This window comes from Streptomyces sp. NPDC026206 (assembly GCF_040638465.1).
Taxonomy (GTDB): domain Bacteria; phylum Actinomycetota; class Actinomycetes; order Streptomycetales; family Streptomycetaceae; genus Streptomyces.
Map to the genome: position 1 here is coordinate 54,695 of NZ_JBEZYL010000001.1, position 56,699 is coordinate 111,393.

At 73.2% G+C, this 56,699-nt stretch carries 46 protein-coding genes, 1 tRNA gene and 1 pseudogene (2 of these 48 running past the window's edge); 22 read left to right on the forward strand and 26 right to left on the reverse strand.

Going from position 1 to position 56,699, the window contains the following annotated elements; genetic code table 11:
• The 3 genes from AB0F13_RS00290 to AB0F13_RS00300 all read left to right on the forward strand — a co-directional run.
• Positions 1–377: the 3' portion of an EF-hand domain-containing protein gene (locus AB0F13_RS00290; RefSeq protein ID WP_362072640.1), read on the forward strand. The gene continues 154 nt to the left of window position 1, outside the view; the window shows 377 of its 531 coding nt (coding positions 155–531); its start codon lies off the left edge, out of view; it ends in the stop codon at positions 375–377.
• A 16-nt stretch (positions 378–393) separates the two neighbouring features.
• Positions 394–981 carry a DUF3995 domain-containing protein gene (locus AB0F13_RS00295; RefSeq protein WP_362072643.1) on the forward strand — a complete coding sequence of 196 codons (588 nt, stop codon included), beginning with the start codon at positions 394–396 and terminating at the stop codon, positions 979–981.
• Between the two features lie 688 nt (positions 982–1,669).
• Positions 1,670–2,707, forward strand: coding sequence for an RICIN domain-containing protein (locus AB0F13_RS00300; RefSeq protein WP_362072646.1), 1,038 nt, complete (start codon positions 1,670–1,672; stop codon positions 2,705–2,707).
• A gap of 75 nt (positions 2,708–2,782) precedes the next feature.
• Here AB0F13_RS00300 and AB0F13_RS00305 read toward each other — a convergent pair whose 3' ends face one another.
• The 9 genes from AB0F13_RS00305 to AB0F13_RS00345 form a co-directional block, all read right to left on the reverse strand.
• Positions 2,783–3,328, reverse strand: a complete 546-nt coding sequence (locus tag AB0F13_RS00305) for a hypothetical protein (protein ID WP_362072649.1) — start codon at positions 3,326–3,328, stop codon at positions 2,783–2,785.
• A 159-nt stretch (positions 3,329–3,487) separates the two neighbouring features.
• Positions 3,488–4,108, reverse strand: a complete 621-nt coding sequence (locus tag AB0F13_RS00310; protein ID WP_362072652.1) for a TetR/AcrR family transcriptional regulator — start codon at positions 4,106–4,108, stop codon at positions 3,488–3,490.
• Positions 4,096–4,839 carry an enoyl-CoA hydratase family protein gene (locus AB0F13_RS00315; RefSeq protein ID WP_362072655.1) on the reverse strand — a complete coding sequence of 248 codons (744 nt, stop codon included), beginning with the start codon at positions 4,837–4,839 and terminating at the stop codon, positions 4,096–4,098. The genes AB0F13_RS00310 and AB0F13_RS00315 overlap by 13 nt, the downstream gene beginning before the upstream one ends.
• 17 nt (positions 4,840–4,856) lie before the next feature.
• Positions 4,857–6,017, reverse strand: a complete 1,161-nt coding sequence (locus AB0F13_RS00320; protein ID WP_362072658.1) for an acyl-CoA dehydrogenase family protein — start codon at positions 6,015–6,017, stop codon at positions 4,857–4,859.
• Positions 6,014–8,008 (reverse strand): biotin carboxylase N-terminal domain-containing protein, encoded by a 1,995-nt coding sequence (locus AB0F13_RS00325; RefSeq protein WP_362072661.1) that lies wholly within the window; start codon positions 8,006–8,008, stop codon positions 6,014–6,016. The genes AB0F13_RS00320 and AB0F13_RS00325 overlap by 4 nt, the downstream gene beginning before the upstream one ends.
• A gap of 6 nt (positions 8,009–8,014) precedes the next feature.
• A complete protein-coding gene (locus AB0F13_RS00330) occupies positions 8,015–9,619 on the reverse strand; it encodes a carboxyl transferase domain-containing protein (protein WP_362072664.1) in 1,605 nt (534 codons plus the stop codon).
• Positions 9,616–11,301 (reverse strand): acyclic terpene utilization AtuA family protein, encoded by a 1,686-nt coding sequence (locus AB0F13_RS00335; protein ID WP_362072667.1) that lies wholly within the window; start codon positions 11,299–11,301, stop codon positions 9,616–9,618. The genes AB0F13_RS00330 and AB0F13_RS00335 overlap by 4 nt, the downstream gene beginning before the upstream one ends.
• A gap of 66 nt (positions 11,302–11,367) precedes the next feature.
• On the reverse strand, positions 11,368–14,226 hold the full coding sequence (locus tag AB0F13_RS00340) for an FAD-binding and (Fe-S)-binding domain-containing protein (protein WP_362072670.1): 2,859 nt from the start codon (positions 14,224–14,226) through the stop codon (positions 11,368–11,370).
• 42 nt (positions 14,227–14,268) lie between these two features.
• Positions 14,269–15,849 (reverse strand): serine/threonine-protein kinase, encoded by a 1,581-nt coding sequence (locus AB0F13_RS00345; RefSeq protein WP_362072673.1) that lies wholly within the window; start codon positions 15,847–15,849, stop codon positions 14,269–14,271.
• 55 nt (positions 15,850–15,904) lie between these two features.
• Here AB0F13_RS00345 and serC point away from each other — a divergent pair, with 55 nt between their 5' ends.
• On the forward strand, positions 15,905–17,026 hold the full coding sequence (gene serC / locus AB0F13_RS00350) for a phosphoserine transaminase (RefSeq protein ID WP_362072676.1): 1,122 nt from the start codon (positions 15,905–15,907) through the stop codon (positions 17,024–17,026).
• A 63-nt stretch (positions 17,027–17,089) separates the two neighbouring features.
• On the opposite strand, the gene AB0F13_RS00355 is transcribed toward serC, so the two are convergent.
• From AB0F13_RS00355 to AB0F13_RS00365, 3 genes are all read right to left on the reverse strand, one after another.
• Positions 17,090–17,452, reverse strand: coding sequence for a peptidoglycan-binding domain-containing protein (locus AB0F13_RS00355; RefSeq protein WP_362072679.1), 363 nt, complete (start codon positions 17,450–17,452; stop codon positions 17,090–17,092).
• Positions 17,453–17,535: 83 nt separating this feature from the next.
• Positions 17,536–18,561, reverse strand: coding sequence for a hypothetical protein (locus AB0F13_RS00360; protein WP_362072682.1), 1,026 nt, complete (start codon positions 18,559–18,561; stop codon positions 17,536–17,538).
• Between the two features lie 306 nt (positions 18,562–18,867).
• Positions 18,868–19,530 (reverse strand): TetR/AcrR family transcriptional regulator C-terminal domain-containing protein, encoded by a 663-nt coding sequence (locus tag AB0F13_RS00365; RefSeq protein WP_362072685.1) that lies wholly within the window; start codon positions 19,528–19,530, stop codon positions 18,868–18,870.
• 69 nt (positions 19,531–19,599) lie between these two features.
• Here AB0F13_RS00365 and AB0F13_RS00370 point away from each other — a divergent pair, with 69 nt between their 5' ends.
• Complete coding sequence (locus AB0F13_RS00370) at positions 19,600–20,028, forward strand: ester cyclase (protein WP_362072688.1); 429 nt, start codon at positions 19,600–19,602, stop codon at positions 20,026–20,028.
• Between the two features lie 88 nt (positions 20,029–20,116).
• On the opposite strand, the gene AB0F13_RS00375 is transcribed toward AB0F13_RS00370, so the two are convergent.
• The gene (locus AB0F13_RS00375; RefSeq protein WP_362072691.1) at positions 20,117–21,217 is read right to left on the reverse strand and encodes a citrate synthase 2; all 1,101 of its coding nucleotides are present in this window, start codon (positions 21,215–21,217) and stop codon (positions 20,117–20,119) included.
• A 521-nt stretch (positions 21,218–21,738) separates the two neighbouring features.
• Here AB0F13_RS00375 and pdxH point away from each other — a divergent pair.
• On the forward strand, positions 21,739–22,407 hold the full coding sequence (gene pdxH, locus AB0F13_RS00380; RefSeq protein ID WP_362072694.1) for a pyridoxamine 5'-phosphate oxidase: 669 nt from the start codon (positions 21,739–21,741) through the stop codon (positions 22,405–22,407).
• Positions 22,408–22,864: 457 nt separating this feature from the next.
• Positions 22,865–24,232, forward strand: coding sequence for a PAS domain-containing protein (locus AB0F13_RS00385; protein ID WP_362072697.1), 1,368 nt, complete (start codon positions 22,865–22,867; stop codon positions 24,230–24,232).
• Positions 24,233–24,266: 34 nt separating this feature from the next.
• On the opposite strand, the gene AB0F13_RS00390 is transcribed toward AB0F13_RS00385, so the two are convergent.
• Positions 24,267–25,022 (reverse strand): SIS domain-containing protein, encoded by a 756-nt coding sequence (locus AB0F13_RS00390; RefSeq protein WP_362072700.1) that lies wholly within the window; start codon positions 25,020–25,022, stop codon positions 24,267–24,269.
• A gap of 209 nt (positions 25,023–25,231) precedes the next feature.
• Here AB0F13_RS00390 and AB0F13_RS00395 point away from each other — a divergent pair, with 209 nt between their 5' ends.
• The 3 genes from AB0F13_RS00395 (at position 25,232) to AB0F13_RS00405 (ending at position 29,026) form a co-directional block, all read left to right on the forward strand.
• A complete protein-coding gene (locus AB0F13_RS00395) occupies positions 25,232–25,924 on the forward strand; it encodes a metal-dependent transcriptional regulator (protein WP_362072703.1) in 693 nt (230 codons plus the stop codon).
• Between the two features lie 571 nt (positions 25,925–26,495).
• Positions 26,496–27,449 carry an alpha/beta hydrolase gene (locus AB0F13_RS00400; protein WP_362072706.1) on the forward strand — a complete coding sequence of 318 codons (954 nt, stop codon included), beginning with the start codon at positions 26,496–26,498 and terminating at the stop codon, positions 27,447–27,449.
• Between the two features lie 143 nt (positions 27,450–27,592).
• On the forward strand, positions 27,593–29,026 hold the full coding sequence (locus tag AB0F13_RS00405; RefSeq protein ID WP_362072709.1) for an FAD-dependent monooxygenase: 1,434 nt from the start codon (positions 27,593–27,595) through the stop codon (positions 29,024–29,026).
• Positions 29,027–29,038: 12 nt separating this feature from the next.
• On the opposite strand, the gene AB0F13_RS00410 is transcribed toward AB0F13_RS00405, so the two are convergent.
• The 3 genes from AB0F13_RS00410 to AB0F13_RS00420 all read right to left on the reverse strand — a co-directional run bounded on the left by AB0F13_RS00410 (position 29,039) and on the right by AB0F13_RS00420 (position 32,242).
• Positions 29,039–30,649 carry a transporter gene (locus tag AB0F13_RS00410; protein ID WP_362072712.1) on the reverse strand — a complete coding sequence of 537 codons (1,611 nt, stop codon included), beginning with the start codon at positions 30,647–30,649 and terminating at the stop codon, positions 29,039–29,041.
• The gene (locus AB0F13_RS00415) at positions 30,646–31,413 is read right to left on the reverse strand and encodes an ABC transporter ATP-binding protein (RefSeq protein WP_362074400.1); all 768 of its coding nucleotides are present in this window, start codon (positions 31,411–31,413) and stop codon (positions 30,646–30,648) included. The genes AB0F13_RS00410 and AB0F13_RS00415 overlap by 4 nt, the downstream gene beginning before the upstream one ends.
• 154 nt (positions 31,414–31,567) lie before the next feature.
• Positions 31,568–32,242: a bifunctional DNA primase/polymerase gene (locus tag AB0F13_RS00420; RefSeq protein WP_362072715.1), complete on the reverse strand. Its 675-nt coding sequence runs from the start codon at positions 32,240–32,242 to the stop codon at positions 31,568–31,570.
• A 309-nt stretch (positions 32,243–32,551) separates the two neighbouring features.
• On the opposite strand from AB0F13_RS00420, the gene AB0F13_RS00425 reads away from it, so the two are divergent.
• The gene (locus AB0F13_RS00425) at positions 32,552–33,940 is read left to right on the forward strand and encodes a transcriptional regulator (protein ID WP_362072718.1); all 1,389 of its coding nucleotides are present in this window, start codon (positions 32,552–32,554) and stop codon (positions 33,938–33,940) included.
• Between the two features lie 200 nt (positions 33,941–34,140).
• The gene (locus AB0F13_RS00430; protein ID WP_362072721.1) at positions 34,141–36,228 is read left to right on the forward strand and encodes a hypothetical protein; all 2,088 of its coding nucleotides are present in this window, start codon (positions 34,141–34,143) and stop codon (positions 36,226–36,228) included.
• A gap of 54 nt (positions 36,229–36,282) precedes the next feature.
• Here AB0F13_RS00430 and AB0F13_RS00435 read toward each other — a convergent pair whose 3' ends face one another.
• The gene (locus AB0F13_RS00435) at positions 36,283–37,569 is read right to left on the reverse strand and encodes an ABC transporter substrate-binding protein (protein WP_362072724.1); all 1,287 of its coding nucleotides are present in this window, start codon (positions 37,567–37,569) and stop codon (positions 36,283–36,285) included.
• A gap of 180 nt (positions 37,570–37,749) precedes the next feature.
• Here AB0F13_RS00435 and AB0F13_RS00440 point away from each other — a divergent pair, with 180 nt between their 5' ends.
• Positions 37,750–38,193: a hypothetical protein gene (locus tag AB0F13_RS00440; RefSeq protein ID WP_362072727.1), complete on the forward strand. Its 444-nt coding sequence runs from the start codon at positions 37,750–37,752 to the stop codon at positions 38,191–38,193.
• A 101-nt stretch (positions 38,194–38,294) separates the two neighbouring features.
• A complete protein-coding gene (gene purU / locus AB0F13_RS00445) occupies positions 38,295–39,158 on the forward strand; it encodes a formyltetrahydrofolate deformylase (protein WP_362072730.1) in 864 nt (287 codons plus the stop codon).
• A 91-nt stretch (positions 39,159–39,249) separates the two neighbouring features.
• Here the strand turns inward: purU and AB0F13_RS00450 are convergent, their stop codons facing one another.
• Together AB0F13_RS00450 and AB0F13_RS00455 are read right to left on the reverse strand one after the other, a co-directional pair.
• A complete protein-coding gene (locus AB0F13_RS00450) occupies positions 39,250–40,392 on the reverse strand; it encodes a maleylpyruvate isomerase N-terminal domain-containing protein (RefSeq protein ID WP_362072733.1) in 1,143 nt (380 codons plus the stop codon).
• Complete coding sequence (locus tag AB0F13_RS00455) at positions 40,389–40,955, reverse strand: sigma-70 family RNA polymerase sigma factor (protein ID WP_362072736.1); 567 nt, start codon at positions 40,953–40,955, stop codon at positions 40,389–40,391. Before AB0F13_RS00455 ends, AB0F13_RS00450 begins: the two co-directional genes overlap by 4 nt.
• 455 nt (positions 40,956–41,410) lie before the next feature.
• Between AB0F13_RS00455 and AB0F13_RS00460 the strand changes: the two genes are divergently transcribed.
• On the forward strand, positions 41,411–41,788 hold the full coding sequence (locus tag AB0F13_RS00460; RefSeq protein ID WP_362072739.1) for an STAS domain-containing protein: 378 nt from the start codon (positions 41,411–41,413) through the stop codon (positions 41,786–41,788).
• A 9-nt stretch (positions 41,789–41,797) separates the two neighbouring features.
• Here AB0F13_RS00460 and AB0F13_RS00465 read toward each other — a convergent pair whose 3' ends face one another.
• Both AB0F13_RS00465 and AB0F13_RS00470 read right to left on the reverse strand, forming a co-directional pair.
• Complete coding sequence (locus AB0F13_RS00465; protein ID WP_362072742.1) at positions 41,798–42,934, reverse strand: histidine kinase; 1,137 nt, start codon at positions 42,932–42,934, stop codon at positions 41,798–41,800.
• Positions 42,935–43,293: 359 nt separating this feature from the next.
• Positions 43,294–43,932, reverse strand: a pseudogene (locus AB0F13_RS00470) (response regulator transcription factor); the annotation flags it as partial.
• A 240-nt stretch (positions 43,933–44,172) separates the two neighbouring features.
• Between AB0F13_RS00470 and AB0F13_RS00475 the strand changes: the two are divergent.
• Positions 44,173–45,039 carry a DUF4344 domain-containing metallopeptidase gene (locus AB0F13_RS00475; RefSeq protein ID WP_362072745.1) on the forward strand — a complete coding sequence of 289 codons (867 nt, stop codon included), beginning with the start codon at positions 44,173–44,175 and terminating at the stop codon, positions 45,037–45,039.
• 52 nt (positions 45,040–45,091) lie between these two features.
• Here AB0F13_RS00475 and AB0F13_RS00480 read toward each other — a convergent pair whose 3' ends face one another.
• Positions 45,092–46,474 (reverse strand): helix-turn-helix domain-containing protein, encoded by a 1,383-nt coding sequence (locus AB0F13_RS00480; protein ID WP_362072748.1) that lies wholly within the window; start codon positions 46,472–46,474, stop codon positions 45,092–45,094.
• Between the two features lie 69 nt (positions 46,475–46,543).
• On the opposite strand from AB0F13_RS00480, the gene AB0F13_RS00485 reads away from it, so the two are divergent.
• Together AB0F13_RS00485 and AB0F13_RS00490 are read left to right on the forward strand one after the other, a co-directional pair.
• Positions 46,544–47,869 carry an alpha/beta fold hydrolase gene (locus AB0F13_RS00485; RefSeq protein ID WP_362072751.1) on the forward strand — a complete coding sequence of 442 codons (1,326 nt, stop codon included), beginning with the start codon at positions 46,544–46,546 and terminating at the stop codon, positions 47,867–47,869.
• 139 nt (positions 47,870–48,008) lie between these two features.
• The gene (locus tag AB0F13_RS00490; RefSeq protein ID WP_362072754.1) at positions 48,009–49,295 is read left to right on the forward strand and encodes a M64 family metallopeptidase; all 1,287 of its coding nucleotides are present in this window, start codon (positions 48,009–48,011) and stop codon (positions 49,293–49,295) included.
• A gap of 22 nt (positions 49,296–49,317) precedes the next feature.
• Here the strand turns inward: AB0F13_RS00490 and AB0F13_RS00495 are convergent, their stop codons facing one another.
• Positions 49,318–49,677, reverse strand: a complete 360-nt coding sequence (locus AB0F13_RS00495; RefSeq protein ID WP_362072757.1) for a hypothetical protein — start codon at positions 49,675–49,677, stop codon at positions 49,318–49,320.
• Positions 49,678–49,824: 147 nt separating this feature from the next.
• On the reverse strand, positions 49,825–51,012 hold the full coding sequence (locus tag AB0F13_RS00500; protein ID WP_362072760.1) for a winged helix DNA-binding domain-containing protein: 1,188 nt from the start codon (positions 51,010–51,012) through the stop codon (positions 49,825–49,827).
• Positions 51,013–51,105: 93 nt separating this feature from the next.
• Here AB0F13_RS00500 and AB0F13_RS00505 point away from each other — a divergent pair, with 93 nt between their 5' ends.
• The gene (locus AB0F13_RS00505; RefSeq protein WP_362072763.1) at positions 51,106–51,609 is read left to right on the forward strand and encodes a GNAT family N-acetyltransferase; all 504 of its coding nucleotides are present in this window, start codon (positions 51,106–51,108) and stop codon (positions 51,607–51,609) included.
• Between the two features lie 3 nt (positions 51,610–51,612).
• Here the strand turns inward: AB0F13_RS00505 and AB0F13_RS00510 are convergent.
• Positions 51,613–51,685: transfer RNA gene (locus AB0F13_RS00510), tRNA-Arg, on the reverse strand.
• A 189-nt stretch (positions 51,686–51,874) separates the two neighbouring features.
• Here AB0F13_RS00510 and AB0F13_RS00515 point away from each other — a divergent pair.
• From AB0F13_RS00515 to AB0F13_RS00525, 3 genes are all read left to right on the forward strand, one after another.
• The gene (locus AB0F13_RS00515) at positions 51,875–53,473 is read left to right on the forward strand and encodes a serine/threonine-protein kinase (RefSeq protein ID WP_362072766.1); all 1,599 of its coding nucleotides are present in this window, start codon (positions 51,875–51,877) and stop codon (positions 53,471–53,473) included.
• Between the two features lie 62 nt (positions 53,474–53,535).
• Positions 53,536–55,254, forward strand: a complete 1,719-nt coding sequence (locus tag AB0F13_RS00520) for a serine/threonine-protein kinase (protein WP_362072769.1) — start codon at positions 53,536–53,538, stop codon at positions 55,252–55,254.
• A 53-nt stretch (positions 55,255–55,307) separates the two neighbouring features.
• A protein-coding gene (locus AB0F13_RS00525) for a succinic semialdehyde dehydrogenase (protein WP_362072772.1) crosses the window boundary here: on the forward strand, positions 55,308–56,699 show its 5' portion. It continues 237 nt past the right edge of the window; only the first 1,392 of its 1,629 coding nucleotides appear in the window; its start codon is at positions 55,308–55,310; its stop codon lies beyond the right edge, outside the window.

A 56,699-nucleotide genomic window follows, 5' to 3' on the forward strand; every position in this document is an offset into this window, starting at 1 on the left:
CAGCCGGAGAACGGGCATGGGCGGCGATGGACGCGAACGGCGACGGAGGGGTGACCTTCGACGAGTACGCGGCATGGGCCGGCGCCGAGGCATTCGACACCGTCTGCAAGCCCGTGCTCGGCGCACTGTTCGACCTCGCCGACACCGACAAGGACGGCGCCCTGAACCTTCCGGAGTTCACGACGCTGCGCACGGCACTGGGGAACCCGGTCAGCAATGCCGAAGCGGCCTTCGTCGCACTGGACGCCGACGGCGACGGGCACATCAGCCGTGACGACTACCTCGCCTCGATCCGTGCACACGTCAGCGGGGAGAGCTCCCCCGTGGGTGAGGCGCTGTACAGCAGCGGGACGGAGGGTGCGGTGGCGGGAAGGTGAGGGATATACATCGATCATGAGAATGCGCAGTGACACGGCGGGCCGCCCTGCCCCATGGGCCGGGTATGCCGCTGCCGTGTGGGGGTTCGTGTTCGCCGTACCGAGTTTCTACTGGGGCATGGGCGGCCTGGCCGGGGCCGCGTCCACGGTGTCGCCGGCGCTGGTCGAGCTGGCGCGGGAGCGGGATCCCGGTTTCGTCGCGGTGCTGTGGGTGACCGGCGTGCTCAAAGTCGTCGGTGGGCTGCTGGGGCTGGCCCTGGCGCGGCGCCGCGCGTGGGGGCGGGGCATGAGCCGGGTCCTGCAGTTGGCGGGGTGGGGAGGGGCGGTGCTGCTCGTGTGGCACGGGGCGCTGTTCGTCGGACAGGGGCTGCTCGTGCAGGCGCACGTCCTCCGCATCGAACCGGAGTTGGTGACCGTCAGCCGCTGGTACACCTGCCTGTGGGGACCGTGGTTCATGGCCGGCGGGGTCGCCTTCGCGCTTGCCGCGCGGGCTCACCTGCGTGCGGTGGGCGACGACCGTCGCAACGCCGGGATCGCGGGATGGGTGGGCGGGATCGGCGCGGCGGTGCTGTCCGCCGGGGCCACGGTCGCGGGAGTCGGCTGAACCGTTCGGGGCACGGCGCCACTGGCCCTAGGGTTCCGCCGGGCTTGTGCCGCCTCATCCAGGTGCGTGTCTGATGGTCCGGTGACGGCCTGCATCTCGATCGTTCACGGTCGTGCGGGGCGGGTGAGCTGTCCGATGGTGTCGTTCCCAGACCACCGCCACTCAGTATCCGTTCCCACCGAACGGGAGCCGTATCGTCGCGCGGCACGCCCGCCATCGCCGAGCCGATCCATGACGCCACCGTCCCCGCGCCGCACAAAGCCGGAGGTGAGCCGGGCGACGCGTGCGAGCGGCTGCTCGACGCAACACCACGGTGGCGAGGCACGCCACCGTGCTTCACACTGAATAAAGGCGGTGAGGCGTGCGCATGCAGGGGGCAGGGCGGTCAGCCTTTGCGAAGGAGCCCCAGAGCGCAACGTCCACGCTGATCGTGCCGGGGGCGGGCCCCGTCGAACGCAACGTCGCTGTTCATCCCAGACGCTGAAGCCGGGTTGGGGTGACTTGACCGAACAAGCAACTCCCTCGTGACGGGGAAGCGGCCTGCTGTTCTCACACTCCCCGGTCTCACACTCCCCCGAGTGGGGATCGCCGAGCTGGCTGACGATGAAGGGGGAAGGTGGCGATGGGTAGAAAACGGTCTGTCCTCGGGAAGAATGCGCCCCGGCTGGCCTCGCTTACTGTGCTCCTTATGGGGATCGGTTTGCTGGCGCCCGGCCCGGCCAAGGCCGATCACATCGGCCTTATTATCCGCAGTCAGAGTTCCGGATTGGTAGTGGACGTTGTGGGCGGGCGGCCGGACAGTGGCCAGGCGGTCACGATTTGGCAGCAGAGCGACGCCGCGAGAAATCAGCAATTCGACTTCGTGGACGCGGGCGGCGGGAGGGGATATAAGATCGTCGCGCGGCATTCAGGTAAATGCCTGGATGTCGCCGGCTGGTCCAAGGCTGACGGAGGGAAGATCATCCAATGGGACTGTCATGGCGGCGCCAACCAGCTGTGGGAGTTCGTGGACATCGGGGATCCGAAGTCATGTCCCCCTGGCTCCGGCGGTTGCAGTGAGAACGCCGTGGGATACCTGATTCGCTCCAAGCACAGCGGCAAGTGTCTCGATGCAGGCAACGCGGACTTTCCCAGTCCGCCCAAGCAAGGTGCTTCCTTGCAGCAATGGGCGTGTGCCGGGAGCACTGGTGACCCTTTCTGGGTCAATCAGACATGGAGTTGGGAGGTCGGTCGGGGCCATTCCAGCGCATACGTTGAGCCTCGCACCCTTCCGCCGATGCCTCCTGAGGCGAAACAAATGGTCGACCAGATCACTCAGGCGCGACGTGACGAGGCTCGGTGTGCCGATCCGAGTGTGCGTCTTGACCCCCGGCTCAGCGGGGTAGCGCGTAAACACAGCGAGGATCTGGCCGCCAACTATGCGACGCTCATCGATGCGTATCCCAGGACGGACCCCAAGCGAGGTCACATAGGCTCGAGCAACACCATGCCCGTGGATCGTATAAGGGCGGAGGGCTTCGCCCCTGCACAGCGTCCTGAGAACTGGAGTTACGGCACGAACCAGACTTTCGCGCAGGCGATGGATAATTGGTTGCATCACGATGAGGCCTCCAATTGGGGACATCGTGCGGCGATCCTCGACTGTACCTACAGGGTGCTCGGTGTGGGCAAGGCCAATGGCCATAATTCCCGGGTCTACTGGACACAGAACTTTGCCCTCAGGTGATAACACGCTGACGACGCCGACCGCCGGGGCCGCGTACGTACGCGGCCCCGGCAGTCGCGTGCTCCGGCCGGAACGTCAGCAGGGCTTGACGTACCAGATCGGGTCCCAGTTGTAGGACGGGTTGTAGGAGGGTGCGCCCACTGTGGTCACGAGCACGTTGTGGTTGCGGTCCATGAGCTTGGCCCGGGTGCCCGGCGTCTGGTTGTTGTACCAGGAGCCGTTGCCCTTCCAGTTGGTCAGGCCATAGGTCTTGCAGTTGTACAGGTTGAGCTGGTCACCGGTGCCCGATTCGCCGCGGTACATACAGAAGTTCTCGTAGGGGCAGTACCAGGCGAACTGCTTCTGCGCCGTCAGGTCACGGGCGACCCGCTCACCGGGCAGGGTGACGAGGACGCTCATGTCCCCCCGCTCGATCTTGTTGACGGCCACCTGTTTCCCGCCCAGGTCGGCGAGGTAGCGGTCGACTCTGCTCTGCAATTCCTTCGCCTGCGAGCCGGTCAGCCCCGCCTTCTTCGCCTGTGCCGCGAACTCCGCAGTGCCGGTGGTGCCGGTGCCGGCGGCCGAGGCCGTGCCGGTGGCGCCGATCAGCGAGCCGGCCAGTGCCGTTGCCGCGACGCTCATAGCGGCCAGTTTGCGCAGTGCCATTCGAGATTCCCCCTCAATGGATCCCGAGCTGACACCCACCACGTATGCGGTGGGCATGCCGGTCAGTGTCCTCAGGGAAGGGGCGAACACCTAACCGGTTCGGCGGTGTTCGAAACGCACTGGTGGCCTTCGGCGTCACCCGTCCAGCGCGTCGTCCAGGATCCGCACCCACTGCTCCACCACCCGCCTGCGCCGCGCCCGGTCGTCCGTCAGCAGCGTCGCCAGCCCCAGCCCGCGCGCCATGTCCAGCAGGCCCTGCACGGTCTCCCGCACGCCCGGCACTTTCTCGTCCGCGCCCAGCAGCTCCACCGCCATGCGGTGCGTCTCCCGGCCGACGCGCGTCTCCAGGTCCGTCACGCGCGAGCGCAGCCGGGAGCGGTCGTTGGACGCGGCCACCCACAGCTGCAGCGCCGCCCGGAACACCGGACCGGTGTACAGCTCGACGAGTTCGGTGACGACGATGTACCTGCGCGCCGGCCCCAGGATCGGCGAGGTGGCGGCGACCAGCTCCCTCAGCGCGGCCGAGCGCTCCTCCGCCACATGCTCGACCGCCGCCGTGAAGAGGTCCTCGCGGGTGGGGAAGTGGTGCTGGGCCGCGCCCCGCGACACCCCGGCCCGCTCGGCGACCACGGCCACCGTCGAGCCCGCCCACCCGTACTCGGCGAGGCAGGCGATGGCCGCCTGGAGCAGGCGCCTGCGCGTGGCCCGGCTGCGGTCCTGCTTGGGGCCGGGGCGGGGGCCGGTCAGCGCATCCATGCCGGGTCTCTCCTCTCCAGGAACGCCGCCATGCCTTCCCTCGCCTCCGCCGACGCGAACAGCTGCGCCGACTGCTCGGCCAGCGCCCGCGTGTCACGGTCGAAGGCACCCAGCACCTCCGCCGTGACCAGGCGCTTCGACGCGGCGAGGCCCTGCGGGGAGCCCCGGCGCAGCCCGGCGAGGAGCGGTTCGAGGGCCCGGTCCGGGCCCGGGGCGCCGGCCGCGACCGTGATCAGGCCGATCCGCGCCGCCTCCCCGGCGCCGAAGCGCTCCCCGGTCAGGCAGTAGCGGGCCGCGGCCCGCGCGTCGAGCTTCGGCAGCAGCGGCAGCGAGATGACGGCCGGGGCCAGGCCCAGCCGCGCTTCCGTGAAGGCGAACGACGAGGACTCGCTCGCCACCGCGATGTCGCACGCTCCCACCAGCCCCAGGCCCCCGGCCCGCACATGGCCGTCCACCCGCGCGACGACGGGCCTGGGCAGCTCCACGATCGCGCGCAGCAGCCGGGCCAGCTCCAGCGGGCCCGTCGGTGCCGGCTCGGTGAGGTCCGCGCCGGCACAGAAGGTGTTGCCCGTGTGCGTCAGCACCACCGCACGGGTGTCCGCGTCGTCCGCCGCCCGCGCCAGGGCATCCCGCAGCTCGCTCACCAGCCGGGCCGAGAGGGCGTTGCGGTTGTGCGGGGAATCCAGGGTCAGCGTGGTGACGCCATGCTCGTACGCGCTACGGACCGGCATCGTCGAACCTCCTTGTGTCAGTAGGACTTCGGCAGGCCCAGGGTCCGGTGCGAGACGTAGTTGAGGATCATCTCCCGGCTGACCGGTGCCACCCTCGTCACCCGCGCCGCCGTGATCAGCGAGGCGAGCCCGTACTCCGTGCTCAGACCGTTGCCGCCGAGCGTGTGCACCGCCTGGTCGACGGCGCGCACGGCGGCTTCGGCGGCCGCGTACTTCGCCATGTTGGCCGCCTCCCCGGCGCCCGCGTCGTCCCCGGCGTCGTAGAGGTGCGCGGCCCTGTACATCATCAGCCGCGCCAGCTCGATCTCGATGTGCGCCCGCGCGAGCGGGTGGGCGATGGCCTGGTGGGCGCCGATCGGCTCGTCCCACACCCGGCGGGTACGGGCGTAGCCGACCGCCCGCGCAACCGCGTAGCGCCCCATTCCGGTCGCGAACGCGGCCGTCATGATGCGCTCCGGGTTGAGCCCGGCGAAGAGCTGCAGCAACCCGGCGTCCTCGTCGCCCACCAACGCGTCTGCCGGCAGCCGTACCTCGTCCAGAACGAGCTCGAACTGCTTCTCCGGGGAGGCGACGTCCATAGGTATTCGGTGGTGCGTGAAACCGGGAGCGTCCCGTCCGACGATGAACAGACACGGCTTGAGCCTGCCGGTCCGGGCGTCCTCCGTACGGCCGACGACCAGGGTGGCGTCGGCGACGTCCACGCCGGAGATGAAGACCTTGCGGCCGGTGAGGATCCAGTCGCCGCCGTCGCGCCGGGCCGTGGTGGTCAGGCGGTGGGAGTTGGAGCCGGCGTCGGGCTCGGTGATGCCGAAGGCCATCTTCGCGGTGCCGGCGGCGAGGCCGGGCAGCCAGGCCCGCTTCTGCCCCTTCGTGCCGAAGCGGGAGATCACGGTGCCGCAGATGGCCGGCGAGACGACCATGAGCAGCAGCGGACACCCGGCGGCCCCCAGCTCCTCCAGCACGATGGCCAGTTCGGTGATCCCGCCGCCCCCGCCGCCGTACTCCATGGGCAGATTGGCGCCGAGGTAGCCGAGCCGGCCGGCCTCCGACCACAGCTCGTCGGCGTGCTTGCCGTCGCGCACGGCGGCGGCGAAGTACTCGCGGCCGTACCGCCCGGCGAGCGCGGCGACGGCGGCTCGCAGCGCGCGGTGCTCGGCGGACTCGATCAGAGAGCTCATGACGGGTTCTCCTCGGACTCGGTGACCACGGCGAGCAGTTCCCCCACCTCGACCTGCCGCCCGGCCACCGCGTGCAGCGCGCTGAGCGTGCCGTCCGCCGGAGCGACGACGCGGTGCTCCATCTTCATCGCCTCCAGCCACACCAGCGGCTGCCCCGCCCGCACGGACGAGCCCACGGCGACCCCGTCGGCGACCCGGACGACCGTGCCGGGCATGGGCGCGACCAGAGAACCGGGCTCCACCAGGCCGACGGGATCGGGAAAGCGGGGCAGGGGAATGAGGGCGTACGAACCGGCGTGCGGGGTGTCGACGTGGACGACCGTGCCGTAGTCGGCCACGGAGATCGCCCGCCGGACACCGTCCGCTTCCAGAACCACCACCTCACGGCCGGCCTGCAGCAACCGCACACCGCCGAACCCGTCGGCGGCCAGCCCCTCCCTGCCGATGCGATACCGGATCTCGCATTCACTGCCGTCGCCCTCGCAGCGATAGCGCTTGACCTGCGGCTGCGAGGGAACGTTGCGCCACCCGCCGAACCGGGACCGCCCCTGAGCGTCCGCGACGGCAGCGGCCAGAGCCGCGAGGCGGCTGTCACCCGGCGGGACGCCGAGCTCCGCGAGGTGACGCCCGTAAAACCCGGTATCAACGCGCCCCCGCACAAAATCCGGATGCCGCAGGGAGGACACGAGCAGAGAGCGATTGGTGACCGGACCGTGAATGCGAGCACGCTCCAGCGCATGGGCGAGCCTGCGCAGGGCTTCCGCCCGACTGGGCGCCCAGGCGATGACCTTGGCGAGCAAGGGGTCGTAATGAACCCCGACGCGATCACCACGCCCGACCCCGGAGTCGACCCGTAGACCGGCAGGGAGGCCGCGGCGCCGCACCCCCACCGCGCCGTCCGCCACCGCGCCGTCCGCCACCGCGCCGTCCCCCGCCACACCGTCCCCCACCGACAACCGGTGCACCACCCCGGCCTGCGGCAGCCACCCCCGCCCCGGATCCTCCGCGTAGAGCCGGGCCTCCACCGCATGCCCCTCCGGCAACGGCGGCTCCCCCAGCGCCAACCCCTCCGCGACCCGTACCTGCAACGCCACCAGATCGACCCCGTACACCGCCTCCGTCACCGGGTGCTCGACCTGCAGGCGGGTGTTCATCTCCAGGAAGTACGGCCGCCCGTCCGCGGCGACAAGGAACTCAACGGTCCCGGCGCTGACGTACCCGATAGCGCGAGCCGCCGAATCGGCCGCAGCGTAAAGGGAGTCGACCAGCTCGCCGGACAGACCCGGAGCCGGAGCCTCCTCGATCACCTTCTGATGCCGCCGCTGCAGCGAGCAGTCCCGGGTCCCCAGCGTCCACACCGTCCCGTGCGCGTCCGCGAGGATCTGCACCTCCACGTGCCGCCCGCCCTCCACGTACGGCTCCACGAAGACCTCGCCGTCCCCGAAGGCCGCCGCCGCCTCCGCCCGTGCCGAGGCCAGGGCGTCCGCCAGCCCGTTCAGGGAGCGCACCACCCGCATGCCGCGGCCGCCACCACCCGCGGCGGCCTTGACGAGCACCGGCAGGTCGGCGGCCACCACGGCCGCAGGCGAGAGGGGCACCAGCAGCGGCACCCCCGCGTCCGACATGATCCGCTTGGCGCGCGTCTTCGACGCCATCGCCGCGACGGCCTCCGGCGGCGGCCCGATCCACACCAGCCCCGCATCCCCCACCGCCCGTGCGAAGTCCGCGTTCTCGGAGAGGAACCCGTACCCCGGGTGCACGGCGTCCGCACCCGCCGCGCGGGCGGCCCGGATCAGCAGATCGCCCCGCAGGTACGTATCAGCGGGAGCGACCCCGGGCAGCCGGACCGCCGCGTCGGCCTCGCGGACGTGCAGGGCGTCCGCATCCGCGTCGGAGTACACGGCCACCGTCGCGATGCCCAGCGAGCGGCACGTGCGAAAGACGCGGCAGGCGATCTCACCGCGATTGGCGACGAGCACAGAGGAAATCATCAGCCCTCACATCCGGAAGACGCCGAACCCGCCCCTGGCCCCCACCACCGGCGCGGTATGGATGGCGGACAGGCACAGCCCCAGCACCGTCCGGGTGTCCCGGGGGTCGATGACCCCGTCGTCGTAGAGCCGCCCGGACAGGAACACCGGCAGGGACTCCGCCTCGATCTGCCGCTCCACCATCGCGCGCAGCCCGGCGTCGGCGTCCTCGTCGTAGGGCTGCCCCTTGGCCGCCGCCGACGCCCGGGCCACTATCGAGAGGACCCCGGCAAGCTGCTGCGGCCCCATCACGGCCGACTTGGCGCTGGGCCACGCGAACAGGAACCTCGGCTCGAACGCCCGCCCGCACATGCCGTAGTGCCCGGCCCCGTAGGAGGCGCCCATGAGCACCGACAGATGCGGCACCTTCGAATTCGACACGGCGTTGATCATCATGGCGCCGTGCTTGATGATGCCGCCCTGCTCGTAGTCGCGGCCGACCATGTAGCCGGTGGTGTTGTGGAGGAAGACCAGCGGGATGTCGCGCTGATTGGCCAACTGGATGAACTGCGCGGCCTTCTGCGACTCCTGGCTGAAGAGCACGCCCTGGGCGTTGGCCAGCACCCCCACCGGGTAGCCGTGCAGCCGCGCCCACCCCGTCACCAGGCTCGTCCCGTACCGTGGCTTGAACTCGTCAAAATCGGAACCGTCCACGATCCGTGCGATGACCTCACGGGGATCGAAGGGCACCTTCAGGTCGTCCGGCACGATGCCGAGCAGCTCGTCTTCGTCGTACAGGGGCGCTTCGACGGCCGACGGCGGCGGATCGGCGTGGGCCTTGCGCCAGTTGAGTCGGGCGACGACGTGCCGCGCCTGCCGCAGTGCGTCCGGCTCGTCGACGGCGAAGTGGTCCGCGAGCCCGGAGACCCGGGCGTGCATGTCCGCCCCGCCCAGGGATTCGTCGTCGCTCTCCTCGCCGGTGGCCATCTTCACCAGCGGCGGCCCGCCCAGGAAGACCTTGGCCCGCTCCTTGACCATGATGACGTGGTCGGACATGCCCGGTACGTACGCGCCGCCGGCCGTGGAGTTGCCGAAGACCACCGCCACGGTCGGGATCCCGGCGGCCGACAGCCGGGTCAGGTCCCGGAACAGGGCGCCCCCGGGGATGAAGATCTCCTTCTGGCCGGTCAGATCGGCACCACCGGACTCCACGAGCGAGATGACCGGCAGCCGGTTGGCGTGCGCGATCCTGTGGGCCCGCAGCGCCTTCTTCAGCGTCCAGGGGTTGCTGGCCCCGCCGCGCACGGTCGGGTCGTTGGCGCTGATCAGGCACTCGACGCCCGCGACGACACCGATGCCGGTGACGAGCGAGGCGCCGACGGCCCAGTCGCTGCCCCACGCGGCCAGCGGTGACAGCTCCAGGAAGGGGGTGTCCGGGTCGAGGAGCAGCTCCACCCGCTCCCTCGGGAGCAGCTTGCCCCGTGCCCGGTGCCGGGCGGTGTACTTCTCGCCCCCGCCCGCGACGGCCTTCGCGTGCTCGGCGTCGATCGCGGCGAGCCCGGCGAGCATGGCGGCCCGGTTGGCGGCGTACCCGGGGCCCGCCGCGTCGAGCGCCGACGGCAGGACGCTCACAGCAGCACCTCCGGTATCTGCAGATGGCGGGCGCGCAGCCACTCGCCCACGGCCTTGGCCTGCGGGTCGAAGCGGGCCTGGGAGGCGACGCCCTCGCCGAGGAGGCCGTCGACCACGAAGTTCAGTGCCCGGAGGTGGGGCAGTACGTGCCGGGTCACGGCGAAACCGGCGGTCTCCGGGAGCAGTTGCCGGAACCGTTCGACGGTCAGTGTGTGCGCCAGCCACCGCCACGCGTCGTCGTCGCGCACCCACACCCCGACGTTCGCGCTGCCGCCCTTGTCCCCGCTGCGGGCCCCGGCGACGAGGCCGAGCGGGGCCCGCCGGGTGGGCCCGCAGGGCAGCGGCTCGGGCAGTACGGGCTCCGCCACCGCCGCGAGCTCCGCGGCGCGTACGGGGGCGGGCAGCACCGGCACCCGTGTTCCGTCCGGCAGTACCGCTGTGTGCCGCACCGTGTCCGCGTCGACGTACGCCGCCTCGAACACCCCGTACGGCGTCGTCCTGCCCGGCGGCGTCGCGACGTGGAAGCCCGGGTAGCTGGCCAGCGCCAGCTCGGCGCAGGCGGCGTTGACGGCCCGGCCCACCTCCGGGTCGCGGTCGCGCACGACCAGCCGCAGCAGGGCGCTCGCCTCCTCCTGCACGGGCGCGTCGGCCCGGTCGGTGCGGGCGAGGTGCCAGCGCACCTCGGCCGGGCGGCGGGCGGCGAGGACCCCGTCGAGCTGGGCGCGCACCAGGCGGGCCTTGGCGTCGATGCCGAGGCCGGTGAGGACGAAGACGACCTCGGTGCGGTGGCCGCCCGCCCGGGTGAGCCCCACCTTGAGGGTGGGCGGCGGAGACTCGCCGCGCACCCCGCTGATCCGCACCCGGTCGGGGCCGTCGGGGGTGAGCCGGACCGTGTCCAGGCGTGCCGTCACGTCCGGGCCGACGTAGCGGGCGCCCGCCGTCTCGTACAGCAGCTGCGCGGTGACCGTGGAGGCAGTGACGGCGCCGCCCGTGCCGGGGTGTTTGGTGATGACCGCCGAGCCGTCCGGGTGGATCTCGGCGAGGGGGAAGCCGGGCCGGAGCACGTCGTGCTCGGTGAAGAAGGCGTAGTTGCCGCCCGTCGCCTGCGTCCCGCACTCCAGGACGTGCCCGGCGACGACCGCCCCCGCGAGCGGGTCGAGGTCCTCGGCCGTCCAGCCGAAGTGGGCGGCGGCGGGGCCCGTGACGAGGGCGGCGTCGGTGACCCGGCCCGTGACGACCACGTCGGCGCCCGCCCGCAGGCACTCGGCGATGCCGGCGCCGCCCAGGTAGGCGTTGGCGGTGAGCACGCCCTTGCCCCACTGGCCGTCGCCGAGGAGGTCGTCACCGGTGACGTGGGCGACGCGTGCGGGGACCCCGACGCGGTCGGCCAGTTCGCCGATGCGCTCGGCGAGCCCGGCGGGGTTGAGGCCGCCGGCGTTGGTGACGAGTCTGACGCCGTGGTCGGCGGCCAGCCCCAGCCCCTCCTCCAGCTGGCCGAGGAACGTGCGGGCGTACCCCCGGCCGGGGTCCTTGAGGCGGTCCCGGCCGAGGATCAGCATGGTCAGTTCGGCGAGGTAGTCACCGGTGAGTACGTCCAGGGGGCCGCCGGTGAGCATGTCGCGCAGGGCATCGAAGCGGTCGCCGTAGAAGCCGGAGGCGTTGCCGATTCGCAGAACGGGCACGGGCACGGGCATGCCAACGGAGGGTGGCACCGCCCCGGAAAACAAGCAAGCGTGCTTGTATCGTTTTCAGCCGCCGGACGCGGGGCGGCTGCGGGCGAGCGCGTCGGCCAGCACCTGGGCCGTGTGCCGCCCCTGTACGCCCGCGAGCTGGCCGATCTGGATGCGGCAGGAGAACCCGTCCGCGATCACCTCCGCACCCTGCGGCGCGCGGCGCAGCGCCGGCAGCAGCTGTTCCCCGGCGCAGGCCACGGACACCTCGTAATGCCCGCGCTCGAAGCCGAAGTTCCCGGCGAGGCCGCAGCAGCCGCCGCTCAACTCACCGCTCATCCCCGCGCGTTCGCGCAGGCGCCGCTCGGCGGCGTCGCCCAGCACGGCGTGCTGGTGGCAGTGCGTCTGGCCGGTGACGGGCCGGCCGACGTGCGGCGGCTCCCAGTGCGGGGCGCGCTCTTCGAGGACCTGGGCGAAGGTCCGTACGGACGAGGCGAGCCTTTCGGCACGGGGGTCGCCGGGCAGCAGCTCGCACAGGTCGGTGCGCAGGGCGGCGGTGCAGCTGGGTTCGAGGCCGACGACGGGAAGACCGGCAGTGAGGGCGGGTTCCACGATGTCGAGCGTGCGCCGCATGACGGCGCGGGCACGGGCCAACTGGCCCGTGGTGACCCAGGTCAGGCCGCAGCAGACCGGCCCGGGAGGGACGGTGACGCGCAGCCCGGCGTCCTCCAGGACGGCGACGGCGGCCCGGCCGGCGGCCGGGGACAGGTAGGTGGTGAAGGTGTCCGGCCACAGCACCACCTCCGCGCCGCTCCTTTCCCGGCCCGGGCGCGGACGTGTGCCCGCCCGCCCGCGCCACCACCGGGTGAACGGCTCCCGCGCGAGCTGCGGCAGTTCCCGTTCCGGCGCGATCCCCCCGAGCCGCTTCACGGCCGCCGCCGTCGGGCCGCCCCGCGCCAGCGCGTTCAGCAGCGGCGCGGCCGGCGCCGCGAGGCGCAGCCACAGCGGCAGCCACCCCATCGTGTAGTGCGCGACGGGCCGCGGCCGGCCCGCGTAGTGGTGGTGCAGGAACTCCGCCTTGTACGTGGCCATGTCCACCCCCACCGGGCAGTCGCTGCGGCAGCCCTTGCACGAAAGGCACAGGTCGAGCGCCTCCCGTACCTCCTGCGAGCGCCAGCCGTCCGTCACCACCTCCCCGGCCAGCATCTCGTGCAGCAGCCGGGCCCGGCCCCGTGTGGAGTGCCGCTCGGCACGGGTGACGCGGTAGGAGGGGCACATGACGCCGTCCGGGGCGGGGGCCGCCTCCCGGCACTTGGCGACGCCCACGCACCTGCGGACCGCCGCCGCGAAGTCGCCGCCGTCACCCGGATAGGCGAATTCGACGTCGACGGGCCGCCGGGGCAGCACGTCGAACCGCAGGTTCTCGTCCAGCCGGTACGGGCGGACGACCATGCCCGGGTTCATGCCGCCCGCCGGGTCCCACAGGTCCTTGAAGCGCTCGAACAGCCCCACGACCTCGGGGCCGTACATCCGGGGCAGCAGCTCCGCGCGGGCCTGCCCGTCCCCGTGCTCGCCCGACAGCGAGCCGCCGTGCGCCACCACCAGCTCCGCCATGTCCGCCGAGAACTCGCGGTACCGGCGCACCCCCTCCGCGCTCAGCAGGTCCACGTCGAGCCGGACGTGCACACAGCCGTCGCCGAAGTGCCCGTACGGCGCCCCGCGCAGCCCGTAACGGCCCAGCAGGGCCCGGAAGTCCCGCAGGTACGGCCCCAGCCGGGCCGGCGGCACCGCACAGTCCTCCCAGCCGGGCCAGGCCTCGCTGCCGTCGGGCAGCCGGGTCGCGGTGCCGGCGGCGTCCTCGCGCACGCGCCACAGGGCGCGCTGCCCGGCCGGGTCGGTGACGACGGCCCGCCCGGTTACCGGCCCGTCGGCGGCGGCCGCGCGGCACAGTCCGTGCGCCCGGGCCGCCGCCTCGCCCGGCGTCGCGCCGCCCGTCTCGGCGAACAGCCACGCCGCGCCCCGGGGCAGGCCGCCGGCGCCTTCGCCCACCAGGTCGGCGGCCATGCCCTCGACCGTCAACGGCCCGTGCGGCAGAAGGAGATGGGCCGCCTCGGCCGCCGCGCTCTCGTCCGGGTACCCGAGCACCGCCAGCGCCCGCGCGGCGGGCGGCCGCACCAGCCGGACCGTCGCCCGCGTCAGCACCCCCAGCGTGCCCTCGCTGCCGGTGAAGGCCCGCGCCACATCGGTGCGCCGCTCGGGGAGCAGGGCGTCCAGGGCGTACCCGGAGATGCGCCGGGGCAGCTCGGGGAACCCGGTGCGCAGGACGGCGAGGTTGCCGCCGACGAGGGCGCGCAGGCCGTCCGCGAGCGGCCCGGGAAGGCCGTCGTAGCCCCGTCCCAGCCGGGCCCGTTCACCCCCGTGGGTCAGGACGTCCAGCTCGCGCACGTTGTCGGCCGTCGTCCCCCAGGCCACCGAGTGCGCGCCGCACGCGTTGTTGCCGATCATCCCGCCGAGCGTGCAGCGCCCGTGCGTCGACGGGTCGGGCCCGAAGGTCAGCCCGTGCCCGGCCGCCGCCGCCCGCAGCGTGTCGAGCACGACACCCGGCTGGACGACGGCGGTGCCCGCCTCGGGGTCGATGCTCAGGACCGCGTCCATGTGGCGGGTGAAGTCCAGGACGACGCCCTCACCCGTGGCCTGCCCGGCGATCGACGTCCCGCCGCCGCGCGGCACCACCGGCACCCCGTACTCGCGGCACACGGCGAGCACGGCGGCGACGTCGTCGGCGTCGCACGGCGCGACGACGCCGAGCGGCACGCGCCGGTAGTTCGACGCGTCCATGGTCACCAGCGCCCGCGCACCGGCGTCGAAGTCCACCTCGCCGCGCACCACCGCCCGCAGGGCTCGCTCCGGTCCCTCAGTGACACCCATGAGGGCCATAGTGCAGGCCGCGGGCGTCCCGGAGGCAGAGGGCGCGGGGCTTCACGGCCGGAATGCGGCGAGCAGGATGCCCAGGGCCGCCAGGACGGCCGCGTAGGCACCGAGCCCGCCGAGCGAGGCCCCCAGCAGGCCGTTGTCCGTGCGGGTCAGGACCAGCACGAAGCACAGCAGGCCGTTCGTGAGGCCCGCGGCCGGGGCGGCGGCTTCGGTGATCCTCGAGTAGGACTGCAGCTCGAAGACGCCGCAGGCGGCCGCGCCCAGGAAGAAGCTGACCAACGCCACGCCCAGACCGGCGAGCAGACCGCCCCACCACGGCAGCGGGCTGATCACGGTGACCGTGCCCACGACGGCCGCGGCGAGCAGCAATGCCGTGCAGCCCGTCACCGCTTCGTGCTCCTCGCCCGCACCCAGCCCCGCCGCCGCCAGCGCCCCCACCACCGGAGCGAGCAGCGCCAGGAGCGTCACCGTCCCGGGGCCCAGGGCGGTCAGCCAGGTGAGCAGGAGTGCCGCGCCTGCGGCGGTCGTCAGCGTGGCGAGGACGACGGGCCGGACGACCGGCAGGCCGGCCGGCGGCGCCGCCGTCGCCCGCGCCGTTCCGCCGGCCTCGCTCGCGGTCACGGTCCGGACGTTGTGCGGGGCGCGGCCGGACCCCTGGCCCGCGCCCGTGGGGGCCGGTCCCGACTCCGCCCCGGTCAGCCGCCGTGCGACCTCCCGGGCATCGGCCGGCCGCCGCCGCGGGTCCTTCTGCAGCAGGTCCAGGACGAGCCGGTCGAGATGGCGGGAGAGCCCGGGCCGCCGCCGGGAGGGAGGTTCGGGGGCCGTGTCGAGGTGCTGGCGCAGCAGCGCGTAGGGCGACGCCCCGGTGAAGGGCGGCCGGCCGCACAACAGCGTGTAGAGCAAGCAGCCGAAGGAGTACAGATCGGACGCCGCCCCGATGTCCTTGGCGCCCTGGAACTGCTCCGGCGACATGTACGCGGGCGTGCCCACGGTGGCGTGCGTCGCGGTCAGCGTGGTGTACGAGGCGGTCTCGCCGACGAAGCGGGCGATGCCGAAGTCCAGCACCTTGACGACCCCTTCGTCCGTGACCATCACGTTCGCCGGTTTGATGTCGCGGTGCACGAGCCCGGCGCGATGGGCGGCGTCCAGGGCCTGGCATATCTGAACGCTCCAGGCCATGGCGGTCTCGGCCGTCGGCGGGCCCTCCGCGAGGATGCGGTCCAGGGTCCGTCCTCTGAGGCGCTCCATCACCAGGTACAGCGTGGGGCGGCCGTCGAGGTCGCCTTCGCCGTAGTCGTGCACGGTCACGATGTACGGACTGGAGAGGCCGCCCGCCGCCCGGGCCTCGCGCTGGAAACGAGCCACGGTGACGGTGTCATGGGCGTCGATGGTGTCCGAGAGCAGCTTGACGGCCACCGCCCGGCGCATGCGCTCGTCGAACGCGGCCCACACCTGCCCCATGCCCCCGCTCCCGATCCGCTCCTCCAAGCGGTACCGGCCATCGAGCAACACACCTTGCTTCGCCAAGGAATTCCCCCTCCTCCGACTTTCCGCACGGTCCTGCCGCACCGGCGACGCGCGCGCGTCCGCAGGTGAGAGCAGAGAGCCTACGAGGATGAGCCGCATCTCACCCGATGGAATGCCAACCCTCCGCCGTCCCGTTACGCACTAGGCTGCCCCCGTGGCCGATATCCAGATCCCCGCTGACATCAAGCCCGCCGACGGTCGCTTCGGCGCGGGCCCGTCCAAGGTGCGTACGGAGGCGCTCGGCGCCCTGGCCGCCACCGGAACCTCACTGCTCGGCACGTCCCACCGCCAGGCCCCGGTCAAGAACCTGGTCGGCAGGGTGCGCGACGGCCTCCGTGAGCTGTTCTCGCTGCCCGAGGGCTACGAGGTGATCCTCGGCAACGGCGGCTCGACCGCGTTCTGGGACATCGCCACGCACGGTCTGATCGAGTCGAAGTCGCAGCACCTGAGCTTCGGCGAGTTCTCCTCGAAGTTCGCCAAGGCCGCGAAGCTCGCGCCGTGGCTGCAGGAGCCGACGGTCATCTCCTGCGAGCCCGGCACGCACCCCGACCCGCGGGCGGAGGCGGGCGCGGACGTCTACGCGTTCACCCACAACGAGACCTCCACCGGTGTCGCCGCGCCCCTCAAGCGCGTCGAGGGCGCCGACGAGGGCGCGCTGGTCCTGGTGGACGCCACCTCCGGCGCGGGCGGGCTGCCCGTGGACATCGCCGAGACGGACGTCTACTACTTCGCCCCGCAGAAGTCCTTCGCCGCCGACGGCGGGCTGTGGCTGGCGGCGTTCTCCCCGGCGGCCCTGGAGCGCGCCGCCCGCATTCACGCCTCTGGGCGGCACATTCCCGAGTTCTTCTCGCTGCCGACCGCCATCGACAACTCCCTGAAGAACCAGACCTACAACACCCCCGCTCTGGCCACGCTGTTCCTGCTGGAGCAGCAGGTGGAGTGGCTCAACGGCCAGGGCGGCCTGGACTGGGCGGTGCGCCGCACCGCGACGTCCGCGCGCACGCTGTACGGCTGGGCCGAGGCGTCCAAGTACGCGACGCCGTTCGTGACCGACCCGGCCAAGCGGTCGGCCGTCATCGGCACGATCGACTTCTCCGAGGACGTGGACGCCGCGGCCGTGGCCGCCGTCCTGCGCGCCAACGGCATCGTGGACACCGAGCCGTACCGCAAGCTGGGCCGCAACCAGCTGCGGGTGGCGATGTTCCCGGCGATCGAGCCGTCGGACGTCGAGGCGCTGACGGCCTGCGTCGACCATGTGATCGAGCGGCTGGGCTGACCCGCCCGCAGTGGCCAGGGGTTCGTCAATCGGCAGGGGGGCCGGCCGTGTCCCCTGCCGGCCCTAACGGGTACGGGGGCTGCGCCGCAGCTCCTCCCAGGTCTCGGGGCCGACGACCCCACCGGCGGTCAGGCCGCGGCGGGCCTGGAACTCCTTGACCGCGGACTCGGTCTCCTCGTCGAACTCACCCGACGGGTCGTGCCGGACCTCCAGGTAGCCCCAGAAGCCCAGGAGGCACTGGGCCTCCTTGACCGCCGCGCCCTTGCTGCCCAGCCGGACTGCCGTCGGCTTGTGCTCGAAGCCGCACGAGAGGCCCTCGACGGGAACCTCGTCCGCCGACGCGGTTCCGGCGGTAAGGGCGCCGGCGCCCACGAGCAGGGTGGCGACGAGCGTCGCCGATGCCGCTAATCGTCTGGAAGATTTCATGGTTGGTCCACCTCTTTCACTCGATGTCCCGATGTGGGACGGGCTCCGAGCCTATGGATCAACGGTCGGCGCGGCCAAGCGATTTACGTACCGCCCGGCCGCCGGCGGAAGAGCCACCGCACACCCAGGGCCAGGACGGCCACGACCGCGAGGGCTCCGGCTCCCAGGGTGAGGGTGCGGTTGCCGTCGCCGTCGTCCTCGCCCGCCGCCTGCTCGCCGCCCCCACGGCTGGGGTTCTTGTTCTCCTTCGCCGCACTGTCGGGCAGCAGTTCGCCGCTCAGTTCGACCGGCGTCACCCTGCTGCCCGCGCCCTCGGACCCGTACATCAGCGCCCGGCCGTCGGGGGTGAACGTCACCGACTCGCCCTGCCGCTGCAGCGGGACGCCGGGGCGCCCGATCTCCTGGGGCCGGCCGTCCTCCCAGCGGTACTCGCGGGCGTCGAAGTAACCGCGTACGACGAGCCGCGTGCCGTCCGGGGAGAACGCCCCGTCCGTGGCCCAGAGGTTGATGTCGGCGATGCGCCGGAAGGTGTTCACGCCGGACGCCGACAATGTCTGCGGCGCCTCGTAGAGCGCGCCCTTGCCCGACTTCTTCTTGCTGGCGATGTAGACCCGCCCGGTCTTCGGATGCACCATCATCGACTCGGCGTCGCGCGGGCCGTCCTCGTAGCGGACGGTGTAGCGGGTGGGGGTCAGCGTGATCTCCCCCGTCAGCTCCCGTGGTTCATGGAACCGGTAGATCCGCACCTCGGGCCAGGTACCGCCGAGGTTGTCGCCGATGTCGCCGAGGTAGACGTCCCCGTCGGGCCCGACGGAGATGGCCTCCACGTCCCGGGCCTGGACCCCCTCGAGGGTGACCCGGGCGAGGGTGCGCCCCGTGCGGCTGTCCACGGCGTAGGCGTACGGGCCGTCGCCGCTGTCGTTGTGCGTCCAGTAGACGCCGGGGTGCGCGCGGCTGGCGGCGAGGCCGCTGGACTCCTTGACGCGGGGATCCGCGATGGTGAAGGCGGTGTGGGCGCCGTCACTGCCGCTGTCGTCGGCGGCCACCGGTGCGGTGGCGGCAAGGACGGTCAGGGCGGCGAGCCCGAGGGCGGCGAGGAGCGGTCGCATGCCCCAAGCGTGCCATCCGCCCGCGCGCCCGGGGGGAGCCGGCCGTGTGTCGCACTCGCATTGCGCCGGTGCCGGGGGCGCCGGCGGGGCGTGGTGTTGTCCGGTCGGGCGTCCCCGGGGGTGTCGGTTGTGTGTCGGCCGTGGTGACGGGGCGTATTGCGCTGGTGCCGAGGGCGCTGGCGTGGCGTGGTGTTGTCCGGCCGGGCGTCCCTGGGGGGCGGTTGTGTGTCGGCTGCGGTGACGGGGTGCACTGCGCTGGTGCCGGGGGCTCCGCCGTGACGCGGTGTCACCCGGCCGCCGGGCGGTTCAGGCCGCCCCGGCGGTTGCCCCGAACCCCGCGACCAGCGCCCCCACCGCGAAGCGGAAGCGAACCGCGTCGTCCGTGCCCGCGCCTGTGCGGGCGGCCTCGGCGACCAGCGGATACCGGGCGGTGTCGAGATCGGCGAGCCAGGCGGGCGAGCCCGGGCCGTCGCCGTCCCCGGCCGTGACGGCGGCCTCGGCGGCCGTGTGGGCGACGACGAAGACCGACAGCGCGTTGAGCGCGTCGACCGCCGCGCCGAGCGGGAAGCCCGCCACCGTGAGCACTCCCAGGCCGCGTTCGACCGCGTCGAGAGTGGCCGGTGTGACGGCGGGCCGGGTGGCGGCAAGAGGCAGCACACCCGGATGGCGCAGCAGCGTTTCGCGCAGTGCGTCGGCGTAGGAGGCGAGCACGGTCCGCCAGCCGGGGCCGTCGTCGCCGGCAGCGGCGACCGGGAGGGCCCGGGCGAAGACGCGCTCGACGAGGCCGTCGAGCAGGGCGTCCTTGCCGGCGACGTAGTGGTAGAGCGTCATCGCCTCGACGCCGAGCTCGGTGCCCAGACGGCGCATGGTCAGGGCCTTGACCCCCTCGCGGTCGGCCAACTCCAGGGCCGCGTCGAGGACCTGTTCCCTGGTCAGGCCGGCGCGCTCGCCGCGCGTTCGCTTTGACATTCTTACATTGTAAGTCCATGCTGGGCGCGGCAGAGACACTTACGGCGTAAGAATGATGGGGGGCGTGCCATGCGGCAGCGCACGTGCAGGGCGGTTGTCGAGGGTTTCTTCACGGCGGTCAATGAGCGCCGGCTCGGCGACCTGGGGGAGTTCATGGCCCCCGACGTCGTCGACCACAACAAGATCATCCATGGGGAGGCGGACGAGCCGGGCGCGGCGTTCGACGGCTTCCGCCAGCAGCTGGAGGCCTTCGGCTGGGCCCGGATGGAGCCGCGGCAGTACGTCGTCGAGGGCGACACCGTCGTGGCGCGGCTGACCGTCAGCGGCACGCACACCGGCTTTCACCCCCGCATGCCGGAGCCGACGCACCGTTCGTTCGAGGTGGAGCAGATCTGGATCTTCACCGTCACGGACGGCAGGATCTCCGGGATCCGGGCGGTCAGCGACCGCCTCGGAATGTTCCTGCAGCTGGGATGGGACTGGCCTGCGCAGGACTAGGGACTGCGGTTCTGCGAGGCGCACCGCACCGCACCGCGCCGCGCCGCCCCCGCCCGCCGGTCCGGGCGGGGGCGCGTCGCGGGTCCGGTCAGCTCACGATGTCCGCGTACCCCTCCACCTCGCGCGGGTCGCGCGGTCCCGGGCCGATGTAGCGGGCCGAGGGCCGCACGAGGCGGCCGGTGCGCTTCTGCTCCAGGATGTGCGCGCTCCAGCCCGCCGTGCGGGCGCAGGTGAACATGGAGGTGAACATGTGCGCCGGGACCTCGGCGAAGTCCAGGACGATGGCCGCCCAGAATTCGACGTTCGTGGCGAGCACACGGTCCGGGCGGCGGTTGTGCAGCTCCTCCAGCGCCGCCTTCTCCAGGGCCTCGGCGACCTCGAAGCGCGGCGCGGCCAGCTCCTTGGCCGTGCGGCGCAGGACGCGGGCGCGGGGGTCCTCGGCGCGGTAGACGCGGTGGCCGAAGCCCATGAGGCGCTCGCCGCGGTCCAGGGCACCCTTGACGTAGGCGGTGGCGTCGCCGGTGCGCTCGATCTCCTCGATCATGCCGAGGACGCGGGACGGCGCTCCGCCGTGCAGGGGACCGGACATGGCGCCCACCGCGCCCGACAGCGCCGCCGCCACGTCCGCACCCGTCGAGGCGATGACGCGGGCGGTGAACGTCGAGGCGTTCATGCCGTGCTCGGCGGCCGAGGTCCAGTAGGCGTCGACGGCCTTGACGTGCTTGGGGTCGGGCTCGCCGCGCCAGCGCTTCATGAAGCGCTCGACAACGGTCTCCGCCTTGTCGATCTCCTTCTGCGGCACCATCGGCAGTCCCTGGCCGCGGGCGGACTGGGCGACGTACGACAGGGCCATCACGGCCGCGCGCGCGAGATTGTCCCGGGCGGTGGCCTCGTCGATGTCCAGCAGGGGCTTGAGGCCCCACACCGGGGCGAGCATCGCCAGCGCGGACTGCACGTCGACCCGGATGTCACCGGAGTGGACGGGGATGGGGAACGGTTCGGCCGGCGGCAGCCCGGGGTTGAACGAGCCGTCGACCAGCAGGCCCCAGACGTTCCCGAAGGAGACGTCACCCACCAAGTCCTCGATGTCGACCCCTCGGTAGCGGAGCGAACCGCCTTCCTTGTCGGGTTCGGCGATCTCCGTTTCGAACGCGATGACTCCTTCGAGTCCGGGTACGAAGTCGGACATCAGGCGGCTCCTCGTGATGTGTTCGACAAGCGGCTGCTGACCGCGCGGGCGGGTCCGGGGTCTCCGGGTCCGGCCGGGTGGCCAGAGGGAACGCTGCTGCAGTGTGTGCTTCGGGTATGTGCTTCTGGTGTCGGCGCCGGAGCGGTTACACGGCAGCATGCGCGGCTCGCGGTCCGTTCCGGTCAACCCGGTCATGCCCCGTGCGGCAGTACTTCACCCGGTACTTCACCCGGCCTCCGCAGAGGGGCGGTTTCCGGTGCCGGGGCCCGTCACGATAGCCGGTGGTGTACGCGTGCCACAGCCATCAACCCGTGATTTTGGGGGGTTCGGCACATGCGGGGGCAGGTGATGTCCGGCACACCGCGCTTTTGGCCGGTGGCAGGATTACCGCAAGCCGTGACGGGGCAGAAAAGCTGATCAAAGGTTTTCCCTGCCGGCCCGCGCGGCCCGCCTCCACGGTTCCGCCCCGCACCCCTCCGAGCAGGCTTTTCCCCGGCCGCCGCCTCCTGCAAGATGTGGCCGTGTCCCACTCCCACAAGCACGAGTTCGCGCACGACCTCGCCGCCATGCGCGCCCACTACCAGTTCGAGGGCCTCGCCGAGCCGGACCTGGCGACCGGCCCGTACGAACAGTTCACGCGCTGGTTCGGAGAGGCGGCCGCGAGCGAGCTGCACGAACCCAACGCCATGGTGCTGTCCACGGCGGACGCCGCCGGACGGCCCAGTTCCAGGACCGTCCTGCTCAAGGGCTACGACCCGCGCGGCTTCGTCTTCTACACCAACTACCGCTCCCGCAAGGCCAAGGACATCGCGGCCAACCCCAGGGTGTCGCTGCTCTTCCCCTGGTACCTCCTCGCCCGGCAGGTCGTCGTCACCGGCACGGCCGAGCGGGTGGACCGGGAGGAGACCGCCGCGTACTTCCGCTCCCGCCCGTACGGCTCGCAGATCGGCGCCTGGGCGAGCCAGCAGTCCACGGTGGCCGGCAGCCGAGCCGAGCTGGACGCGGCCTACGAACAGATGATGGCCCGCTACCCCCCGGGCGAACACGTGCCCGTACCGCCGCACTGGGGCGGCTACCGGGTGACCGCGGAGACGCTGGAGTTCTGGCAGGGCCGCGCGAACCGCCTGCACGACCGGCTGCGCTACGTACGCACCGCCGAGGCCTGGAGGGTGGAGCGACTGTGCCCGTGAGGCAACCCTGAGCAGCGGTAGCTGGGGGAGTCCGAGGACCGGCGTCCGGGGCGGAGCCCCGGCAACGGACGCAACGGACGCAGCAGACGCAGACGATCCGCGGGCCTGCTACCCCGCGCCGCACAGGCGGCGCAGCGTGCCGAGCGGACGACTCGGCGGCCCACGGACCGGGTGACTGCTTGGGATTGGCCGGCGGTGCCGGCGTTGCGCTGTACGCGACGACGGGCGCTAGCCCGCAGTCACCTCACGCGTCCGGAAAGAAATCATGTCCCGAACCACCTCCCTTCTCGTGTACGCCCCAGCCTAGGAAGCGGCTCCGGCGACGACAACCGATTTTTCGGTGGGCATCGATTTCGCGGAAGACGGTGTGGTGTCCGCCAGGGTCGAGTTGAATGCCGCTCGTGCAGGACATGCAGGGCACGCGGAACACGCAGACGCGTCCAGCAGGGGGTACCCCGTGACCGCTCCACACCAGTCCGGCCCCGCCCGTCACGAGGCGGCCGCGGACAGCGACGACCACGACCTCCTCGCGGCACTTCTGGACGGCATGGACGCCGCGCTGTGCGCGTTCGACGCGGACGGCACCGTCACCCACTGGAACCGCGAGGCCGAACGGATACTCGGCTGGTCCGCGAAGGAGGCCGTCGGGCGGCACGGCCTGGCCGGGTGGGCGCTGCGCGAGGCGGACGCGGAGGAGGCCACCGGCCGGCTGCTGGGTGCCATGAAGGCGCCCGGCCGGCAGGTGGACGAGTTCGCGCTGCTCACCAAGGACGGCGGACGGGTGCTGGTGCGCATCCAGTCCTCGGCCGTCCCCGGAGGGGACGGCAGTCCGGCCGGGGTGTACTGCGCCTTCAGCGAGGTGCACACGCAGATCGACCTGGAACGGTCCGTCGCGCTGAGCGAGGCGCTGTTCGGCGAGGCGTCCTGGGGCGTGGTGCTCGTCGACGCCGACCTGCGCCCCGCCCTCGCCAACGCGCACGCCGCACGCGCCCTGCGCACCAGCCGCACCGCCCTGCTGGGGCGCCCGCTGGGGGAGCTGCTGGACCAGGGCGTGGAGGAACTGGAAGGCGCCCTGCAGCACGTCCTGGCGGCGGGGCCGCCGCCCGGGCCCACCGAACTGTGGGTGACCGTAAGGGACCAGGGCACCGGCGTGGCCCTGCCGGAGCGCCGCTGCTGGCGCAGCGGCTTCCTGCGGCTGGCCACGCCCCTGGTGGAGGAGCCGGTGCCGCTGGGGGTGGCCTGGCTGTTCCTGGACGTGACGAAGACGCGGCTGGCGGAGCAGGAGAGCGCGCGGCTGCGGTTCCGGGGCAGCCAGCTGCACCGGGCGGGGCGGGCGGTCGCGGAGTGCGAGGACCCGATGGAGGCGGCGGCCCTCTATCTGGACTTCGCCCTCGCGGGCTTCGCCGACCACGCCCTCATCGATCTGCTGCCGGACGCTGATCCCGCCCCGGAGGCGCCGGTGCGGCTGGTGCGCGCCGCGACGACGCCCGCCGGGCCGCCCGGGCAGCCCCCGGTGCCCGCGTGCGGTGGTCTTCCGGTGCCGTACATGCCGGGCCACCCGGCGCTGCAGGCGGTCGAGCGCTGCGGCTCGGTGCGGGCGGCCACGGACCGTACGGAGGGGTGGGCGGCGGCCCGCAAGTGGCCGGACGGCACACGGCACGCCCTGTCGACGGCGCTGCGCAGCAGGGGGCGCACGGTGGGGGTGGTGACGTTCCTGCGGGGGCCCTCGCGGCGGCCTTTCGACCGGGCGGACGCGATCTATGCGGAGGACATCGCCTCGCGGGTGGCGGCGGCGATCGACCTGGCGGTGGTGGTGGCGCGGTAGCGCTCGCGGTACGGCGCGGTGCCCGTCGGCGTACCTAGTGCCGGAAGAAGATCCGGTCGCCGTACTCCTCCAGCAGATGGCCGTTCCACTCGTGGCCGCCGTCGATGTTGCCCGAGCGCAGCATCGGCGGGTCGATGCCGCGTGCGGCCAGCTCGGTCGCCGCCGAGGCGACGACGGCCTGCATCACGGCGCTGGTGACGACGGTGGACGCCGGGCCGAACGGGGTCGCGATGCCCTCGGCGGAGAGCTCGGCGTCACCTGTGGCGATCTTGCTGTCGAGGACGAGGTCGCAGTGGTCCTTCAGGAAGGTGCCGGAGGCGTGCCGGGACCTGGTCTCCTCGGCGTAGGCGAGCGAGGTGACGCCGATGACCTTCAGGCCGAGGGCGCGGGCGTTCATGGCCATCTCCACGGGCAGGGAGTTGCGCCCGGACAGGGAGATGACGATCAGTGCGTCGCCGGGCCGGGCGGGGCTGGTGTCCAGGACCGCCCCGGCCAGGCCGTCCACGCGCTCCAGCGCGCTGCCGAGCGTGGCGGGCATGATGTCGATGCCCACGGTGCCCGGCACGGCGAGCAGGTTCATCAGGGCGAGTCCGCCCGCCCGGTAGACGACGTCCTGGGCGGGGAGCGAGGAGTGGCCGGCGCCGAAGACGAAGAGCCGTCCGCCGTCCGCCACGGTGTCGGCGAGCATGGACCCGGCGGTGGCGATACGGCCGGCCTCCTCGTCGCGGACCCGCTGCAGCAGGGCGATCGCGGCGTCGAAGAACTGCCCGGCCGGCTTGTTCTCGCTCATCGCTGCGGGGCTCCTTGGCTCGGTTCGGCTCGACGCGGTGGCTCGGCGCATTCTCTCGTGGCGCCGCTGGTGGCGCGGATCACGTTGCGGTCTCGAAGGCGGCGCTGTCAATACGGCGGGGGCGGCCGGAGGCGTACGCGGCCCCGTTGTCGGTGCCATGCGTCAGAATTGAGTCCAGGGCCAGCGCACGACTTATCGAGGGGCACGGCATGTCCGGACTGATCGACACCACGGAGATGTATCTCCGCACCATCCTTGAACTGGAAGAGGAAGGTGTGGTCCCCATGCGCGCCCGCATCGCCGAGCGGCTGGATCAGAGCGGCCCGACGGTGAGCCAGACCGTGGCCCGCATGGAGCGGGACGGCCTGGTGTCCGTCGCGGGGGACCGGCATCTGGAGCTGACCGAGGAGGGCCGTCGGCTGGCCACCCGCGTGATGCGCAAGCACCGTCTGGCGGAGTGCCTGCTGGTCGACGTGATCGGCCTGGAGTGGGAGCAGGTGCACGCCGAGGCCTGCCGCTGGGAGCACGTGATGAGCGAGGCCGTCGAGCGGCGCGTGCTGGAGCTGCTGCGCCACCCGACCGAGTCGCCCTACGGCAACCCGATCCCGGGCCTGGAGGAGCTGGGCGAGAAGGCCGAGGCGGACCCCTTCCTCAACGACGGCATGGTCAGCCTCATGGATCTGGAGCCGGGCGCCGATGGCAAGACCGTGGTCGTACGCCGTATCGGTGAGCCGATCCAGACGGATGCCCAGCTCATGTACACGCTGCGCCGTGCCGGGGTCCAGCCGGGCGCCGTGGTCAGCGTGACGGAGTCGCCCGGTGGAGTGATGGTGGGCAGCAGTGGCGAGGCCGCCGAGCTGGCCGCGGACATCGCTTCCCACGTCTTCGTCGCCAAGCGCTGACCGGCCTCGACGCGGGGCCGCGCGGCGGCCGCGCCGGGTACGTATGCCGCCTTACGTAAAGCTGCCGAGCCGCTGCGGAATCGGCGCGCCCGGGCCCGGGCCGTGCGACGCTGGCGCTGAGTGCTGAACGCATATGCGCGCGCCGCCGACCGGGGAGGGGTTCGGATGAGGCCAGCGGGCCGCACGACCGCCCCCTGCCCGGGTGCCCCTGGTCCCGCCCCCGACGACGGTCAGGGCGGCGGCCGGGGCGGCGGCCGGCATGGCCTGCCCGGCCGGGGAGGCGTGCGGGCCCGGTACGGCGCGAAAGGGCCCCGGCGCCCTCGCGGGCAGCCGGGGCCCCGCCTCCCCGTTTTCCCCAGTGGCGACCCGGAGCCCCGAGCTCCCGGGGTGCGCCTCGCGGACCTTCTTCCCCGAGCGGTCCGCGCCCAGGTCGATTTCTCCCCTTGGCGCAGACGGTCAATCCTTCCGCCCGGTCACTCGAACGAGGGGTCTTGCGCGCGACCACGGTTCATTCGAATGGAAGTTCCATAAGGTGGAGCTGCTCGGGGGAGACGAGGGGGTGCCAGGGCTCATGGTGCGGCGTATCGAAGTGACGGGGAGCGGCGGAGTGCGGCTCGCGGCTTGGGAGTTCGCCGAACCGCCGAAGGCGGGCGGCGGCGTCCGGTACGGCGGCGTGTGCGGCGGCCGCGGTACGGGCCGGGGGACGGGCTACGGCGTGGGCCGCGGCCGCGTCGCGGGCGAGGGGCATGCGGCGGGAAGCGGCGGCGTGCTGCTCCTGCACGGCCTGCTGGGCCGGGCCGCGCACTGGGCGGAGACCGCCCGCTGGCTCTCCACGCGCTACCGCACGATCGCCCTCGACCAGCGCGGCCACGGCCGCAGCGGCAAGCCCGTCAGCGGCCCGTACGCCCGCGAGGCCTACGTCGCCGACGCCGAGGCCACCGTCGAACAGCTGGGCCTGGCCCCCGTCACCCTCATCGGCCACGCCATGGGCGCCCTCACCGCCTGGCAGCTCGCCGCCCGCCGGCCCGACCTCGTCCGGGCCCTGGTCATCTGCGACATGCGGGCCTCCGCCCTCGGCGCGGCCACGCAGCGCGAGTGGAGCGAGTGGTTCAAGTCCTGGCCCGTGCCCTTCGCCACGCTCGCGGACGTCCGCAAGTGGTTCGGCGAGGAAGACCCCACACTGGAGCGCCCCGCGCCCGCCCGGGGCGACTTCTACGCCGAGGTGATGTCCGAGCGTGCCGACGGCTGGCGCCCGCTCTTCTTCCGCCGCCAGATGCTGCAGGCCCGCGAGGGTTACGCCCACGACGCGCACTGGGAGGAGCTGGCGCAGGTGGAGTGCCCGGCGCTGGTCGTGCGCGGGCTGGACGGCGCGCTGGGCCGGGCCGAGGCGCAGGAGATGGTCCGCGTCCTGCCGCGCGGCCGCTACGCCGAGATCCCCGACGCCGGCCACCTCGCGCACTACGACCAGCCGGACGGCTGGCGCCGGGTCGCAGAGCCCTTTCTGGAGGCGGCCGTGCCGGCGTGAGGGCGCCCGCGAGGACCGCACTCCCGCTTTAATTCAACGACCGTTGACATAATCCGGGTGCCGGGTGTGCACTGGCAGGAGAGCGCAGTCCACGCAGGGCCGGCAATGCGCCGCCGTGCAGCAGCCATCCACCGGGAGCTGTCATGTCCCTACGCACCGAACCCACCGCAGAAACCGGACCCACCGCGGACGTCCTGGTCGTCGGGGCAGGGCCCACCGGCCTGCTGCTGGCCGGTGACCTCGCCGCCGCAGGCGTGCGCGTCGTGGTGCTGGAGAAGCGCGCCGAGGAGTCCAACCTCACCCGGGCCTTCGCCGTCCACGCCCGCACCCTGGAGGTCTTCGACGCCCGCGCTCTCGCCGAGCAGCTGATCGGCACCGGCACCTTCCTCGCCCGCCTGCGGCTCTTCGGCCGCACCGACATCGACCTGACCGGCCTCGGGACCCGCTTCCCGGGTGTGCTGATCACCCCGCAGTACGAGACCGAGCGGCTGCTGGAGGAGCGCGCCCTCAAGGAAGGCGCCGGGATCCGGCGCGGCGCCCGGGTCACGGGGCTGCGCCAGGACGCCGAGGGCGTCGACGTGGACGTACAGCCTGCCGGTGAGGGCGCCGCCCCCACCACCGTGCGCGCCCGCTACGTCATCGGCGCGGACGGTGTGCACAGCGCCGTCCGCGAGGCGATCGGCATGCCGTTCCCGGGGCGGTCCGTCCTGCGGTCCGTCATGCTCGCCGACGTCCGCCTGGACACCGAGCCCGGCCGGGTGCCGGCCTTCAACGGCGTCGCCGAGGGCTTCGCGTTCATCGCCCCCTTCGGTGACGGCTGGTACCGCCTCATCGCCTGGGAGCGGGGCAGCGACCTGCCGTCGGGCGCCCCCGTCGACTTCGATACCCTCCGGTCCGTCACCCGTGCCGCCTTCGGCACGGACTTCGGGATGCGCGAGCCCCGCTGGACCTCGCGCTTCCACAGCGACGAACGCCAGGTGCCCCGCTACCGCGACGGCCGCGTCTTCCTGGCGGGCGACGCCGCCCACGTCCACTCACCCGCCGGCGGCCTGGGCATGAACGCCGGCATCCAGGACGCTGCGAACCTCGGCTGGAAGCTCGCCGCGGTCCTGCAGGGGCGGGGCGACGACCGGCTCCTCGACAGCTACCACGACGAGCGCCACCCCGTCGGCAAGGCCGTCCTGCGGGCCAGCGGGGCCCTCGTGCGGACCGTCCTGGCCACCACGCCCCTCACCCGGGGCGTGCGCAACGCGGCGGCCGGAGCCGCCTTCCTCGCCCCCTTCGCCCTGCGCCGGGCCGCCCTGTTCATCTCCGGCATCGGCATCCACTACCCCGCCCCGCCCGGCGCCCACCCCCTCACCGGCCGTCGCGCCCCCGACCTGCCGCTGGCCGAGACCGAGGACGGGCCGGGCCGGCTGTACGAGGCGCTGCGCGCAGGTACGTACGTACGCGTCCTGCCGCGCGGTGCCCGGGTCAAGGACGAGGCCGGCGTCACCACGGTCACCCGTGCCGACGCCGAGACCATCACTCTGCTCGTCCGGCCCGACGGATATGTGGAGCAGGCCTTCGACCGCTGACGGCGGCAGCCGCTAGCCCTTGCTCACCGCTGCCAGGATCTCCGGCAGCCGGCCGGCCGCCCGCGGGGCCGCGAAACGCAGGCCCGCCCAGGCGATCAGCAGCCCGTAGGCTCCACCGGCCGGCACCAGCAGCCACAGCAGGCCCGGCGAGCCCGCCATGTGCAGCCAGACCGCCATCCCCACCACGGGCGCGCACAGCGCGGCGCTCGCCAGCGCGCCGAGCAGCACGCTCATCCAGGCGATGCCGGCCTGACCGGGCGCGACGTTCTTGAACGCCCCCTCCTGCGGAATGGAGTACGGATAGCGCACCGACATCGAGGCACTGGTCGCGAACAGCGCACCCACCAGTGCCAGGCACAACCCCCACACCATGGGCATGTCCCGCCAGTTGCCCGAGAGCGCGGCCGCAGCGAACACGACCAGCGTCACGTACGGGACCGCGAGCAGCGACAGGGCCAGCGCGCGCGACCGCAGCTCGGCGTAGGCATCGCGCGGCGAGGCGATCGTCTGGAGCACCATCCAGAACGCCGAACCGTCCTGCCCGAACTGGTTGTACGTCTGCATGCCGATCATCGTGGCCGCGAAGAACGCGAAGTAGATACTGCCGTTTCCCTGTGCCGTGTTGACGGCGGGCACCACGATGCCGACGAGCAGCGCGGAGGCCCACGCCATGCGGGTCTTCGGGTCGCGGCCTATGTAGCGCAGCGAGCGGAGCATGACGGCGCCCGTCCGCCCGGCGGGCAGGAGGCGGGCGAGGCCGGTGTCCTTGTGTGTCCCGCCTTTCGTGCGCGGGGGTTCGGCGGCCCCCACGGTGGAGGCGTCCGCCGAGGTCATCACCTTGGCCAGGCCGCGCTGCCACCACCACAGCACCGCGGCGAGCACGGCCGCGGTCAGGGCCAGTTCGGCCACCGCCAGGCCGTAGGAGCCCTCGCCTGCCGCCCGGACCGCGTCAAGCGCCGAGGCCGGCGGCACCCACCGCAGCGCCTCCGCCGCCGGCTCCAGCCGGGCGAGGCCGCCGGCGGTGTTCAGCTTGGTCATGCCGAGGTTCACGAACTGCAGTCCGACGGCGATGACCAGGCCGCTCAGCAGGGCCATCTCGCGGCCCTTGCGGCTGGTCAGCAGCCGGACGTTCGCAGTCGCGACGGCCCGGGCCAGCGCCAGGCAGAGCAGCAGCGCCAGGGCGGTAGCGAACACCCCGGCGACCGCCGCCGCGGCACCGTGCGCCGTCGCGATCACCGAACCGAGAAAGATGATCAGTGTGAAGGCCGGGCCTATGCCGATCAGCGACGCCGTCAGCAGGGCCGCCACCAGCGGTGTGGGGCGCAGCGGCAGCATCACCAGCTTGGACGGGTCCATGGTCTCGTCCCCGCCGGGGAAGAACAGCGGCACGATCGCCCAGCCGAAGGCCAGCAACGCCGCCAGCGGGACGGTCAGGGCCGCGGCGTGGTCGTGACCGCGGAGAGCGATGAGACCGATGAGCTGGAGGACGGCGAAAAGAGCGGTCAGGACCAGCGAGGTGACGTAGACGGCCTTGCGGCCCGACGACTGGCGCAGGCCGTTGCGCAGGAGCGAGAGCTTCAGACGGGCGAACGTACCGAGGAGTGAGGGTGCCGTGGTGCTCATCGGACGCCGCCGCCCAGCCAGTCCAGGTTCTCGCTGTCCGTCGCCGCGCGCCCGCCGACCAGTTCCAGGAACGCGTCCTGCAGGGTCGGCGCCTGGCCGCGCACGTCCGCGAGCGGGCCGTGCGCCCGGATGCGGCCGGCGGCCAGCACCGCGACCCAGGAGCAGAGCGACTCCACCAGCTCCATGACGTGGCTGGAGAAGACGACCGTGGCACCGGAGGAGGTGTAGCGCTCCAGCACCTTGCGGATGGTCTGGGCGGAGACCGGGTCGACACCTTCGAAGGGCTCGTCGAGGAAGAGGACTTCGGGGTTGTGGAGCAGCGCGGCGGCCAGGCCGATCTTCTTGCGCATGCCGGTGGAGTAGTCGATGACCAGCTTGTTCTGTGAACCGGCGAGGTCGAGGACGTCCAGGAGCTGGGTGGCGCGCTTGTCGACCTCGTCACCGGGCAGGCCGCGCAGCCGGCCCGTGTAGGCGAGGAGTTCGCGCCCGGACAGGCGCTCGAACATCCGCAGCCCCTCGGGCAGGACCCCGATGCGCGCCTTGACGGCGGCCGGGTCCTGCCAGACGTCGTGGCCGCCGATCTCGACGCGGCCGGAGTCGGGGCGCAGCAGCCCGGTGACCATGGACAAGGTGGTCGTCTTCCCGGCCCCGTTCGGTCCCACGAGGCCGATGAACTGCCCGGCCGGTATCTCCAGGTCGATCCCGGCGACCGCCGCCTGTTCACCGAACCGCTTCCACAGCCCCTCGATGCGGACCGCGGGCATCGTGTCCTGTCCCACTGCGCTCTTCCTCTTCCCCGTGACGTGGTGCTGGGGGCGCAGGAAAAGCCCCGCCCCCTCGAAACCACCGTAGGGGGCGGGCGAGGGGGCGGACAGTGAGGTTTGTCAGTACTTCCCGGCGGGGCCGGGACAGGACGTCTCAGCGGGGCCGGGACAGGGCCGCTTCCCGCCCACAGGCGTAGGCCAGGGCGCTGACCAGCTCTTCCGCGTCCGGCAGCCAGCGGTTGGCGGCGGTGGGCTGGCGGGCCCACTGGACGGGGCCGCGGTTGCCGATGCGGGTGGGGGGCGCGATGACGTAGTCGCCCTCGCCGCGGGCCACGAGGTCGAGGGTGGAGGGCGACCAGCCGAGCTTGCGGGCGTGGTCGGCGACCTTCAGTGCCCCGCCGGGCAGGACGAAGAACAGCATCCGGCGGAACGGTGTGCACGTGATCGGCCCCAGCTGGATCTCCATGCGCTCCATGCGGGCCAGCGCCAGGAACCCGGCGGACTCGGAGACGTCGAGGGCGTCGAAGGCGCGACCGGTCGGCAGCAGGATCGAGGCGCGCGGCTGCTTGCTCCACATGCGCCGCGCCGTCGACGCGCTCCCCGTGGCCTGGGTGGCCCAGTCGGGCCGGGCCGGGTGGGCGCCCGGCGCGGCGCAGTCGAGATCGCCGCACGAGCAGCGCTCCCGCCCGTCCACGGCCTCCAGCCAGGTGCCGGCGAATACGTCCCAGTGCCGATCCTCCGCGTACCTCGCCGCGGCGTCGAGCACGCGCTCGCCGCGTTGTTGGGGGATATGCGGGGCTCCTACTCCGATGGTCTCTTCCACGTTCAACTCAACTCCCCTTGTCACCAGGGGTTACGGCTCTGGCGCAGGCTTGTGGCAACTGCCGGTAACAGCACATGGGGCGCACGGATGCATGTACGGGGGCGCAGGGCAAGGTTCGCCGCCGCGAAGGGGTAGCCACCAGGGCGCGGGCGCTGACCCAGTTCATTGCCGCGATTGATATCAATACCGGCAAGTCCTGCATTCTCCGGATATCCAGGGGGCAAAGATCACAGGAGAAGGCGTTCACCGCTGTACCGGCCCGTCCGCAACGCGCGGAGCCCATCGCGAACGCATAGCAGTCTCAGGGGGTAAAGCATGGCCGCACGGCCACTCGTGGCGCGGCAGCCGAACGAACGGCTGCAAGCGCTGATTCAGGAAGCCGGCTGTTCCAATGCCGGGTTGGCGCGCCGGGTCAACATGTGCGGCGCCGAGCACGGTCTGGACCTGCGCTACGACAAGACGTCGGTGGCCCGCTGGCTGCGGGGCCAGCAGCCGCGCGGCAGGGCTCCCGCCGTCATCGCCGAGGCCCTCGGCCGCAAGCTGGGCCGGTCGGTCACGATCGACGAGATCGGCATGGCCAACGGCAAGAACCTCGCCTCGGGCGTCGGGCTGCAGTTCTCCCCGACGGTCCTCGGCGCCATCGAGCAGGTCTGCGAGCTGTGGCGCAGCGACGTGGGCCGCCGGGACTTCCTCAGCGGCACGTCGGTGGCGTCCTCGGCGTTGGTGGAGCCCAGCCGCGACTGGCTGATCACCGCCGCCGACGCCCAGGTCGCGCGGAGCGCGGGGGCGCGCGTGGGCCCGTCCGACGTCGAGGCGGTGCGCGCCACGACCGACGCCCTGGTCGAGCTCGACCACCGCTACGGCAGCGGCCATGTGCGGCCGGTCGTCGTCCACTACCTCAACAGCGTCGTCTCCGGGCTGCTGGCCGGCTCCTACCGGGAGGCGGTCGGCCGTGAACTCTTCGCGGCGGTCGCCCGCCTGACGGAGCTCGCCGGTTACATGGCCGTCGACACCGGCCAGCCCGGCCTCGCCCAGCGCTACTACATCCAGGCCCTGCGGCTGGCCCAGGCCGCCGGCGACCGTGCTTACGGCGGCTACGTCCTGGCCGCCGGCATGAGCCACCTCGCCGCGTCCCTGGGCAACCCCAGGGAGATCGCCCAGCTCGCCAAGGCCGCGCAAGAGGGCGCGCGGGGACATGTGACGCCCCGGGCGGAGGCGATGTTCTACGCGGCCGAGGCGCGCGGCCACGCGCTGCTCGGTGACGCGCGGTCCTGCCAGACGGTCGCCTCCCGGGCGATCTCCCGGCTCGACGACGCCGAGAACGGGCAGGACAGCGGTGACGACCCGCCGTGGATCCGCCACTTCGACCGTGCGTACCTCTCGGACGAACTGGCGCACTGTCACCGTGACCTCGGCCAGGCCGAACCCGCGCGGCGGCACGCGGAAGATGCGCTGACCACGCATCCGGTGGGACGGGTGCGCCGCCGCGCCATCGACCTGCTGCTGCTGGCCACGGCCCATGTCCAGCAGCGCGAGGTGGAGGAGGCCTGCGCCACGGGCACCCGGGCCCTGGAGCTCCTGGGCACCCTGCGCTCCAACCGGGGGGCGGAGTACCTGGACGACTTCCGCCAGCGGCTGGAGCCGTACCGGGACGAGCCGACGGTGCGGGAGTTCGGGGCGCGGATGGAGATGCAGGCGGCGTAGCGGAGCGGCCCGGGGCCCGGAGCGGCGGCGGTGAGCGGCTGCCCGGGGCCTGGGGCGGGCCCGAGGAGGGCCGGGGGCCGGCGGCGGCGGGCAGGCCCGGGGGAGGGGGGTGAACCGGCGGCGCATGGCCGAGTGCCCGGGCGACCCGGTAGCGTGAGCCGCCGGTTACGTAAGTCCCGTTACAGCCTGAGGAGTCCCCGGTGACGCAGAGCGGACAAGGAAACGAGCCGCAGCCTCCTGCGGCCCCGCCCGCGCCGCCAGTACGGCCTGCCCCCGAGCAGGGCGGCCCCTGGGGGACCGGCGCCCATCGCGCCCCCCTCCCGCCGGAGACCCCGCCGGGCGACTCCGACGCCACCCAGTACCTCCCGCCGCTGGGCGCGGCCCCCATGCCGGGTGCACCGCTGCCGCCCCCGCCGTACGCCGCGCCGCCCGTCTTCGAGGCGGCCACGCAGTACTTGCCGCCGGTGAGCGGGGACGGGAACCTGCCCGGGCGGGGTATGGGCGGGATGCGTGAGATACCCGAGATACATGAGATACCCGAGATACATGAGATACGCGAGATAAGTGAGAGAGGCGGGGCAGGCGGGCGGCCCGGCACGGCGCCGGGCGGCACGGACGGACGCGGCGGCCCCGAATCCGCTGCAGAAGCCACGCAGTTGCTGCCGTCACAGCGGGGCGGCAGCAACGCCAGTGCCGCACCGGCCCGCCCCGACGCGGAGGCGACCGCCCTGATGCCCCCGGCCCCCGGGAGCGCGGGAGCCGCGACGCATTACCTGCCGCCCGACGGCGGCCCGGGCGCCGGTCAGGCGCGTACGGCCGATGGCGAGGCCACGGCGTTCCTGCCGCCGGCCGTTGGTCCGGGTGGCGCAGCCGGTGCGGCTGGTCGCCAGGGTGACGGTGAGGCGACGACGTACCTTCCGTCTTTCGCCGCGGGCCGCACGGGTGAGGGGGACGCCACGGCGTTCCTGCCGCCGGTCGCCGGTCCGGGTGGCGCAGCTGGTGCGGCCGTTCGTCAGGGTGATGGCGAGGCGACGACGTACCTTCCGTCTTTTGCCGCGGGCCGCACGGGTGAGGCGGATGCCACGGCGTTCCTGCCGCCGGCCGTTGGTCCGGGTGGCGGTCAGGCCCGCACGGCCGATGGCGAGGCCACCGCGTTCCTGTCGCCCGTCGCCGGCGCCGACGGCGGCCCCGCTTCGCCGGGCCGCCCGGGCGACGCCGAGGCGACCGCCTTCCTGCCGCCCATGGGCGCCGGTGCCCCGCCCGCCGGTGGCGGCCCGGGCTCCGGCCCCGCGTCGCCCTTCTCGGTGATGGCCCAGGAGGGCGAGCGCCCGCCGCCTGCCGAGTTCGACACGCTCTTCCGGGCCTCCGCGTCGACGCAGTACCTGCCGCCCGTCCCGGCGGGCACCCCCGCCGCCCCGCCGGCCGCGCCACGGCGACGGGCCAAGCCGCCGCAGGGCGGCCCGGTGCCGCCGCCCCCGCCCCCCGCCCCGTACGGCTCGCACGCGGCGTACAACGGCCCCCATACGCCCCCCGGTGGGCAGCCCCCTCTGAACAGCGGCCCCCAGGGCCCCCAGGGCCCCGGCGGCCCTCAGGCGCAGCAGCAGCCGCCGTCGCGCCCGTCCGGGCGCAAGAAGTCGCCCGCCGTGCTGATCGCGGCCGTCGTCGCGGGCTGCGCCGTCGCCGGCCTGGGCGCCGGTGCGCTGCTCAGCGGCGGGGGAGACGAGAAGAGCGACCCGCAGAAGGCCGCCGTCGCGAGCACGGCCCCCACCGCCGCGCCGCAGGACGAGGCCACCCCGAGCGCCGCCCCCTCGCCGCCGGCGAAGTCGGCCGACCCGGCGGAGGCGCAGGCCAAGGCGCTGGACGCGCTCCTGAAGGACAGCAACAACAGCCGGGACGCCGTCATCAAGGCGGTGGACTCCACGAGGAACTGCAAGGACCTCGGCAAGTCCGCCGCCGACCTCACCGCCGCCGCCGGCCAGCGGAACGCGCTCGTGACCCGGCTCGGGCAGGCGCAGACGGACAAGCTGCCCAGGAACACCGAGCTGACGGCGCAGCTGACCAAGGCGTGGCAGTCCTCGGCGTCGGCGGACAGTCACTACGCCGCGTGGGCGCATCAGGTGGAGGGCAAGAACGGCTGCGTGAAGGGCCACGCCCGCCCGTCGGGCGACAGCGTCGCCGGCGACCGGGCCAGCGGTGAGGCGACGGCCGCCAAGAAGAAGGCGGCGGATCTGTGGAACCCGATCGCGAAGAAGTACGGGCTGACGCAGCACGAGTGGACCCAGCTGTAGGCCCCAGGTCCCAGGTCCCACGTCCCGGGGGCCGGCGGGGGAGGGGCCCGTGGCCTATCCCCTGCTCTGCTCCTCCAGGGTCCTGCCCACGTCGACGAACCCGTCCCGCACCGCCACCAGCCGGCCGTCCCGTACGACCTGGTACGTCACGTTCGTGTTGATGATGCGGGGGTAGTCGCGGACGGCCAGCAGGTTCTGGTGCTGCCACTTCAGCGGCGACGTCAGGCCGCCGGTGTCGACCTGGTGGCCCCCGTCGAGGGCGTGACGGACCGAGGCGGCGCTGATGTCGCCGGCGTCCAGGGACAGCAGCACCGACCGCAGCGCGGTGTAGGCGAGCCAGGTGGTCTGCACGCCGGGGTCGGCCGGGTCGACCCGGTTGTCACCGAAGGCGTGGTCCTTGATGACCTTGCGCATCGGTTCCCAGCGGGCGTCGTCGGCGGGCGGGTACCAGCCGGTCACGTATGTGCCCTCCAGCGGGCTGCTCGCGCCGCCCGTGCTGTCGACCAGGGACTGCTGGACGCTGCCGAGCACGGCGGCGATCCGCACCCCGGTGCCCGCGGCCGTCTCGCGCAGGCGGCGGAAGGAGTCGAAGAAGGTGTTCGTGCGCTTGCCGAGCGCGGCCGTGACGCAGGCGCCGTCGTCCTTGCCGGCGCTGTCCAGGGCTGCGGAACTGTGCCGCGTGTAGTCGCTCGCATCCTCGGGCGCCCGGATGTCGGCGGCGTGCGGCCGCCCGCCCGCCGTCAGGCCCGCGTCGAGCAGGGCGGGCAGCTGGTCGCCGGCGATGGTGTCCGGCCGGACGAGCGCCACGCGCCGGCACACGGACGCCAGCTGCCGCCCGTTGCCGGCGAGGAGGGTGGCCTGGCCGCCGTTGACGGGATACGACAGCGGGCTCGTGAACTCCTCGTGGGCGATGCCGTAACCGCCGATGAACGGCGTCCCCGACGCCTCCAGCGGCGACATCATCGAGCGCCCGTGCTGGCTGTAGGAGCCGACGACCGCCACGGCCCCCTCCTCCACCGCGCGCTGCGCGCAGCCCGCGGCCGCCACCGTGTCGTTGTGCTCGTTGCAGGTGAGGACATTCAGCTCGCGGCCGTGGATGCCGCCGTTCGCGTTGACCCAGCGGGCGTAGGCGGTGGCCATGGCCGGCATGCCGGCCATGTTGGTCGCCTGGGTGCCGTCGGGTGCCCAGGTCATGACGGTGATGGGGGCCCGGGAGTCCCCCCGGGCCCCCGGGAACCCGTCGCAGCCGGTGAGGAGCGCCGCTCCCGTGGCTAACGCGGACACCGCGGCGAGGGCGGTGGCCAGGAGCGGGCGGGAGGTCAGGCGGCGCCGTCCGGTCATGGCCCGCAGCCTGCCGCCCGGCAGGGAACGGCCGAGTGATCACGGCGCAACGGAGGGTGACGCGCAGGTGAACAGCGGCCCGGCCCGGGCCGCCGGACGGCCTGCCGGTACGGGAACGTACGATCGATTGCTGTGCAGGGTTCAGAGAAGTCTTCCCGTCGCGGCCGCCGCTCGACCACCATGGACGGTATGCCGCTCAATGACATGCCGTGGTGGCGCTGGCGTACGAACGTACGCTCAGCGCTGCACATGCTCTCGGACCAGGTCTTCCAGCAGGAGTGCTGGCTCACGGGCCGCGAGGGGTACGGGGATGTGACCGACGCCGTCTACCGCCTGGTCGAGGACACCTGGCTGGACAACTGGTCGGCCGAGAAATACGTCGGCACGGTCTTCCGGGACTCGGGTGAGGCCGCGCTCGTCGACGTCGCCGTGCTGCGTGTGCTGCGGATCATGCACCAGGTCGGCGCGGACGCCCCGGTCTCGGCCTACTTGGAGCACCACGGCTGGCCGGAGGCGGTGCGGGCCGCACGCGAGGCGCATCTGCGCCTGGCGGCGAGCGACGGGGACGACCCGGACGCGCCGCCGCGCTCGCTGGCCGTGCTGGAGCTGGCCACCCGGGGCTGAACCTGCTGACCCGCTTGACCGGCTGACTCGGCTGAACCGGCTGAACAGGCCGTGAATGCGGCGGTCCGCGAGGGGCTGCGGGTATGCGACGCTATTGGGCTATGACCAGCGAACAGCCTCAGCAGTACGTCCTCACCCTCTCCTGCCCGGACAAGCAGGGCATCGTGCACGCGGTGTCCAGCTACCTCTTCATGACCGGCTGCAACATCGAGGACAGCCAGCAGTTCGGCGACCGCGACACGGGGCTGTTCTTCATGCGCGTGCACTTCGGCGCGGACGCCCCGGTGACGGTGGACAAGCTGCGGGCCAGCTTCGCGGCGATCGGTGACTCCTTCCACATGGACTGGCAGATCCACCGGTCCGACGAGAAGATGCGCATCGTGCTGATGGTGTCCAGGTTCGGGCACTGCCTCAACGACCTGCTCTTCCGCTCCCGGATCGGGGCCCTTCCGGTGGAGATCGCCGCGGTCGTCTCCAACCACACGGACTTCGCCGAGCTCGTCGGCTCCTACGGCGTGCCCTTCCACCACATTCCGGTGACGAAGGAGAACAAGGCGGAGGCGGAGGCGCGGCTGCTGGAGCTGGTCCAGGCCGAGAACGTCGAGCTGGTCGTGCTCGCCCGCTACATGCAGGTCCTCTCCGACGACCTGTGCAAGTCGCTCTCCGGGCGGATCATCAACATCCACCACTCCTTCCTGCCGAGCTTCAAGGGCGCGAAGCCGTACCACCAGGCGCACGCGCGCGGTGTGAAGCTGATCGGCGCCACCGCGCACTATGTGACGGCCGACCTCGACGAGGGCCCGATCATCGAGCAGGAGGTCGAGCGCGTGGGCCACGACGTCACCCCGGAGCAGCTGGTCGCTGTGGGCCGTGACGTGGAGTGCCAGGCGCTGGCGCGGGCCGTGAAGTGGCACAGCGAGCACCGCGTGCTCCTCAACGGGACCCGCACGGTGGTCTTCGCCTGATCCGGTCTGCCCGGTCTGCCCGGTCCGCCTCCCGGCGGTAGCAGGAGAGCCTGCCCCGGTCCGTCACAGCCGGTCCTTCACGGCCGGTCCGTCACAGCCGCGAGAGCGAGGCCGTCGCGTACAGGACGTCCCGGACCGCCTCGGCGTCGCCGAGCGATCCCGCGGCCGCCTCCTCCGGCGAGACGTGCCCCGCGGCCAGCCTGCAGAACTCCACGCCGTCCAGCGCCACATGCGCCACCGAGCCCTCCGGGGTGCCGAGCGCTCCGGGGGAGTCCAGGGCGATGTACCAGTGGCCGCCGCCCCTGCCCTCGATTTCCAGGTGCAGGGCGCGGCCGGGCGTGCCCGCCGCGACCAGGGTGCGCGGCGGTGGCGCCAGCCCGGCGCGGCGCCGGCCGGCGATCGAGGCCGGCAGCAGCCGGGCCGCGAGGTCGATCATGCGGTTGAGATGCGGGGAGGACGGCGGCTCGTACGGATAGTCGACGGCCTCGGCGATGTCCTCCGCGTGCACCCAGCACTCGAAGGCCCGGTCCAGGAACGAGTCGCGCAGCGGCAGGCTGAACGGCCCGTAGGCCACGGGCAGGCCGGCCACGTCGCCGTCGGCGAAGGAGACGGTCCGTATCAGCGCCCGGCCCTGGTCGCGCCAGGTGGCCCGCACCTGTGCGGGCGGCCCGGCGGGACCGGCCGCCCAGTACGTCTCCGTACGCTCGTCCGGAGAGCCCGCGCCACCGGGGTCCGGCAGGCCCAGCGTGCCCGCGACGAGGCCGTCGACGGCCGTCAGATGGCCGATGACGCCGGCCACGGTCGCCTCGCGCCCGGTGGCCCGCCGCCCGTCGAACCACGTGAGTTGTACCGGGGTCCGCCACTCCGCATCGCCGATGTCGCGCAGCAGCGCGTCGAGCCTGGCGGCTTCCGCCTCGTAGGGCGCGGCCCAGTCGGGGACGGGGATGCGGGCGGGCCGGCGGCCGAGCGCCCCGGCCAGGACGCGGGAGCGCAGCGTGGGGTCGAGGTCGAGGCTGTCCTCGGGGTGCAGCAGGGACACGGCGTCGCGCAGCCGGACGGCCTCGTCCGCGCAGGTGGCGCAGTCGGTGAGGTGTTCCTCGACGGCGGCGGTCTCCTCCGCCGAGCACGCGGCCAGCGCCCACGCGCCGAGCAGCGACTTCAGCACCGGATGCGACCACGGCCGGGGCGGCTGGCCCACGCCGGCGTCCGCTTCGGCCCTGGGCTCCGTGCTCATCGCAGTGCCGCCCCGCCGCCGGGGGGTGAGACCGCCCGCGGTCCCTCATGGGCCGTGGAGAGGAGCTGTAACCCCAGCCGCAACCGCCGCCTGGCCTCGTCCTCGGTGACGCCCAGCCGCGCCGCGGCCTGGCGGTAGTCGAGCCGCCGGAAGTAGGCGAGGTCCAGGGCCGCCCGCAGGGGCGCGGGCATGGACGTGACGATGTAGTCCGCGCGGGCGGCGGCGCTCGCCGCGCGCACCTTCGCGTCGATCTCGGCCGCGGGGCGCTCGCCGTCGTCCTCCGTCCGCCGCAGCCGGCTGACGGCGTGCCGGTGCGCGAGGGAGGCGATCCACGAGCGCAGGGAGCCGTGCTTGGGGTCGTACGCCTCGGGGTGCTCCCAGACGTAGCCGAAGACCTCGCGCGTGACGCGGTCGGCGCCCCGCTCGTCGTCGAGGACGCGGTGGGCGAGGCCGTGCACGAGGGAGGCGAAGCGGTCGTAGAGCTCGCCGAGCGCGGCGGCCTCGCCGTGCGCGAGCCGCTGCTGCATCTTGCGGTCCCACCGGGGTGGTGCGTCGATCGTCATCCGGCCTGCCCCCTCCGTACTGCTGTACGCCCTACCGCCGAATGTATCGGCCGGGTACGACAACGCACGACCTTTGGAAGCGAAACCTGGAAAGGGTGAACTCCGCTTCGGCTGCACGTGGTATAGGTGCGGTCACTTTGGGTTGATGGCCCGTCAAGGGGACCGATCGGACTCGACCGTAGCTGCCCGAATGTGCCGATGTGTTATGCGGGTGTGACCGGATCCATGAGAATTGCGGGTTCGGGCTGGGCATAGGGTCAACAGCGGTCGGCTTATGCCAGGCGTTGCTGCACGGGTGGGCGACGCGGTGGACGACGTGGTGGTCCGCGCGGTGGTCCGCGCGGTGATTTATGCGGGGTTTCACATGGTGCCTCACGGGGGAGGCGCCAGGCAGCCATACCGCGGAAGGGTCCATTCCAAAGGAAACGACAGACCGAGTGAAGGGGCTCGAACGCGTGACGTTGAAGGTGTTGGAGCGCGAGCAGGGGGACTGGGCCGTGCTCCAGGTCTGCGGCGAACTGGATCTGGTGACCTCCCCCTCGGTCCGTCAGCATGTGCACGACGCTGTGGCGGACGGGCGGCGGAGTCTGGTGCTCGACCTCGGTGAAGTCCGGTTCTGCGACTCCAGCGGAGTGGGGGTGCTCATCGCCGCGCGCCGGCTGATGCGCTCCTGCCAGGGCAGGCTCAGGCTCATTCTGCCCGCCCAGGGCACCGTGGAGGACTCACACGTCAACAGGGTGCTCGCGGCACTGGGGGTGCGCCGGCTGTTCGAGGTCTACCCGGACCTTGCCAGCGCGACCGCGGAGCCGGCCTCGAACCCGCTCTCCGCCTGACCGCCTGCGCTACCTCCCCTCCCGGGGGAAGCGGGCCCGCACGACGAACCCGCCCTCCCGCGTGGCCCTCGCCTCCAGCGTCCCGCCCAGGCTCTGCGCCCGCTCCCGCAGTCCGACCAGGCCGTGGCCGCCGCCGGGCAGGTCCGGCGCCGGTACGGCCGAGTCCGCCGGGCCGTTGCGGATCTCCACCAGGAGCCCGGAGCGCTCGTCCTCGATGACCCGTACCCGTACCTTCGAGCCGGGCGCGTGCTTGCGCACGTTGGTCAGCGCTTCCTGCACCGTGCGGAACGCGGCCCGCTCCACGGCCTCGGAGCGATCGGCCCGCGGGTCGGAGCCGTCCTCGAATGTCACGTCCAGGGCGCTCAGCTCGATCAGCCGGGGCAGGTCCGACAGCCGCGGCTGGGGGGTGAGTTCCTCGGTGTCGGCCCCGGCCGCCCGCAGGATGCCGACCATGTGGCGCAGCTCGTCCAGGGTCCTTACGGACAGTTCGCGGATCGTGCGGGCCCCGGCGCGCGCCTGGAGGTCCTCGGTGCTGATCTGGACGGCCCCGGCCTGCAGGCTGATGAGGCTGACCTGGTGGGCGACGACGTCGTGCATCTCGCGGGCGAGCCGGGCGCGCTCGGTGGCCACGACCCGGTCGGCCAGCAGCCGGTCCTCGCGGGCCCGGCTGCGGGTCAGTTCGTCGAGGCGGTCGGCGAGTTCGCGGCGGGTGCGGGTGAGAAGGCCGAGCGCGATGGGCGTGGCCGCCACGACGAAGGCGTCGACCAGGTTGACGGCGGTCTCGCGCCGGTCGGCGTGCGCCAGTTCCGCGGCGGGGTACGGCACGAACTGCGCGGCGGCCATCAGCAGCCCCGTACCGGCGAGCAGCCACCGGTCCGGGCGCCGGGCGGCCACCGTGTACAGGGCGATCATGGGAGCGAGCCAGATGTAGGTCAGGTACATGCCCGGCAAGGTGGCGAGGAAGGCGGTGACGGGCAGCCGTCGCCGCCACAGCAGTGCCACCGCCGCGAGCAGTGACAGCCCGAGGTCGCGACCGGGGTCGACGCCGTTGACCAGCAGGGCGTCCCCGGTCCCGAGCAGTGCGGGCCCGACGACCGGTACCCAGGCCGGCAATCGGTCGGGCATGGAGGCACGCCACAGACTCATCGACCGCCACCCTCCCGCCCGGTGACCCCGCTGCCCGGGCCCGCGGCTCGGCTGTGCCGGCCGGCGGCCCCGCTTTCCCGGCTCGTGGCTCCGCTGTGCGGGCCCGTGGTCTCGTTGTGCCGGCCGGTGGCTCGGCTTTCCCGGCTCGTGGCTTCGTTGTGCGGGCCCGCGGCGCCGCTGTGCTGGCCGGTGGCCCCGCCTTCCCGGCTCGTGGCTTCGTTGTGCGGGCCCGCGGCGCCGCTTTCCCGGCTCATGGCCCCGCTGTGCCGACCGGTGGCCCCGCTTTCCGGAACCGTGGCTCTGCCCTTCCGGCCCGTGACCCCGCCTTCCCGCCCCGCGGCCCCGCCTTCCCGGCCCGTGGCCACGAGTCCCGCTCGGTCGGCGACGACCGCGGCCTGCACCCGGTTGACTCCGCCCAGCTTTCCCAGGACCGCGCGGACATGGTCCTTGACCGTGCTGGGCGCCAGCCCCATTCGCTCGGCGATCTGCGGGTTGGCCAGGCCCGCGCCCAAGTGGGCCAGCACCTCGCGCTCGCGCGGGGTCAGCGCCCCTACCGCCGCGGCGGCGGTCGCCTCGGCCTCGGCGGCGAGGTAGCCGCCGATGACCGCGCGGGTCACGCCCGGGTCGAGGACGCTGCCGCCGCCGGCGAGCGTGCGGACGGCCCGTACGAGCTGCTCGGGGTCGGTGTCCTTGAGCAGGAAGCCGGTGGCGCCGGCGCGCAGCGCGGCGGCCAGGTACTCGTCGGCGTCGAAGGTGGTGAGCATGGCGACGGCGGGCGGCCGCGGGTGGGCGCGCAGGGCACGCAGCACGGTCAGGCCGTCGACGTCCGGCATCCGGATGTCCAGGAGCACGACGTCGGGGGTGCTGCGCAGTACGGCGGCCACGGCTTCGCCGCCGGTGCAGTCGGCGACCACGTCGATGTCCGGGGCCGTGCCCAGGATCAGCCGCAGCCCGGACCGGACGAGCTGTTCGTCGTCCACCACCGCAACACGGATCACCGCCCGCTACCTCTTCCCTTTCATGTGGGGTTTCCTTGGGTTGCCATGGTTTATCCATGGGTTTCCACCGGGCCCCACCGGCCGGAATCCCCCGGCCTCGGCACAGCCTGCCGCACCGGCGGAGAAAAGCGGAGCTCGGCGCTCCACCCCGGGGCCGGGCCCACCCCCGCCGGTCGGCGGGGGTGGGTCTGGACCCACGGCGGATTCCGTCCGGGCCCGCGGACGGGCAGAGTGCTGTCCATGCTGCACCATGCGGGGGCCGGCCCGCGGACTCCGGCCCGTGCGTGGCGCGCCCGCGCGCTCGTCGTGGCCGGCGTCTGTACTGCCGCCCTCGCCACCGCGTGCGGCCCACGGTCGCAGGCCGCCGCGCCCCCCACAGGCGGCGGCCTGTCCGTGTCCTACGAGGCCCCCTTGCGCGGTGGTGCGGACGAGAGGGCCTTCCTGCGCGGCCGCCGGTTGCCGGAGAAGGTCGCGGAGGACCTGAACCGCTCGGTCCGCCTGCCCGGGCGGGTGCAGATCGTCGGCCGTTCGTGCAAGCAGAACGACACTCCCGAGTACGACCCGCAGACCGGCCGGATCACGCTCTGCTACGGCTTCATCGGCGAGGTGCGCTCGATGTTCGAGGCCGACCGGGGCTCCGGCGCCGTCGGCGACACCGAGGAGCGGACGGCGGGTGTCGTCACCGAGACGCTCTACCACGAGGCCGGCCACGCGCTCCTCGACAAGCTGGACCTGCCGTTCACCGGTCATGAGGAGGACGTCGCCGACCAGTTCGCGGCGTACCGCCTGCTCGGCCAGGGCGACGCCGGCCGCGCCGCGCTGCTGGCCGCCGCCGACAACTACGACCAGTACGCGCACGCCGCCGCCCTGCACGGCCTCGCCGACGCCGATCCCTCCGACGAGCACGCCCCGGACGCCGCCCGCAGTGCCAGCTACCGCTGCTACCTGTACGGCTCCGCACCGGCCACCGGGCGGTCGAAGGAGTACCGCGCGCTCGTCGACGGCAAGCGGCTGAGCAAGGAGCGGGCGGGGCTGTGCGAGGAGGAGTACGAGGACCTGCGGCGCGGCTGGGGGCGACTCCTCGCGCCGCACGCAGCCGGCCGCTGACCGGCCCCGGTGAGGGGAGGGCCGGTCGGCGGGCCGGGGGCGGCCCGGGGTGTCAGGGGCGCGGCCAGTGCGGCGGTGCGGTGGGCGCCGGCCCCAGCGTGGTCGTGCCGGGCGCGGCCCGGTGCCCGAGACCGGTGCGGTAGGCGTCCAGGGCGGCTTCCGTGCGGCCCGTACGCCGCAGCAGATCGCCCAGCAGACGGCACAGGTCGGCGAGGTCGCCGGCGGCACCCGTGCGCTCCAGCAGGGACAGCGCGGCGCAGTAGTGCTCCTCGGCGGCCTCGGTGTCGGCGCGCTCCTCGGCGATGAGCCCGAGCAGCCGGTGCGCGCCGCCCGCGTGGACCGCGCCGCGCTCCGCCCCGAGCGCCGTGGGCGACAGCAGCGGGCGCAGCAGCTCCTCGGCCTCGGCGGCCTTCCCCCGGCGCCGCAGCACGTCCGCGAGCTCCACCTCGACCTGCACGGTGAACAGGGCGGCGCGCTTGGACGCCAGCATGTCGCGGGCCGTGCGCAGCTCGCTCTCGGCCTTGCGCAGATTGCCGTCCTGGGCGTGCACGTAGCCGCGCATCCAGTGGCAGTGGGCGAGCTCGGTGCGTATGTGCAGCTGCTGGTAGAGCTCCTGGGCCTTGGCGAGGGAGGCGTCGGCGTCGGCGATCCGGCCCTCGGCGATGAGGGTGCGGGCGACGCCCCGGTGCATGCCGGCGACGAGCGCGGGGTTGTCCACCTGGGGCGCGAGGGTCAGCGCGAGCTCGGCGGCGTGCGAGGCGCGTGCGTGCGCCCCCATGTCCATGTAGGGCGCGATGGAGGCGGTGTACAGGAGCAGCAGCGCGTCCGGGTCGTGCATGCCGGAGGCGTTCAGCTCGTCGAGGGCCGTCTCCAGCAGGTAGCAGGAGTAGCGCAGTTCGCCGGCGAGGAGATGGGCCGTGGCACGGCCGCGCAGGGCCGGGATGCGGCGCGGCAGCGGCTGGCCGGCGAGCAGGGTCTCGGCCGCGGCGAAGTGGTCGCGGGCGTCGGTGAGCTCGCCGGTCTCCAGGGCGCAGTCGCCGAGCCCGAGCAGGGCGGTGAAGTGCTCCTGTACGAGATCGAGCGCGGCGGCCTCGTCGCGCAGGGCGCGGAAGAGCACGGCGGCGTCCTCCGCGTCGCCGGTGGCCAGCGTGCGCCGGGCGTCGGTCAGCCGCATCCGCAGCTCGGTGGCCAGGTGCGGGGGGCGGCCGGTGGCGAGCTCCTCGACGGTGGTGCCCAGCCGCCCGGCCAGGTGGCGCAGGGCGGTCTCGGAGGGACGGACCTTGCCGGCCTCCAGCGTGGAGATGTACGCGGCGGTGTAGGCGGGTTCGGCCAGCTGTTTCTGGGTGAACCCCTTTTCGGTGCGTAGCCGCAGGACGCGGCGTCCGATGTCGCAGGGCTCGTCCGCCCGTATGCCGTGGGTGCTGTTCTCGGCCACTTCCGCCCCTCGGTACATTGCGCCGTGATCCAAGCCGTGCATTAAATCTGCTTACGTGAGGATGTAACCGTGCCGAAGACCACCGGGACACGGGGAGCCGGACATGCCACCTTCCGGCAGCCGGGGCTCGCTCTGACCGACCACTTCTTCGACGTACCGCTTGACCATACGGCCCCTGATGGGGAGCGCATCCGCCTCTACGCCCGGGAGGTCGTGGCGGCCGGCCGCGCGCACGAGGAGCTGCCGTGGCTGGTCTACCTCCAGGGCGGCCCCGGCTTCCCCGCCGGACGGCCCGTGGGCCGCGAGAACTGGCTCGACCGCGCGCTGGAGGACTACCGCGTCCTCCTCCTCGACCAGCGCGGCACCGGCCGCTCCACCCCGGCCGGGCGGCAGACCCTCCCGCTGCGCGGCGCCCCTGAGCAGCAGGCCGGCTACCTCGCCCACTTCCGCGCCGACGCGATCGTCCGCGACTGCGAGTACATCCGCCCCCGGCTGACCGGCGGCCGGCCGTGGGCCGTCCTGGGACAGAGCTTCGGCGGCTTCTGCGCCGTCACCTACCTCTCGCTCGCGCCGGAGGGGCTCGCCGAGGTGCTGATCACCGGCGGCCTGCCGTCGCTGGACGCCGACGCGGACACCGTCTACCGCGCGGCCTACCCGCGCATGGAGCGCAAGTCCCTCGCGCACTACGCCCGTTATCCGCAGGACGAGGAGGCGGCGCGGCGCATCGCGGAGCACCTCGCCGGCACGCAGGAGGTGCTGCCGGACGGCACGCTGCTGACCGTTCAGGCGTTCCAGCAGCTCGGCATCCTGCTGGGCACCGGCGACGGCTCGCACCGGCTGCACTACCTGCTGGAGGACGCGTTCGTGCCGACCGTCGACGGGCCCCGCCTGTCCGACGCGTTCACCGAACAGGCCGCGGCGCTGCTCTCGCGCGCCGGGAGTCCTCTGTACACGCTCCTCCATGAGGCCATTTATGCCCAGGACGAGCGCGCGACGCACTGGTCGGCCGAGCGTATACGCGCGGAATTCCCGCAGTTCGAACAGCACTTCGAGCCCGATGGGCGCTTCCTCTTCACCGGTGAGACCGTCCACCCCTGGATGCTGCGCACCCATGCCGCCCTGCGCCCCCTGCGGCACACCGCCGAGCTGCTCGCCGAGCGCAAGGGCTGGACCCCGCTGTACGACGCCGGGCGGCTCGCGCGCAACACGGTGCCCGTCGCCGCCGCGGTCTACCACGACGACCTGTACGTCGACACGGAGCACTCCCTGCGAACGGCGCGGGCCATCGCCGGGCTGCGGACGTGGGTCACGGACGAGTACGAGCACGACGGCCTGCGGGCGAGCGGGCGGGTGGTGCTGGACCGGCTGCTGCGGCTCGTGAGGGACGAGGCCTGAGCGTCATGTGAGGTCGTTGTGACGCACATTGCGTCGCATCCATTGTCATGGACCTCCCGAACCCGTACGTTGAGCCGCGCCTTAACGCGACTTAACCCGCCACTTAACAGGCGGGTTTCGGTTTCGGGAGGAACCCCCCATGCACAGACGAATATCCTTCGCGGCCGGCGTGGCCGCCCTGGCCGTCCTCGCCGCCGGGACGAGCGCCGCCGCAGTCGGAGAGAGCCCGCATCCCAAACCCCTCCAACGGGTGGAGTACTTCACCGAACCCGGCGGCCACCCGCACCACGCCACCGTCCCTGTATCCCCCACCCCCGTCCGCCCGCTGCGCCCCTCGGCCAAGGGCGACGGCGATGTGACCCGGATCGTCGAGAACGGCCCCGTGGGCACCAAGCTCGACGTGGTCTTCGTCGGCGACGGCTACACCGCCTCCGAGCAGGACGCCTTCCACGCGGCCGTGCGCACCAAGTGGGAGCGGATGTCGGCCGTCGAGCCCTACGCCTCCTACCGCAGCCTCTTCAACGTCTGGGCCGTGGACGCCGTCTCGCACGACTCCGGCGTCTCCAACGATCCGGCCCAGGGCGTCGTCAAGGACACCGCCCTCGGCTCGGGCTTCTTCTGCGACGGCATCGAGCGGCTGCTGTGCGTGGACACCGCCAAGGTCGAGTCGTACGCCACCAAGGCGCCCGCAGCCGATCTGGTCGTGGTGCTCTCCCACTCCACCAAGTACGGCGGCGCCGGCTACAACGACGTCGTATCCCAGGCCGGTTACGACGGCATCGCCACCGCCTCCTCCGACAACGACCGCTCCGATCAGATCCTCGTCCACGAGAGCGGGCACTCGCTCGGCAAGCTCGCCGACGAGTACCAGTACGACGAGTACGGCACCTACACCGGCCCCGAGCCGGCGGACGCCAACACCTCCACGCTCAGCGCGGACCGGATGACCGCCCAGCGGCAGAAGTGGTACCGCTGGATCGGCCGGACGTCGCCGGACGGCGGCGCGGTCGGCACCTACGAGGGCGGGGGCTACTACCCCAAGGGCCTCTTCCGTCCCACCGAGAACTCGCTCATGCGCTCCCTGGGGCGGGAGTTCAACCTGCCCGGCCGTGAGGCGATGATCGCGGGCTTCTACCGGCACGCGAGCGTGCTCACCGGGACGCCGGGCCAGGGCTCCGTCGTGAGCCGCGGTGAACGCGTGAGCGCCCGGCCGGGGTCGGCGACGACCGAGGTGCGCTGGTACGTCGACGGCCGCGAGGCCGTGGCGGCCCGGGGCAGGACGACGGTCGTCCCGCGCTCGCTGGGCGTCCCCGCCGACGGCCGGCGGCACGTACTGACGGCCAAGGGGACCGACCGTACGGACGCGGTGCGCGACCCGGCGCTGGCCGGGCGGATGACGACCACGCTGGCGTGGCGGGTCGGCTGACCCGTCCGCGGGAACCCGGGGCCTACGCCGGTCCGGCCGTGAGCGGGGCCGGGCCGGGGTAGGCCCGCGCGAGCCGCGAGAATCCCCGCTCCAGGGCCGCGTCGACGGCGGCCCGTACCCGCTCGGCCGGTTCGCCCGCCGCCATGGCGGTGTGCAGGGCCGCGTAGGCCGTCTCGCCGGCGGCGATGGCCAGGGCGGCGAACAGATCCAGCTCGGCGCGCTCCGCCCCGGGGGCCCGCGCCGCGAGGAGCTCGGCGAGCAGCCGCTGCCGCTCCCGCACCATCGGCAGGTAGCTGCGCGTGAGCGTGGGGCTCTCCAGCAGGATGCGGGAGAAGAGTTCGACGCGACCTACGCCCGGATCACCGAGCGGTCGCTGCCGCACTGGGCCGACCCGGGCCGGAGGACCGAGGGGATCAACCGCAACGACGGCGGACGCGGCGTGTACGTGTGGGACCCGGGCGGCACGGTCGCCGTCGAGTTCTTCACCGTCCCCTACGGCGGCTGGCCGCAGTCCGCCTGACGGCGGCCGCTAACGCACCAGCTCCCGCTCCAGGGGCGTACGGAACCGGGGCGTGACGCGGACGTTCCCGATCCAGGCGGACAGCCGCACGGCCTCCGCATCGATCGCGGCCTCCGCGTCGCGCCCCACGTCCGTCAGCACGCGCCGGACGATCTCGCCGTCGGCGCGCTGGGCCCAGCCGCCGACGACGCGGCCGTTCCACCAGACGGTGGGGCCGACGTTGCCGGCCCGGTCGAAGAGGGAGGCCACGAGCGCGGGCACGTCGGGGGAGAGGTACCAGTCGCGCTCGCGCCAGCCCATGGCGGTGGAGTCGAGCCCGGGAAGCAGCGCCGCCCAGTCACCGCACGGCTCGACGTCACCGAGGTCGCCGGGCAGCGCGAACCCGGCCCCCGCGTCGAGCCGCACGGCGCGGGCTCCGGCGTCCGCCAGAGCCGTCCGGGTGTCGCGCAGCGTCCACCCGGTCCACCACTTCAGGTCGGCCTCCGTCGACGGCCCGTACGAGGCGAGCCGGCGCCGCACGAGTTCCGCCTTCGCCTCGCGCACGGGAACGTCCGGCAACTGCGGCGCCGGCGCCCACGGGTAGAGGCTGCTCGTCCACGATCCGCGCGGCCGGGCGCGGCGCACGTGCCCGTCGGCGGCCAGCAGCCGCAGCACCCGGCTGCCCACGCTCTGCCGCGCCTCGTACGGCTTGCCGGGCGACATCACCACCGACTCCCGCAGGGCGGGCACGTCCTCGGCCAGTTCGGAGGTGGTCGCCTCGCCGCGGGCCGCGAGGGCGGCCAGCACCTCCTGCTCGGTGCGCACCAGGCGCCGCTCGTCCCACCCCGGCAGGCTCTCGCGCAGGTGCTTCAGCAGGCCCGCCCGCTCCTTGAGCGCGATCGCGCGGGCGGTGGAGGAGCCGACGTAGGGGGCGGTAGCGGTGCTCACGGCGAAGATCGTGCGCCGCATGGAGAGCAGCTTCACCAGCGTCACGTCCTCGTACAGCCCCCGCTCCACCTCGGCCGCGGACGGCTCGGCGAGCCGCGCGCACGCGGACAGGTACACGGTCGCCGGGTCGGTGGCGTGCAGCCCGACGAGGGCGTCGGCCACCTCCTCGACGGTCGCGGCACGGTGGCCGGGTGCCAGGAGGTGACGGCGTCCGAGGCGGGCGCGGCGCTGCTCGTCACGGATGTGGGGAACGCTGGTGGTGGGGGCCATGGGGCGACGCTAGAGGGCCGGTAGGACGGTTCCTGTCCTACCGCGCGCGATATTCAGGTGCGCGGCGCGCCTTCGGCTGAGACGGTTCGCCCCATGAACGCCGATCAAAGCACGAGCGCCCGTCCTGTGAACGCCGGTCAGGCACGGGAGCCCGTCCTGCGCCGGGCCGGGGCCGCCGACGCCGCGGAAGTGGCGGAGCTGTGGTTGCGCTCCTACGACGCGGCCCTGCCGGCCGTACGCCGGGCGCACACGGACGAGGAGGTCCGGGCGTGGTTCCGCCATGTCGTGGTGCCCGGGCTCGAGACGTGGGTGGCGGAGGCGGCGGGCGGAGAGCTCGTGGGAGTGATGGTCCTGGACGACGACCACCTCGACCAGCTCTACCTCGCCCCGTCCTGGCGCGGCCGCGGCCTGGGCGACCGCTTCGTCGCCCTCGCCAAGGAGCGTCGTCCGGGCGGCCTGGACCTGTGGACGTTCCAGGTCAACACCCCTGCCCACCGCTTCTACGAGCGGCACGGCTTCTCGAGCGCGGAGCGCACGGACGGCGGCGCAAACGAAGAACGGGAGCCGGACGTTCGCTACGTCTGGCTCCCGTGCTGAGAGTGCGCTCGGCAGGATTCGAACCTGCAACCTCTTGATCCGTAGTCAAGTGCTCTATCCGTTAAGCTACGAGCGCTCGGCTCCCCGGAGCGGATTCCCGTCGTCCGGTCGGCGTTGCGGGAACAACTGTACATGAACTGTTCGCATGGGTTTCACACCCGCGGGCCCGGCGCACGGGCCCCGAGGCGAGGAATGTTGCCCGTCGTCGGGTGAAGCGACCGGTACGGGCCCGGTCGGGCAGGGCGACGTGGGGCAATATGGGCTCATGGGCACCTTCGCTGCACACGGCGGTCTCATCGCCGGGCGGTACCGGCTGGTCCGCAAGATCGGGCGCGGTGGCATGGGCACCGTATGGCGTGCCACGGATGAGCTGTTGGCCCGTGAGGTCGCGGTCAAAGAGCTGCACGTCGACGATCTGCCTTCGGCTTCGGACGCCCAGGCGCAGTACGACCGCATGCTGCGCGAGGCCCGCGCGGTCGCGCTGATCAAACACCCGAACGTGATCGTCATGCACGACATCGTCGAGCAGGACGGCCGCCCCTGGATCATCATGGAGCTGGTCGACGGCCGTTCGCTGTCCGGCCGGCTGTCGGCGGAGGGGCCGGTCTCCCCGCAGGAGGCGGCCCGCATCGGCGTCGCGCTGCTGGGCGCGCTGCGCGTGGCCCACGCGCGCGGCGTCCTGCACCGGGACATCAAGCCCCCGAACGTCCTGCTGGAGGCGGCCACCGAGCGGGTCGTGCTCACCGACTTCGGCATCGCCCAGGTCTCCGGCGCCACGACGATCACCGAGACGGGCGCGTTCGTCGGCTCGCCCGAGTACACGGCGCCCGAGCGGATGGCGGGCGGCCACGCGGGCCCGGAGTCCGACCTGTGGTCGCTGGGGGTGCTGCTGTGCACGGCGATGAACGGCGAATCCCCCTTCCACCGCGACTCGTTGGGCGGCATCCTGCACGCCGTCGTGTACGCGGAGATCCACCCGCCCGCCGCGGCCGGGCCGCTGCTGCCGGTCGTACGGGGCCTGCTGGACCGGGACCCGGCGCAGCGGATGGGCGCGGACGAGGCGGAGCGGCTGCTGCGGGGCTACCTGGACACCGGCCGGACGCCCGTCCCGCGGACGTACACGCCGACGCGGAGCGGTGCCGCCACCCCCGCGTCCGCCGCCACCACCACCCACTCCTCGGTGTCCACGCCCGGCAGCAACCGCGCGCGTACCGCCCTCATGGCGGCCCTCACCGTCGTCACCCTGGCCGGGATGGGCGCCGGCGCGGCCGCGCTGCTGATGGACCGTGACCAGGGCGCGGCGTCGGCGAACGGCAAGGCCGCCCACTCCGCCGGCCCGCCCGGCGCGCCGTCCGCCGCCGAGCCGCCCCCCGCCAGCGCGTCCGTCACCGCGCCCGCCGGCTACCACGCCGTCCAGGACCCGGCGGGATTCGCCCTCGCCGTCCCCGACGGCTTCACCCGTTCCTTCGAACCGCCGCGCGTTTTCTACTACTCGCCCGGCAAGGAGTTCCGCATCGGCGTCCTCATCCAGGACGTGCAGGACGGCGGCCCGATCGTCGCCATGCGCAGCTCCGCCGCGCTCGCCCCCGACCGCTACCCCGGCTACCGCGACGGCAAGGTCGAGCGCACCACGCACAAGGGACGCCGGGCCGCCTCCTGGGAGTTCGTCTGGGACGGCTTCGAGGGCCAGGAGAACAAGGGTCCCGCCGGCGCGCGGCACACCTACGACCTCGCCTGGGACGAGGGGGACAAGATGTACGACGTGTGGGTGTCGTCCCCGGCGGACAAGGCGGCCGAGGGCCACCGCCACTTCCGCACCGCGCTGTCCACCTTTGTCAGGACGAAGCCGGTCTCCTCCCCCTGACCGGGCGGGCCCGCCCGGCCCAAAGGTGCGGTGGCAGGGCCGCGCTTGGTAAGGATTGGGCCATGAAGAACGACGGGGGATGGGCGGATCAGCCCACCAGTTACGGGCTCCAGCCGCCGGGTATGCCGGATTCCGCTCATTTCACGCCAGGGGCGGCACCGGCGCCCGTACCGCCGCAGCCCTCGGTGCCGGCACCGCCCGCACCGCCCGCCGGCGGCGCCCACTCGCCCACGCAGCTGCATGACGCGCCCGGCGCCGCCGACCCGGGCGCCGGCCGGCGAATAGGCGGCCGCTACCGCCTCGTGTCCCGCCTCGGGCACGGTGGCATGGGCACCGTCTGGAAGGCCCGTGACGAGGTCGTCGACCGCGACGTCGCCGTCAAGGAACCACGCGTCCCCGCGCACCTGCCGGAGGCCGTGCGGGAGCAGGTCCACCAGCGCATGCGGCGCGAGGCGCGTGCCGCGGCCCGCATCGACCACCCCTCCGTCGTCGCCGTGCACGACGTGGTCGTCGAGGACGGGCGGCCCTGGATCGTCATGGAACTGGTGCGCGGCCGCTCCCTCGGCGACAGGCTCGCCGACGGCACCCTGGACCCGCGCGAGGCCGCCCGCATCGGCCTGGCCGTACTGGACGCGCTGTGCGCCGCACACGAGGCGGGTGTCCTGCACCGGGACGTCAAGCCCGACAACGTCCTGCTCGGGCGCGGCGACCGCGTCGTGCTCACCGACTTCGGCATCGCCCGCATCGAGGGCGAGCAGGGTCTGACCGAGACGGGCGCCTTCGTCGGCTCGCCCGAATTCGTCGCACCCGAACGGGTGCTGGGACAGCAGCCCGGACCGGAGTCGGACCTGTGGTCGCTGGGTGTCGTGCTGTACGCGGCGGCGGAGGGCGTATCGCCGTTCCGCCGCTCCAACACCCAGGCGACGATGCAGGCGGTCCTCTCCACCGAGCCGCAGGTGCCCGTGCGCGCCGCCGGCGAGCTGGGCGCGCTCGTCATGGCGCTGCTCCGCAAGGACCCCGCGGCCCGCCCGGCCGCCGCCCAGGTACGGCAGGCCCTGGAGAGCGTCGCCCGGCCGCCGGCCCCGCGGCCCGCGGCCTTCACCACGGCGCACGCCGGACAGGGCACCGGCAGTGCCTGGGTACCGCCCGTCCTTCAGGGCAACCGCAAGGCACAGTTCGCTCTCGGCGGCGGTGTGCTGGCCGCGGCCGTCGCCGCGACGCTGATCGTGGTGGACCCCTTCGCGAAGGAGACGCTGCCTGCGAACTGGAGGGTCCGGCCGGAGGGCGAGGTCGTCAAGGCGTCCGTCGCCGTCCCCGGGGACTACGCCCGTACGGTCGAGACGGACAACAGATCCGTCTCTTTCCACGACCCCAGCGGCATCTTCGCCGTGCACGTCAGCCAGGACACCGACGAGGAGCGGCGCAAGACCTACGGCGACAAGCCGAAGGACGTCGGCTCGGCCGAGGTCGAGGCCAAGAGGGTCATGGACCGCTACAAGGGCGGCAAGGAGCCCTCGGTCAACGAGGCTCAGGCCACGATGGCCAGGACGACCTACCAGGGCGGGGAGGCGGCCGAGGTCACCACCGTCTACCGCCGCTCCGGCGACAGCGAGAAGGACCCCAAGCGCTGCCGCCGCACCCACCTCTTCGTCAACAAGGCCGAGAGCACCGTCTGGGAGGTGGAGGTTTCGATGCCCGCGGCCGGTGAAGGACGCAAGGACGGCGACAAGCTCTTCGACTCCGTCCTCAAGTACCTAAAGATCGAGGACTCGGCGAAGTAATCGCGGTTACCAGCGGGTACCCAAATTGTCCGGTCCGGAATACGCTCACCCGCATGACGGACGCGCAGGACACCGGAACGGTCATCGTCGGCAACTCCCGTAATCCCGTCGCCCCGTCGGGCGCCCGCACGGCCGCCGACGTGGTGACCCCCGAACTCATAGCCCGCCTCACCCGCTCCGTCGTGAGCTCCGGGGTCACCACCACCGCCGGCCACACGCCCTTCACCGGCCAGGTCCTCGCCGCCGGCCTGCCGGAATCCACTCCCGACGACGTCGCCGACGCGTTCGTACGGGCCCGCGAGGCGCAGCGGGCCTGGGCCGCGGTGCCCGCACGGCAGCGGGCGGCCGTCCTGCTGCGCTTCCACGACCTCGTGCTCGACCGGCAGTCCGGCATCCTGGACCTCGTACAGCTGGAGACCGGTAAGGCCCGGCTGCACGCACACGAGGAGGTGCAGGCGGTCGCCCTCGCCGCCCGGCACTACGGGCGCACGGCACCCGCCTGCCTGCGGCCCAAGCAGCACCTGGGCGTCCTGCCCGTCCTCACCAAGGTCACCGAGCGGCGCGTACCGCGCGGCGTGGTCGGCCAGATCGTCCCCTGGAATTACCCGTTCGAGCTGTCCGTCGGTGACGCGCTGCCGGCCTTCGCCGCGGGCAACGCCGTCGTGATGAAGCCGGACACGCAGACCGCTCTCACCGCCCTCCTGGCCCGTGAGCTGCTCATCGAGGCAGGGCTGCCCGAAGGCGTGTGGCAGGTCGTGCTCGGCGAAGGCCCGGTCGTGGGCCCGGCCGTCGTCGCCCACGCCGACTACGTCTCCTTCACCGGCTCCACGCGCACCGGCCGTGAGGTCGCGCAGGCGGCCGCCGCCCGGCTCGTCGGCTGCTCGCTCGAACTCGGCGGAAAGAACGCCATGCTGGTGCTGCGCGACGCCGACCTGGACAAGGCGGCGGCGGGCGCCGTCCGCGGCTGCTTCTCCTCCGCCGGCCAGCTGTGCGTCTCCATCGAGCGGCTGTACGTCCACACCTCCGTGGCCGACGAGTTCCTGCGCCGCTTCGCCGCCCGCACGAGGGCCCTGCGGCTGGGCACCGGGCTGGCCTACGGTGCCGACATGGGCTCACTCGTCTCGCAGCGCCAGCTGGAGACCGTCAGCCGGCACGTGGAGGAGGCCGTCGCCAAGGGCGCCACGGTCCTCGTCGGCGGCCGCCACCGGCCGGACGTCGGGCCGCTGTTCTACGAACCCACCATCCTGGACGGCGTCGAGCCGCCCATGGCGGTCTGCACGCAGGAGACCTTCGGCCCGGTCGTGTCCGTCTACCGCTTCGACGACGAGAACGAGGCGGTCCGCCTGGCCAACGCCACGCCCTTCGGGCTCAACGCCAGCGTGTGGACGGGGGACGGGCGGCGCGGACGGGCCCTCGCGGCACGGCTGCGCGCCGGGACGGTCAAC

Coding starts and splice junctions, on each gene's coding strand:
- AB0F13_RS00295 (WP_362072643.1), top strand. CDS start 394: ATGAGAATGCGCAGTGACACGGCGGGCCGCCCTGCCCCATGGGCCGGG.
- AB0F13_RS00300 (WP_362072646.1), top strand. CDS start 1,670: ATGGGGATCGGTTTGCTGGCGCCCGGCCCGGCCAAGGCCGATCACATC.
- AB0F13_RS00305 (WP_362072649.1), bottom strand. CDS start 3,328: ATGAGCGTCGCGGCAACGGCACTGGCCGGCTCGCTGATCGGCGCCACC.
- AB0F13_RS00310 (WP_362072652.1), bottom strand. CDS start 4,108: ATGGATGCGCTGACCGGCCCCCGCCCCGGCCCCAAGCAGGACCGCAGC.
- AB0F13_RS00315 (WP_362072655.1), bottom strand. CDS start 4,839: ATGCCGGTCCGTAGCGCGTACGAGCATGGCGTCACCACGCTGACCCTG.
- AB0F13_RS00320 (WP_362072658.1), bottom strand. CDS start 6,017: ATGAGCTCTCTGATCGAGTCCGCCGAGCACCGCGCGCTGCGAGCCGCC.
- AB0F13_RS00325 (WP_362072661.1), bottom strand. CDS start 8,008: ATGATTTCCTCTGTGCTCGTCGCCAATCGCGGTGAGATCGCCTGCCGC.
- AB0F13_RS00340 (WP_362072670.1), bottom strand. CDS start 14,226: ATGGCCCTCATGGGTGTCACTGAGGGACCGGAGCGAGCCCTGCGGGCG.
- AB0F13_RS00345 (WP_362072673.1), bottom strand. CDS start 15,849: ATGCGGCTCATCCTCGTAGGCTCTCTGCTCTCACCTGCGGACGCGCGC.
- AB0F13_RS00355 (WP_362072679.1), bottom strand. CDS start 17,452: ATGAAATCTTCCAGACGATTAGCGGCATCGGCGACGCTCGTCGCCACC.
- AB0F13_RS00360 (WP_362072682.1), bottom strand. CDS start 18,561: ATGCGACCGCTCCTCGCCGCCCTCGGGCTCGCCGCCCTGACCGTCCTT.
- AB0F13_RS00365 (WP_362072685.1), bottom strand. CDS start 19,530: ATGTCAAAGCGAACGCGCGGCGAGCGCGCCGGCCTGACCAGGGAACAG.
- AB0F13_RS00370 (WP_362072688.1), top strand. CDS start 19,600: ATGCGGCAGCGCACGTGCAGGGCGGTTGTCGAGGGTTTCTTCACGGCG.
- AB0F13_RS00375 (WP_362072691.1), bottom strand. CDS start 21,217: ATGTCCGACTTCGTACCCGGACTCGAAGGAGTCATCGCGTTCGAAACG.
- AB0F13_RS00390 (WP_362072700.1), bottom strand. CDS start 25,022: ATGAGCGAGAACAAGCCGGCCGGGCAGTTCTTCGACGCCGCGATCGCC.
- AB0F13_RS00395 (WP_362072703.1), top strand. CDS start 25,232: ATGTCCGGACTGATCGACACCACGGAGATGTATCTCCGCACCATCCTT.
- AB0F13_RS00400 (WP_362072706.1), top strand. CDS start 26,496: ATGGTGCGGCGTATCGAAGTGACGGGGAGCGGCGGAGTGCGGCTCGCG.
- AB0F13_RS00405 (WP_362072709.1), top strand. CDS start 27,593: ATGTCCCTACGCACCGAACCCACCGCAGAAACCGGACCCACCGCGGAC.
- AB0F13_RS00410 (WP_362072712.1), bottom strand. CDS start 30,649: ATGAGCACCACGGCACCCTCACTCCTCGGTACGTTCGCCCGTCTGAAG.
- AB0F13_RS00415 (WP_362074400.1), bottom strand. CDS start 31,413: ATGCCCGCGGTCCGCATCGAGGGGCTGTGGAAGCGGTTCGGTGAACAG.
- AB0F13_RS00425 (WP_362072718.1), top strand. CDS start 32,552: ATGGCCGCACGGCCACTCGTGGCGCGGCAGCCGAACGAACGGCTGCAA.
- AB0F13_RS00435 (WP_362072724.1), bottom strand. CDS start 37,569: ATGACCGGACGGCGCCGCCTGACCTCCCGCCCGCTCCTGGCCACCGCC.
- AB0F13_RS00440 (WP_362072727.1), top strand. CDS start 37,750: ATGGACGGTATGCCGCTCAATGACATGCCGTGGTGGCGCTGGCGTACG.
- purU (WP_362072730.1), top strand. CDS start 38,295: ATGACCAGCGAACAGCCTCAGCAGTACGTCCTCACCCTCTCCTGCCCG.
- AB0F13_RS00450 (WP_362072733.1), bottom strand. CDS start 40,392: ATGAGCACGGAGCCCAGGGCCGAAGCGGACGCCGGCGTGGGCCAGCCG.
- AB0F13_RS00455 (WP_362072736.1), bottom strand. CDS start 40,955: ATGACGATCGACGCACCACCCCGGTGGGACCGCAAGATGCAGCAGCGG.
- AB0F13_RS00465 (WP_362072742.1), bottom strand. CDS start 42,934: ATGAGTCTGTGGCGTGCCTCCATGCCCGACCGATTGCCGGCCTGGGTA.
- AB0F13_RS00475 (WP_362072745.1), top strand. CDS start 44,173: ATGCTGCACCATGCGGGGGCCGGCCCGCGGACTCCGGCCCGTGCGTGG.
- AB0F13_RS00490 (WP_362072754.1), top strand. CDS start 48,009: ATGCACAGACGAATATCCTTCGCGGCCGGCGTGGCCGCCCTGGCCGTC.
- AB0F13_RS00500 (WP_362072760.1), bottom strand. CDS start 51,012: ATGGCCCCCACCACCAGCGTTCCCCACATCCGTGACGAGCAGCGCCGC.
- AB0F13_RS00505 (WP_362072763.1), top strand. CDS start 51,106: ATGAACGCCGATCAAAGCACGAGCGCCCGTCCTGTGAACGCCGGTCAG.
- AB0F13_RS00515 (WP_362072766.1), top strand. CDS start 51,875: ATGGGCACCTTCGCTGCACACGGCGGTCTCATCGCCGGGCGGTACCGG.
- AB0F13_RS00520 (WP_362072769.1), top strand. CDS start 53,536: ATGAAGAACGACGGGGGATGGGCGGATCAGCCCACCAGTTACGGGCTC.